This window comes from Bradyrhizobium sp. Unk1 (genome assembly GCF_059512345.1).
Map to the genome: position 1 here is coordinate 1 of NZ_JCAMOP010000054.1, position 49,637 is coordinate 49,637.

Below are 49,637 nucleotides of genomic sequence, written 5' to 3' on the forward strand. Positions count from 1 at the left end.
CGCCCGTGCGTTGGTGCGCCTCCGCGGGCCCGGAAGTTCGGTCTCAGAAAGGGCTGCTCAGAAGGCGCGGCAGGACCGCTATTGGCATCGGCGATATTCGACTGGCGGGCTATGTTTCCGGTGGGTTGCTCATCGCGACCCGTTGCATTTTGGAAGCGTGGCTAACTTGGTCCGGCTTGGTCGTCTTCGCGCTGCGAGTCGCCTACATTGCTACCCGGGTCGTTAGCCCCGTCAGAGCTGATGTTGCCATCCGCTTCCGTGGACTCGGGGCTGTTCGTCCGACTCAGGAGAAGCTGTCTGCGCATCTCAACGAGCCGCGCACGGCAATACTCACGGTACAGAAAATCGAAAATGGTGGGCAAGATCGAGCCCTCCGTCGTTTGAATGGCGTCGCGCTACCACGCCTTCGCCGCGCCGCATGTGAACAGGATCACAAGACACGCGATCTATTCCCTGGCTTGTTGCCATTCCGATTCCGTGCACTCGCCTAATTTTCCACTCTCGACCTCCGCCTTCCTCCATCAATCCCTGATCCGGTCCGGCCTCGTTGCCGTGGCTTCGGGCCGACATTAAGTTGCACGCAACTCGTGCATAAGTAATTGATTTATAATAACTATTACGAAAACGTCATTTTGGAAATTCGCAAGTTCGCTTTATGTTCGGCTGAGTACACGCAACCGACATGCGCTATGCAGCAAGCGACAGACCAACCAAAAGCAAGCCGCCGCCGGTTGTCACGGCAATCCAGGCCACCCCGGGCCATTGACCCGTTGCGCGGCAGAGTCGACGGCAACACTACGATAGGCCGCCGGGTCCGGCACCGGTGGCGGCTCTACCTTGCCGAGCTGACCAGCCCCGACGCCGCGCTGCAGCGGGCCTTCGCGGCCGATTGTGCCGAGCTCGCCGTCGCGATCGAGGATATGCAGGGACGCCAGCTCGCCGGTGAGAATGTCGCCGAGGATCTGGTCCGCCTCCGCAACGAGCTTCGCCGGGCCGAGGGCAAATTGCACCTCAAAAGTAGCAAGGCCGAGCCGGAGACTGACCCCAGCGCGAGCGCGCTGGAGTGGCTCGACAGCTTCAAGAAGCCGGCCGCTGAGGCGTCGACATGAACCTCGCCGCCGCCATGGTCCCGGGTGGCCCGTTCGAGCCGTGGTATCACGGGCCTAGCTGGAACAATTGGCGCACCGTGGCGAAGGCGATTGACGGCCTGCCGCTATTCCCAGGCGAGGACGACTTCTTTGCCACGATCTCCGGCGGTCGACAGCCACCGAAGCGTCGGTGCCGCGAAAACTGGTTCGTGTTCGGCCGAGGTGCCGGCAAGGATTCGTTTGCCTCTGGTGCCGCGGCAATCGATGCCGCGACGTTTGACCCTAGCGTCTTGAGGCCGGGCGAAAGGGCTTTGGTTCTCTGCGTCGCAACCGACAAAGACACCGCCCGCATCATCCGCCGATACATCGGCGCCTTCTTCGATCGGATTCCCGTCTTCAAAAGGATGATGGTGAGGGACACCGAGGACCTGATCGAGTTGTCCAATTCGGTCGACATCGCCATTGTCGCCGGCAACTTCCGCAGTGTCCGTGGTCGACCGATCCTGACCGCGATCTTGGACGAAATCGCGTTTTTCCGCAGCGAAGAATCCAGTACGCCCGACATTGAACTTTACCGCGCGATCACGCCCGGCATGCGGCTTCCGACTTCGCGGCTAATCGGTATTAGCAGTCCTTACCGCAAGACTGGATTGCTCTACTCGCGGCACCGCACCCACTTCGGCAAATACAGTGACGACGTGTTGGTTTTGCAAGCCGCAAGCCACATCCTCAATCCGGTTCTCGACACCGCCGATCGCGACCGAATGATGATCGAGGATCCAAGCGCAGCGCGAGCGGAGTGGTACGCCGAGTTCCGAGATGATCTAGTCGCCTTCATCGATCCTGCGACTGTTGATGCTGCCGTGGTCGCCGGACGGGCGGAGTCGTTACCAGTTCCGAGCATCCGCTACACGGCCGCGGTCGATCCGAGCGGTGGTTCCTCGGACTCGATGACGCTGGCGATATCGCATGCCGAGGGCGAACGCGGCATCCTCGACTTGGCCCGGGAGTGGCGTCCGCCGTTCTCGCCGGAGATGGTGGTGCGGGAAATTTGTGAGATCTGCCGCCGTTATGGCGTCACGACGGTGATCGGTGACCGCTATGGAGGAGAATGGCCGCGCGAGCGCTTCCGCGCCCACCGCATCGAGTATGAGCTCGCCCCGATGCCGCGCAGCGACCTGTACCTGACCATACTGCCGGCTCTCAACTCCGGACGAATCGAGCTTCTCGACAACAGGCGTCTCGTCTCGCAACTCTGCGCGCTGGAGCGGCGCACCGCCAGAGCTGGCAGGGATTCAGTCGACCATCCGCGCGGCGGACATGACGACCTGATCAACGCTGCCGCGTTGGCACTCGTTGGCTCGGCGCTTGCGCCCAAATCCTCGGCCGACAATTGGCTCGAATATTACCGCCGGCTCGTTGAGGAGCCGAACCGCTTCAACACCGACTATGACGACATCCAGGCCCCAAAGTATGGGTGGAGTTTCGACCACCAGGAGGAGATCAGATGATGCAAATGCAAACTATCGCGGAGATCGATGCCGCCCTGATGCGGCTACCCCGCACACCGGTGACGGAAGCCGACTTCGACACTCGTGCTACCCTAGTCCGCCGTCGGGCCGAGCTGGAGCAGCAGGCGCGCCGCGACGCGGCGCGACCGAAAGAATTGACGGGGAACATTCTGGTCGTCGTGCCTGACGACAACATAACGCAGATCCAGACAATCCGCGGCCGGCTCATCAACGTTGATGTCGTCGACGGCAAACGTGTCGTCCGGCTGTATCCGGGCGAATTAAAAGACATCCTGATGGGCGGCCGAAGCAGTCTCGACTGGCAGAAGGCCAACGAGGCCATCCTGGGCCAAATCTAAGGCGCCGCAGATGGACATCACCAAGCAGTTCGGTCCGGGGGTCTACGCCATGACGTTTCGTACGCAGTATGAGGTCGAGACGGATATCGCCCTCGAGCTATCCAGGAAACTCCAGCATCTCGTGGACCGGCGCCAGGAGCAACTGCAGCAGCTGCAACAGCAGCTACAAAAATTCGAGAAGATTGCCGACAAGGTCGACGGCCTGCACAAGGGCACCTCGCTCGCGGACCTGACTGAGCTATCGGCGATGATCAAAAGTTTTAATGCGAATGCGGGACTGACGGGCCTGGTGGGTCTGGAAAAATCGATGGATGAGATTCTGGCCACGCAGGCCGAGATCAAAAAGGCCTTAGACCGCCGAGACGCGGCCTTTCCTGAATTTCAGATGTGGTGGATGGCCCAGCATTGCGGGCCGACACCGGCCCCACCGTCATTCGGCGTCGCGGACAAGTCCACCGACGCCAGGAAAGGTGATCGTGCACTGGCACTGGCACCATTGTCGAAACACACCACCGCGGTCGACCCGTCATCCGCGATCGCTGACTCAGCGTTGCGGCATCGCCCCGATCTTGGAAGGAGATTCTGATGATGACGAAGATGACCAAATTGGTTGAAACTGGTGCGCTAAAGAAGAGCGCGATGCTTGCCGATACCGAATTGCGCCGCGCCGCATTGGCGAAGGCGGCCGATCATGGTCGGCCGGGGTCTGGCAGTTTTGCAGTCGATCATCACAGCGATGCGCAGTTGGTCGAGTTCACAGTCCCGATCGGCAACACGCACGTCCGCGTGAAGCGCAGCGACAATGTGATCACCGTCGCTGGGGTGCAAGTCCCTCTTGGTCAGCTTCCTGCAGAAGTGAGGCGCCAGCTGGATGTCGCAACCTCTAGGTTCGACGGCGCGTCGATCGACGTCAACGCCGACCTTCGCGCCGTCAGCGAAGCGCGCGAACTGATCATCGCCGCGGTCGCGGCGGTCATGAGCAGCCGTCCCTTTCTGGACAGGGTCATTGTCGCGGGCACCCGCCGCGTGAGGTGAACGAAGTAGTGCGAACGCTGCAACAACTGAGGAGAGATAGATGACGATCAGACTCTTGTGCGTTGAAACGACGCCGAGCCCGATTTGCATCCCGCCCGGCGTACTTCCGCCGCAGCGTAACTACTCCGCGACCAAGGGCGGGGTGATCGATGTGCCCGGCGACATCAACGGCGACGTCCAGACTCTGTTGAGCGCACGCGACCCGCTTCCCGGAGGAACTAATTACTTCATACTGCTCGGTCAGTCCGGTCCGACATCTGCACGGCCATCGTATCCGGCCCAGGGGCAGGCATTCATTGATACGACTGTCGGCGCGACGCTGTTTTATGACGGGGCATCATGGCGCGACATCACCGGCACATCGCGCTAATCGGGCTCACGACCGTCACGCTGCCTTCCTCCATCTTGCGGCGGGTCGCGTCGGCGGCGGGCTTATCCCTTTGGGCCCGCCGCCACACAGTTTTCAAGCGCGCTCGGCCCATCCAACCGCGCGCCGCTGGAGGGAGCCTCGCGATGTCGACCGCGGATGAACCGGCGGCTCGTGCGGGCGACCTTTGACTCCGCGTGCGCGCTGCGCGCGTCGAGGGGTCGGTGACGACCAAGACGTTTGACCTGATTGGCTTCGTCGCGGAGCTCTGCGCGATTGACCATAATGTCCGCTATGGCCCTGACAGCGGTGCAAAAGCGGATTTCGCCGATGGTCCGAATTGGGCCCAAGGCGACATCGCCGCCCAACTTAGGGACCTCAATTTTCGATGAAGAGCGGCAATGAGAGCTGCCCTTGTGATACTGTTTCACTGGACGTCGGAGAATGACCAATGGCTTGGTGGATTTTCGTGATCGTTTCGATTGGGTCTATACCCCTCGCGTCTGCCATGGCGGGCGAGCGCAACAGATCACCCCGGCGATGGTGCTGGACAGCCGCGGTGGTGGGACCATTAGTGCCGTTAGCGCTGCTAATCCTTGGTGACGCGCAGCGTCCGGCTCAAGTCAACTGAAACAAGTTTGTTGCGGGGACTAGGGCGCGACGAAGTGAAGGGCAAAGGCAGCCGCGACACCGAGCGCGACGGCAATGGGGGCGGACCACCATTTAGCGGTAGCCACCAAATCTAATCCCAACCAAGGCTGCGCCTAACACCCATCTGATCAAGGCCACGGGGTTGCTCCGCGTCATGTCCTATCAATATGCGCTTGGAGTCGCCCCGTTTCCAGCCCGTCCCGCTGCCATAATCAAACCGACCCACTACCCAAAAGCTGTCCTCAGCCGGTGCACTGCCCATCGTCAGCTTCGGGTCAAGCTCGGAAGTCGGCGGGTCCATGGTAGATGGTCTGCTCTGCCACTGTGAGCGGACATCACCGGATCCGCGGTTCAGGTCCGCGAAAAGGCCAGAGGCAGACTTCAGCAAATAGCAGGCAGAAAAATATCCTAATCGATCACCTCACGGCGCGCGCCAATAGCGCGGCGGGAAGTTCAAGGCGAGCGCCTTCACAGTCTTAATGTTGATGACAAGTTCAGATTTTGTCGGCTGTTCGATCGGCATTTCCGCTAGGCCTGTCGCCCAGGGGCAGCACCGTCGATTGAAGGATCCGGAACGGGCCGCCATCTTCGCGCGCCATCGTATCCTCCATACGCCGGATGTGCTGCTCTAGCCAGCCAGGCCTGGCGGCGCCGAACACAATGAGGCCGAACGCGTTGCCGAACCTCGCCTGAAGCGCAAGTAGGTGCTGCTCGTCGGACAGCGAGAACTTGTACTCGAACTGGTCGTTCAAGAACTTGCCGGATCGAACCAACGCCGGCGCCTCGCCGGCCACGTCCTTCATGACGTCGAACAACTGAAACTTGCCATCGCGCAGCAAGTCGGTGTTCGTGAACCAGCACATCACGAGACAGCCGTCCGCGGGGAAGATCGCGCCCGCGTGCATGTAGTAGATTCCCTTCGCGAGCTTGCCCGCGAACACGTCGACGGCTTCGCGCATCTCGTCGGTCACGTTGGCAAGATGCGTATCCTGATGCGTCTGTCCCGGCCCCGGCCGCAGCCCCAGCTCACGGTTCGCGCGGCGCGCCTGGTTCGCGCACATCATCATATTCCGGAACAGCTCTGGATGCTGACGATGCGCCGCTTTCATGAGACCTTCCGCAGCCCCGTCGAGGTTGCCCTTGTCCTCGAACGGATCCATACGCGCGAGCATCGCGACCACGAGATCATTGTCGCTGCTGCCCTTGTTGCACGCCTGACAGGCGGGAAACTCGAAGCCTTCGGGCCACTGGCGATGCTGGAACAACGCGCGTGGCGGGCAATGCTCGATCGTCGAGGACGGAGCGCCTCCGCCGCAGAAGGCACACGTCTTGTGATTTCGCAGGAAGACTTGCCGGTGTCTTGTCGCTGAGCCCAAGCGATCCCTCTGTCGCTGCACTGAGGCCAATTCGCTTGGCTCCAACAACTCCAATTGTAGCAGGTTCAGGCCGACCGTAACGAACACGAATGTCCGCAACGGGTCAAGCGCGTCGGTTTTGGTTCTCCCGAGACGACGTCCGGTCAGCCCCAGTGAGCGGACATCTTTAGTTACCCCTCGCCAGGTCTCAAACGGGCCATCAGCTGACGTCTCGTCTAACACGTAGACTCGCCATTTTTGACTCGCCATTTTTGGCATGTTGATGCAAAAGTTTTTTGATTTACCGAAATTGCGCTTGTGCCGTCGGGCAAAACAGTGGTTCATAGGGTGCTGGTTCAACGCGGAAGCCAGCCCCATGTCGAATGAAGTTGATACGTCTGAGCTATCGAAGATCGCCCGGCTGAATGGTGATTTTAGAAGAAACTACGGTAAGCTGCTTGGAGCCTACTTATACTTGCGCTCAATCAGCGCCGCCCGCGGCCGCTCCTGGCTTTGGGGCGGCCTCTTTTCTCTGGCTTGTTCTGCGGGTCTGACATGGTTGGCGCGGCATGGTTGGACGACGCCAACCTGGCCTTGATCGTTTTAATCAATTCGCTCATCCCCGAGCAGTGAACTCCGTGATGCCGGGCCAGGGAGCCGGATGAAAGCCAGACGTATCGACCCGCCCGCAATTTGGAGGGCAATAGGACGTAGTCCTCGATAGTCTTGTTCGTTACGTCCAGCCTCATCACTGCGAGCAGGCCGGAGGAGATTTGCCTGCGGTAGGCTTTCCACTGCGGCGCGTGATCTGGTCCTCGCGTGGCGAGTCGTCGTGCTACGAGAAATGAAACCAGGCGCGCGCCGCCAACATCAAGAGCTATGCCGCCCTGAGCAAGCTCCGGCTGAAGACCAAGATCGTCTCTAAGGACTTCGGCAAGTTCATTCGCATGCCTCGCCTGCTCATTGAACCAGTGATCCCAGGTGTCCAACCAGTCGCAATCCCGTGGCGAGACATATCCGATCAGCGAATATGCCTTTCGCAGCGATCCAAAATGCTTAACGTAGGACGAGACGTGATTGAGCCCGAGCGTCGTGTTAATGATACGAGAGTTGAGTTTTCCTCGTCGGCGAAGCACGACGCGGAGGCGCATCAGCATCTCGTCTTCCGAAATCTCGACGCGCCGCTCAGCGAGCAGCTTTTGTGCGCGAGCGAAGATGTCTAAATCAACGATGGGTTCAATTGCGGCGGCACCACGGACCCAGACATGGGCAGGGTTCTTGATAAGTCTCTCGCCCAGGCGCCGCGAGGTTCGATTGTAGATGGTTTTGCCAATGTAATTTTCGTTGCTGAGAATCGTCGGTATCATCCCATCTGTCCACGGCCGACCGTTATGGTTGGGGATGTTGGCGTCGTTGAGCGCGCGCCGTATCTCACTGTACGATTTTCTTGCGTTGACGAATTGATCGAAGATGCACCGGACGACGGCGACTTCCTCAGCCGAACCGTGCCGCAGTCGAACACGATCCGATTGCAGAGCCTTGTACTGCCCCTTGTCGAGCTGTCCTTTCGGATGCTCGCTGTCATCGACCATCACTCTGCGCAGGCCGTAGCCGACGGGAGCGCCGACGCGGTAGCCGAGGCTTGCGACCCGGCAAAGTCCGGTGTGCACCTTGACGCCGAGTTCTCGACTCCATTCCGCGGCCATGCCTCGCTTCATGTACTTGGCCATGCCGGAAAGAAAGCTGCCGTCGTTCTTGAATATCTCGGCGCAATACTCGACACGGACACCATTCATCTTGCACAGGAACTCGTAGTAGGCGCTCTCGTCGGCGTCCTGGAAGCGCCCCCACCGGCTGACGTCATAGACAAGGATCTGATCGAAGTCGGCCTGGCCTGATTGGACATCTTCGATCAGTTCGATGAGGCCCGGCCGGCCTTTGATCCGTAGGCCGCTCCGGCCTTCATCCTCATAGGTCCGGACAATCGTGAGGCCGTTAGCTGCCGCGTAAGCGGCAATTGCTGCGCGCTGGTTCTCGATCGAATAACGCTGAAGTTCTCTCGACATCCGGACGTATTGCGCGGCACGCTGCACCCGCAGGCGCCTCGCCAGATTCGTCCCCTTGCGCACGACCAACGAGTTGGTCATGACCCGCCCCGCATCAGAGCAGTAACCTGGTGGGATTACACCGCTAAGCCTCTAGCGTTACAAGTGAAAGGTAGCGCAGATACCTCGTCTGCGCTCGTCGCGATTTTCCATGACCGCAATCCAGGCTGCGCTACTGCGCCGTCGAGGACTGACGAGAACGCCCAATGTCCGCAATGGGTCACAAGCCGGCGTGACGCCCCGCGCCATTCTCAGTCCGCTCCGCCCTCGAAACCGGACATCGAGCAGCCATGGCGTTTGGAGGGCCGCAGATAAGCCACAACCGGCGAGTTCGCTACAGGTGCCCGAGTGTGAGCAACGGGCCGCCGACCGGACGAGCATCATCTGGAGCAAGGTAATGATTGGTTACGTTGTTACTGAGGCAATTGATCATGCGTTGCACGAGGTGCAGGCCGCGCGGCGCGACCTCACCTTAACCGCCTTCTGCGTACGGCATGCAGAAGCGCTTCGCAGAATGGATCTAGCGAAAACCAGCCTTGCTTATCTGCTGTCCGGAACCACGGGGCACACCGACCTTCTCACGTCGGCAAATCCGGCAAGTTACTCGATTTCGAAACTCTCGACTGAGTGAGGCGCGCGCCCGGTTCTTCACCTTGCCCCAGCAGACCGCCGCGGTAGAGCCGATCACGGAGATCATGCCGAAGCGCGCGGTGCGGACGAAGCAGTGCATAATGCGCTGATCAACTTCGCGTGCTGCACCAATGTGGTGCATTCAAAGTCTGTTACTGCTCGCGAAATCGGCGTGCCGTACGAGCAGAAAGTTGACGTGCACCAGAAACTCGGCGCAGCATCGCGTTGCTGCTCGCCGAGCGGCCCGGCCGACGTGCTGCGAACACGCGACCGAGCCTAACCGAAGCCACTGGAGGTTACACATGGCCCAGGCTGCCGAACGTTCTACCACGTCTAACCACCCCGACGCCGCACTGCTCGCGATGATCGAGCACCATGATATCCTTTCGGCCAAGTGGGATCTCGCGGTCAAACGTGACCCCATGAAAGGCGCCCCTACGAACCTCATCCAAGAGACGTGCGACCTGCAGCGTAAGATCGTTGCGACCCCGGCCTTCACGTCCACCGGCCTGGACGCCAAGATCAGGATCGTGCGTCACGCCGAGTTCGATGACGATGACGGGATCATTGCGACGATCCTCGAGCTCGACGCCGAGCGCGCCGCGCGCTGATCCGCCATCATCATCGCAGCAAGGCCCGCCGTTCACCGCGCGGCGGGCTTGAACTTTTCGTGGGTTATTGCGGAGACCGCTCCAGCGCCACCCCAAGGAAATTTCTGTATCGCGCTACCGATTTCGTGGCGGATACCTCGCACGTATAGGAACGGCTGCCCTTGTTCTGCCGTGCGATGCAAATCAATATTCCGCATTGGCTTTGTCAACATTGTCGACATAGGAGGCCGGTGTGAATCAAGCGCAAGACACTTCAATGCTGACCGTGAAGGTCGCCTCTGACGTGCGTCAGAAACTGCAGGAGTGGGCTGCTCGCAACTTGTCATCAATGACCACCGAGCTGAATAGATCCGTTCGGGAGAGAGCCGAGCGCGAGCAAGCCGAGAAGACAATGCAGTCCTGAGATGTGCCGCGCCGGCCGGAAGCCGGCATTGCCTGAAAGGAATAGAGCAATGATGGATCTAGAAAATATGTTGAGAGAGTGTGGTTTCAGCGCAGCTCACAGCAAACTCATTATCGGACAGTTTTTATCTGGTATCGCCACTGCCATGGAATCAATGGGGGTTTCCGATCAGACTGTCGGAGAGACGTGTACCGAAGAGCAAGTGCGAGAAATCTTGCTCAAGGCGATCGATGATCAGGTTGCCACCATCTCAGAATGCCAGAGAGATGGTCTCAACTTGGCATCATTAGAGGAGGCGGTACGATGACCGACATCATCACGCTGAAACCTCGCAGGGTCACATACTCCGTGCTTATCAACGTTCATCACTGGAGCGGCGGCGACCCGAATAGCATCAAGATCGAGACCGAGTCGCCGCTGGGGCCTTTCGCGGTGGGCGGTCAGATTCGGATTGGTGGTCTCGACGGATTCCCGGAGTCGAGGTTGACGACGGGCAAGGTGCGCGCGGTCAAGCACTTCCTTGGCGGCGACACCCTAGGCTTAGACCATCAGATCACGGTTGAGGTTGATCAGGACCTCGAGCCCTAGCCGTGAGTCGGGCCCGCCCGACCTTCAAGCAATCCGACCTCGTCAGAGCCATCCGGGCCGCGGTGCAGGCCGGTCTGGCGGTCGCGCGGGTCGAGGTCTCGCCTGAGGGGCGCATCATTGTCATTGCCGGTCCGACAGAACCGGAGCAGAATTCCCCCTTGCTTACGCCTCTCGAAAAATGGAGGGCGGAACGTGGTCAGGGCTAACCTCGAAGGCGTTTTCCCGACCTACAAGACGCTGAAAGACGGTACGCGCCGGAAATATTGGTATCACCGCGCCACACTCAAGCGTCTTCACGGCGAGCCCGGATGCGCCGAGTTCATTGCGGACTACGCCGCCGCCGAGAAGCTGATCCGCGATCGGCACGTCGGCACATTCAATAGCCTTGTCCGCTCCTATACCACGAGCGTCGAGTTCGAGCAGAAGCTCGCGCCCAGCACGCAGGGCGAGTACAAGCGGATGCTGACGAAGGCCGAGGGCGAGTTCGGCACCTTGCCGATCGCCGCGCTCGATGATCCCCACGTCCGCAAAGACGTGCTCGACTGGCGCGAGAAGGTTGCCCGTCAGTCGGGTCAGCGCGAGGCCGACAACCGGCTGTCGGCAATCAGCGCAATGATCACATGGGCTGTCGACCGAGGGACGTTAACAGCGAACCACATCCGAGGATTCAATCGCCTCTATCATGTCGACCGCAGCGAGATCATTTGGTTGCCCGAGCACTTCGCCGCGTTCATGGCGGTGGCGCCGCTCGAGATGCAGCGCGCGCTGATCCTCGCCCTGCACACCGGCCAGCGCGAAGGTGATCTACTCCGCCTGCCGTGGTCGGCCTACAAGGGCACTCACATCGAGCTTAGGCAGGGCAAGGCGCGCCGGCATGGGCAGATGGCGCCCCTGATCCAGATCCCCTGCACCGCCGCCCTGCGCCGCATGCTTGACGACGTGAAGCAGATCTCGCCGTTGGTCCTGACCACCAAGACCGGCCAGTCGTTCAAGGCGCGCTACTTCAACACGCTATGGGACCGGACCATGACGAAGGCCGGATTGCAATCGGTCCGCCTGCCCGGTCAGGACGAGCCGGTCGAGCTGCACTTCCACGACCTTCGCGGCACCGCCGTGACGTTGCTATCCGAGGCCAACTGCACGCCGCAGCAGATCGCGACCATTACCGGTCACAGCCTTAAGACGGTTCACAAGATTCTGGAACGGTACCTTGCTCGGACCCGCGGCCTCGCCGAGCAGGCGATCTTCAATTTCGAGAACAGCCCTCGAACAAAGTTTGCAAACCAACTGCAAACCAGCGCTGCCAACGCATTGGACAAGAAAGAAAAACGCGATGCCAATCAATGACATGAATGGCGCGCCCGGAACGATTCGAACGTCCGACCCTCAGATTCGTAGTCTGATGCTCTATCCAGCTGAGCTACGGGCGCGTTTTTCGCGAACAGTGCGGGCTGGGCCCGCAGGCAGCCTCCGGACAGCGCCGGAGGGGTGCGAAAGAGCGCTCTGACTAACCGCTCTTGCCTCGATTGGCAAGGTCCGGGGTGGGGAGATTTTACAGGGAGGTGACGATTTCCCGGGTCGGCCTCTGGCCGACCTACGCCCTCTGCCGCTCGTTGCGGATGGAGAGGAGTTCCACGGGGCGGTCGGGGATGACGATCCGGAAGGTGGCGCCGATGGTGCCCTCGACCAGATGGATCTCGCCGCCATGGGCGCGGACCAGCTCGGCGGCGATCGCCAAACCAAGCCCGCTGCCGCCGGGGCGGCCGGAGGTCTGGAACGCCTCGAACAGATGGTCCCGGGTCTTCTGGGGGACACCGGGGCCGGTGTCGGAGACCTCCAGGATGGCAACGGCACCTTCGCGCTTTCCGGTGATCCGGATCTGCTGCGCCCCGCCGTCGCCCGACGAATGGCTTTCCAGCGCCTGGGCGGCGTTGCGGACGAGGTTGAGCAGCACGCGGAAGAGCTGGTCGGGATCGGCATCGACCGCAAGCCCGCGCTCGATCGCGGCGACCCAGGCGATCGAAGCGTCGCTGGCGAGGCCCGCGGTTTCGCGCACCTCCAGCACGACAGGCTCGATCAGGAGCATGCGGCGGTCGGGCGCCGCTTCCTGGGCGCGGCCGTAGGACAGCGTCGACTGGCAGAAGGCGATGGCGCGCTCGAGCGAGCGCACCAGCTTCGGTGCAAAACGCTGCACCCGCGGATCCGGCACGCTGGCGAGCTGGTCGGACAGAAGCTGGGCCGACGCGAGCAGATTGCGCAGATCGTGGTTGATCTTGGAGACCGCGAGGCCGAGGGCGGCGAGCCGGCTCTTCTGATGCAGCATCGACATCAGGTCGCGCTGCATGTCCGACAATTCGCGCTCGGCGACGCCTATTTCATCGCTGCGCTGGCTCGGCACGATGATCCGCGCCGAGCTTTCGGGGTTTTCGTGGAAACCGACCAGGCTCGCGGTCAGCCGCCGCATCGGGCGCACGAAGAGATAATGCAGCGCGAGATAGACCAGGCCCGCGGTCAGCACCGCGATGATCAGCGCGACCACCACGACGTTGCGGGAGAAGCGATACATCTGCTGCCGCAGCGGCAGCTCATCGGTCACGATCTCGATGAACTGGGCGTTGCCGACGCCGGGTCCGACGATGCGGATGGCCTGGTTGCCGGTCTCGAGCATCATCCGGAACGAGCCGGTGATCGCCTCCCACACCGTCATGTCGCGCAGGTCGATGTCATGCTCGATAGCGGTGGGAAGGTTGTCGCTGGCGAGCAGCCGCCGCTGCTGCCCCATCTTGATGGCGACGGCACGCGCATTGATGCTTTTCAGGATCTCGCGCGACAGCGACTCGGGCACCATGCCGAGCGGGGCGGCGTCGAGCACCAGCGCGGCGGTGTTGGCCGCCGCGACGCGGTCATTGAGCCGGTTGACCCAGAAGTTGGCGATGGCGGGCACGTAGAGCAGGACGGCGGCGATCATCACCAGGGGGACGGTGAGCAGCAACAGCTTGCCGGATAGCCCGAGCCCGCTGGGCCCACGCGGCCGCATCGCCGGCTGGCCCGGCTGATCCGCATCATGGACCGGCTGGAGGTCTGTCGCTGCCACGAAGTTCGCCCCTGTTGGCTTTGTAATAGAGCCTGGCTGATGAAGGATGCGACCCGGCCGGGGGCCGGTCAAATTACGGATCGCTAATCTCTCAAGGTGGGATGTAAGGTCTGATATCGCGAGTCGCCACCTCAAGGGTTAAAAACCCCGCGCAAACAGTGATATTCACCGGAACAGCGCGCTCTTGCGACGTTGACGAAAAGAAGACGCTCGCTTATAAGCCGCGCAAATTGTCCGCGATGACCCGGTGCGCACGCCGGGAGCGGCTCTCTTGGGGCCGAAAAGGGCCCGTTTTGGGCCGCATCTTCCGGACTTTATCATCAATTCTACAGGCAAATTGCCCGGTCAGCGGAGAAAAACCCGTGAAGCGGACTTATCAACCCAGCAAACTGGTGCGCAAGCGCCGTCACGGCTTCCGTGCCCGTCTCGCCACTGCCGGCGGCCGCAAGGTTCTCGCCGCCCGCCGCGCCCGCGGCCGCAAGCGTCTGAGCGCCTGAGCCGGACCCCCATTTTTGGGATTTCATCATGGATCGGCTGAGGCAGCGGGCGGATTTCCTCGCCGTTGCCAATGGCGCGCGGGCGAATAATCCCGCGTTCGTCCTGCAAAGCCGCCGCCGCGACGACAGCGGCCCGATCCGGATCGGCTTCACCGTTACCAAAAAGAACGGCAACGCCCCCGAGCGCAATCGCATCCGGCGCCGGCTTCGCGAATTGGTGAAGCGGCTCGATCCGGTGTCGATGCAGCCCCATCATGATTATGTACTGGTCGGCCGAAGGGACGCGCTCTCGCGCGACTTCGCCACCATGCTCGACGATCTGCGCATAGCGTTCACGAAGCCTGCGCGGCATACGCACAAGGGACGCGGCCCAAGAACTGACGGCTCAAGGCCCGGCCCCGCTCCTGCGACCAGCCGCAAACCGGATTGATGACGAGACAATAGTGATGACCGACAATCGCAATACCATCCTCGCCGTCATTCTCTCCGGCCTGGTGCTGATCGCCTGGCAGTATTTCTACAACGTGCCGGCGATGGAGAAGCAGCGCGCCCAGCAGCAGGCGCAGGCCGAGCTCCAGAAGAACACGCCGCAGCCGACTGCCTCCGCAACGCCGGGCGCCGCGCCGCAGCCCGGCAGCGCGGCCCAGCCGTCAACACCGGCCGCGAACCAGGCCCAGCCGGTCGTTGCCCGCGAGACCGCGATTGCCGCCAGCCCGCGCGTGAAGATCGACACGCCGCGGATTGCCGGCAGCATCTCGCTGAAGGGCGGCCGCATCGACGACATCGCGCTGGTGCAATACCGCGAGACGGTCGACCCGAAGTCGCCGCCGATCGTGCTCTATTCGCCCTCGGGCACCGCAGAACCCTATTACGCCGAGTTCGGCTGGGTGCCGGCAACGGGCGTGACCGCCAAGCTGCCGGACGCCCAGACCCTCTGGCAGCAGGACGGCAGCGGCAGCCTGACGCCGACAACGCCGGTGGTGCTGAAGTGGGACAATGGCGAGGGCCTCACCTTCCGCCGCACCATCGCGGTCGACGACCATTATCTCTTCACGCTCAAGGACGAGGTGAGCAATGTCGGCAACGCGCCTGTCACGCTCTACCCGTTCGCGCTGATCTCGCGCCACGGCACGCCGCAGGTCTCCGGCTACTACATCCTGCATGAAGGCCTGATCGGCTATCTCGATGGCCTGCAGGAATACGCCTACAAGAAGATCGACGAAGCCAAGGCGGTGAACTTCAAGGCCACCAATGGCTGGCTCGGCATCACCGACAAGTACTGGGCTTCGGCGCTGCTGCCGGACACCAGTGCACAGCTCCAGGCGCGTTTCTCGTCGAACCCGGTCGGCAACGTCCACACCTACCAGACCGATTATCTGCTCGACCCCGTCACCGTCGCGATCGGCGGCACTGCGACCGCGAACGCGCGGCTGTTCGCCGGCGCCAAGGAAGCCGGCGTCGTCGGCGTGTTCCCGTTCGCCGGTCTCGGCGGCTACAACAAGGAGCTCGGCCTCAACCATTTCGATCTGTTGATCGACTGGGGCTGGTTCTACTTCATCACCAAGCCGATGTTCCTCGGCCTCGACTTCTTCTACCGCTTCTTCGGCAATTTCGGCATCTCGATCCTGCTCGTCACCGTGATCGTCAAGCTGCTGTTCTTCCCGCTGGCCAACAAGTCCTACGCCTCGATGGCGAAGATGAAGTCGGTGCAGCCGCAGCTTCAGGCGCTGAAGGAGCGCTTTCCCGACGACAAGGTGAAGCAGCAGCAGGAGATGATGGAGATCTACCGCAAGGAGAAGATCAATCCGGTCGCCGGCTGTCTTCCCGTGGTGATCCAGATCCCCGTGTTCTTCTCGCTCTACAAGGTGCTGTTCGTCACCATCGAGATGCGGCATGCGCCGTTCTTCGGCTGGATCAAGGATCTCTCTGCGCCCGATCCGACCAACCTCTTCACCCTGTTCGGGCTGATCCCGTTCGATCCGACTACCCTTCCGCTGTTCGGCCACTACCTCGCGCTCGGCATCTGGCCGATCATCATGGGCATCACGATGTGGTTCCAGATGAAGCTGAACCCGACGCCGCCGGATCCGACCCAGCAGCTGATCTTCAACTGGATGCCGCTGATCTTCACCTTCATGCTGGCGGGCTTCCCGGCGGGTCTCGTGATCTACTGGGCCTGGAACAACACGCTCTCGGTCCTCCAGCAGAGCTTCATCATGCGCCGCAATGGCGTGAAGGTGGAGCTGTTCGACAATCTCAAGGCGACGTTCGCGAAGAAGGCGACGTAGCTCTCCGTCATTGCGAGGAGCGAAGCGACGAAGCAATCCAGAGTCCCTCCGCGGATGCATTTCTGGATTGCTTCGCTTCGCTCGCAATGACGAAGGTAAACAACTGAAGGCCTTCGCATGACCGACGACAAAGATGCGAAGCTGATCGAGACCGGGCGAAAGCTGTTCACCCGCGACTGGCAGTTCATCTGGGCCTCGCCCTCGATTGCGACGCTGCCGCCGATGGACGGGCTGGAGATCGCCTTTGCCGGCCGCTCCAATGTCGGCAAGTCCAGCCTGATCAACGCGCTGACCGGCCGCAACGCGCTTGCGCGTACCTCGCATACGCCGGGCCGCACCCAGGAACTGATCTTCTTCGAGGTCCCCGGCAAGAAGGACCTGCGCCTCGTCGACATGCCCGGCTATGGCTACGCCAAGGCGCCGAAGACGCAAGTCGCGTCCTGGACCGAGCTGATCCACAAATTCCTGCTGGGGCGCGCCTCGCTCGCACGCGTCTACGTGCTGATCGACGCGCGCCATGGCCTCAAGGACGTCGATCTCGAAATCCTGGGGACGCTCGACCGTTCCGCGGTGAGCTACCAGATCGTGCTGACCAAGGCCGACCAGGTGAAGGCGTCCGAGCTTCAGTCCCGCATCGCCGAGACCGAGGCCGCGCTGGCAAAACATCCGGCGGCGTTTCCGAACGTGCTCGCGACCTCGTCGCGGAGCTCGACCGGCATGGCCGAGCTGCGTGCCGCGATGGCGAAGCTGCTGGAAGAGCGAACCTCGTGACGCCTGCATTCCGCCTGCTGATTGGGCTTGCCGGTTTGATGGGCGCCGCCGGCGTCGCGCTGGCCGCCGCCTCCGCTCACGACGCCGACGCCAGCCGGCTCGCCTCCGCCAGCGCCATGCTGCTGTTTCACGCAACTGCCATACTCGCAGGCGTCGCCCTGCTCGCGCGCGGCCTTCTGCACGGCGGAATTGGCCTCATCGCGGCGTTCGGCTTGGTGATCGGCGCCGCGCTGTTCGCGGGCGATCTCACCTTGCGGCAATATGCGGGGCACGCGCTGTTTCCGTATGCCGCGCCGACGGGTGGGACGGTGATGATCTTGAGCTGGCTGGCGGTGACGCTCGCGGCGGTGGTGGCCAAGCGCAGCCCGTAGCGCCCGTAGCCCGGATGGAGCGAAGCGCAATCCGGGGCCGAATTCGCGGCTAGATTCCCGGATTACGCTTCGCTCCATCCGGGCTACGCGCCTGCGTCCGGGGCATGAAGACCACTTTGCGCCGCGCCCGCCAATCGGATAGAACGCGCACCGACAGTCCCGCCAGCGAGATCCGCCTCATGACCGACATCTCCCCGCTCGACCAGGCCCGCATCCTGTCCGAAGCGCTGCCGCACATGCAGCAGTATGACGAGGAAACCATCGTCATCAAATATGGCGGCCATGCCATGGGCGACGAGGAGACCGCGAAGAACTTTGCCCGCGACATCGTGCTGCTCGAGCAGACCGCGATCAACCCGGTGGTGGTGCATGGCGGCGGGCCGCAGATCGCGACCATGCTCAAGCGCCTCGGCATCCAGTCGGAGTTCGCAGCAGGCCTGCGCATCACCGATGCCGCGACCATCGAGATCGTCGAGATGGTGCTGGCCGGCTCCGTCAACAAGCAGATCGTCGGCTACATCAACGAAGCCGGCGGCAAGGCCGTGGGGCTGTCGGGCAAGGACGCCAACATGGTGAAGGCGTCGAAGACGACGCGCACCATCGTCGATCCGGGTTCGAACATCGAGAAGGCGATCGATCTCGGCTTCGTCGGCGACCCCGAGAAGGTCGACCTCACGCTGCTCAACCAGCTGATCGGCTACGAGCTGATCCCGGTGCTGGCGCCGCTCGCGACCTCCAAGGAAGGCCAGACGCTCAACGTCAACGCCGACACCTTTGCCGGTGCGGTCGCCGGCGCACTGAAGGCAAAGCGCCTGCTGCTGCTCACCGACGTACCTGGCGTGCTCGACAAGTCGAAGAAGCTGATCCCGCAGCTTTCGGTGAAGGACGCGCGAAAGCTGATCGCCGACGGCACCATTTCCGGCGGCATGATTCCGAAGGTCGAGACCTGCATCTACGCGCTCGAACAGGGCGTGGAGGGCGTCGTCATCATCGACGGCAAGACGCAGCACGCGGTGCTGCTCGAGCTCTTCACCAACACGGGCACGGGAACGCTGATCCATAAGTGATGATGAGCGGGCCAAAGCAAGCCGTCATGGCCGGGCTTGTCCCGGCCATCCACGACCTTTCGTCTCGCGCCAAGAACGTGGATGCCCGGCACAAGGCCGGGCATGACGAGCCGAGAGTTCAGCGCCCCCGCCGCTCGACCCTGACGCGTTTCCTGATGACGCTGCCCGCCGCGGCCATCTCGTTCTTCTTCTCCTCCGCGCCCGCCCTGGCCGACCTGAAAATCTGCAACCGCATGTCCTATGTCGTCGAGGCCGCGATCGGCATCGACGACAAGGCGGCGACCGCGACGCGCGGCTGGTTCAGGATCGATCCCGCCACCTGCCGCGTCGTGGTGCAGGGCACGCTGACCGCCGACCGCATCCTGCTCAATGCCCGCGCGCTCGGCGTCTACGGCGCCTCGCCGATCCCGCAGAACGGCAGCGACACGCTGTGCGTGGCGCAGGACAATTTCGTCATCGCGGCCGCGCGGCAATGCCGCAGCGGCCAGACGCAAGTCCCTTTCACCCAGATCACGCCGACGCAAGCCGCGGACGGCAATTTCACGGCCTATCTCGCCGAGGATTCCGAATATGACGACGAGCAGGCCCGCCTCGCCGGCATCCAGCGACTGCTGGTGATCGCGGGCTACGACGCCGCGCCGATCGACGGCGTCGACGGGCCGAAGACGCAAGCAGCACTTGCCGCCTTCCTGAAGAGCCGCGGACTGGCGGCGGACATCATGTCGTCGCCGAACTTCTTCAAGACCATGGTCGATGCGGTGCAGACGCCTTCTGCAACCGGCCTGACCTGGTGCAACGACACGCCGCACAAGGTGATGGCGGCGGTCGCCACCGACGACGGCAAGTCCGTGACGAGCCGCGGCTGGTATCGCATCGATCCCAGGACGTGCCTGCACCCCGATGTGACCGGGCAGCCGAAGCAGATCTTCAGCTTCGCTGAAGCCATCGACGCCGACAACCGCGTCATCAAGCTGAAGGACAAGCCGCTGAACTGGGGCGGCGACAAGCAGCTCTGCACGCGCGAGACCAAGTTCGAGACCAACGAGCATGCCGATTGCGGCGCGCGCGGATTCGCGGCGACGGGTTTCGGCGTGGTGGACATGTCGAGCGGCGGCAAGACGCTGCGCTTTGCGATGCCGTGATTGAGAGACCAGTGATGAATCCACGCCGCACCTTTGCCCACGTCGACACCTGGGTGTTCGACCTCGACAACACGCTCTACCCGCACCACGTCAATCTGTGGCAGCAGGTCGATGCGCGGATCGGGGAGTTCGTCTGCAACTGGCTGAACATCGGTCCGGAGGAAGCGCGCAAGATCCAGAAGGATTATTATCAGCGCTTCGGCACCACCATGCGCGGCATGATGACCCTGCATGGCGTGCGCGCCGACGACTACCTCGCCTATGTCCACAAGATCGACCACTCGCCGCTGGAGCCGAACCCGGCCCTCGGCGAAGCCATCGCAAGACTGTCGGGCCGCAAGCTGATCCTGACCAACGGCTCGGTCGACCATGTCGATGCCGTGCTGGCGCGGCTCGGCCTCGCCACGCATTTCGACGGCGTGTTCGACATCATCGCCGCCGGGTTCGAGCCGAAGCCGTCGCCGCTGACCTATCAAAAATTCCTCGAAGACCATGCGGTCGATCCGACCCGGTCTGCGATGTTCGAGGACCTCGCTCGCAACCTCACCGTCCCGCACGCGCTCGGCATGACCACTGTGCTGGTGGTGCCTGACGGCACCAAGGAAGTGGTGCGGGAGGACTGGGAACTGGAGGGCCGGGACGCGCCCCATGTCGACCACGTCACGGATGATCTGGCGGGGTTTTTGGCGGGACTGTTGCGTCCCAACTAGGTCGTCATACCCCGCGAAAGCGGGGTATCCAGTAATCACTGCCATCTCGATTCATCACAACCGCCGCGGCGTACTGGATCACCCGCTTTCGCGGGTGATGACAGCGAACCAAGCTTGACTCCTCCCCGCCAAATCCGGAAAAAGCCTCCCAATCCACCAAAATTCCGTTCCCTAGAGGAAATCCCGATGTCCCTGTCCGCCCTCGAATCCACCATCAACAGCGCCTTCGACGCGCGTGACGGCATCTCGACCTCGACCAAGGGCGAGGTGCGCGAGGCCGTGGACCAGGCGCTGGAGATCCTGGACAAGGGCGAGGCCCGCGTCGCGGAGCGCGGGGCCGACGGCAAGTGGAAGGTCAATCAATGGCTGAAGAAGGCCGTGCTGCTGTCCTTCCGCCTCAACGACATGGGTGTCATTCCCGGCGGCTCCGGCAAGGCGACCTGGTGGGACAAGGTGCCCTCGAAGTTCGAGGGCTGGGGCGAGAACCGTTTTCGCGATGCCGGTTTTCGCGCGGTGCCGGGTTCGGTGGTGCGCCGCTCGGCCTTCATCGCCAAGAACGTCGTGCTGATGCCGTCCTTCGTCAATCTCGGCGCCTATGTCGATGAGAGCACCATGGTCGACACCTGGGCCACCGTCGGCTCCTGCGCGCAGATCGGCAAGCGCGTGCACATCTCCGGCGGCGCCGGCATCGGCGGCGTGCTCGAGCCGCTCCAGGCCGAGCCCGTGATCATCGAGGACGACTGCTTCATCGGCGCGCGCTCCGAGGTCGCCGAAGGCGTGATCGTGCGCAAGGGCGCGGTGCTGGCGATGGGCGTGTTCCTGGGCGCCTCCACCAAGATCGTCGATCGCGAGACCGGCGAGGTCTTCGTGGGCGAGGTGCCGGAATATTCGGTCGTCGTGCCCGGCGCGCTGCCCGGCAAGCCGATGAAGAACGGCCACATCGGCCCGAGCACGGCCTGCGCCGTGATCGTCAAGCGCGTCGACGAGCGCACGCGCTCGAAGACCAGCATCAACGAGCTGCTGCGGGATTGATAAGATTCTCTCTTTCACCTCTCCCGCAAGCGGGGCGAGGTGAAAGAGCCCCTTGCGGCGCCAATCGAACCCTCTATCCCTCCATCGCGACCAATCACCGGACGGCCTCCGCTGCCCGGAACCTTCGCCATGGACTGGACCTGGTACCTCTTTCGCTTCGACGGCCGCATCAACCGCGCTTTGCTGTGGCAGGCGCTGCTCATCGTCGCGCTGCTGGCGGCGCTGCTCGGCGTGATCGGTCAGGTGATCCACCTCATCGAGGCCGAGGGGGCGTTGAAGCTATCCCTGAAACTCGATTTCGACTTCGGCCTCGACGACCTCTTCAAGCTGGTCGATCCCCGGGCCTATCGCTCGCTGGCGCCCGTTGATCGCACCAACCTGATCCTGAAGGCGTTCGGCTTGTCGCTGTTCCTCTGGATCTATCTCGCGACTGCGATCAAGCGGCTGCATGATCGCGACAGGAGTGGCCGGTGGATCATTGCCTTCTTCGTCGTGCCCGGCCTGTTCAGCCAGTTCTCGGATCTGCTGCCCGACTCCAACTGGACGCTTCCATTCAGCCTCGGCGCTTCCAGTCTGTGGCTGTGGGGCTTCGTCGAGATGTTCTGCGTCCCCGGCAGTACCGGCGACAATCGGTTCGGTCCTGATCCATTGGCCGAGACCGAGGACGGCTCGTCCCCTGCAAAAAGCTGGGACCAGCAAAGCGAGCTGGAATTGGTGCCGCCCAGCGCTAGCCCACCCGGCGGCATGCATGTTAAGCGGAGCGCATGACCGATGCTCTCTCGATTGCCCGCGATCTCATCCGCTGCCCCTCGGTAACTCCGGCCGATGCCGGTGCGCTGGGGGTGCTTGAGAAAGCCCTCAACGCTGCCGGCTTCACTTGCCACCGCGTGACCTTCAGCGAAGCAGGCACAGCCGACGTCGACAATCTCTATGCGCGGATCGGCACTGAAGGCCCGCACATCACCTTCGCCGGCCACACCGACGTGGTGCCGCCCGGCGACGAGAGCGCCTGGAGCGTCGGCGCGTTCTCGGGCGAGGTCCGGGGCGGCTTTCTGCACGGCCGCGGCGCGGTCGACATGAAGGGTGGCATCGCCTGCTCGGTGGCAGCCGTGCTCGAGCATCTCGCCGCGAATGGCGGCACGCCGCGCGCCGATGGAAAGGGCTCGATCTCGTTCCTGATCACGGGCGACGAGGAAGACGTCTCCATCAACGGCACCATCAAGCTGCTGAAATGGGCCGCGGAGCGCGGCGAAAAGTTCGACCATTGCGTGCTCGGCGAGCCCTCCAACGTCGAGACGCTCGGCGACACCATCAAGGTCGGCCGCCGCGGCTCGCAGTCCGGCACGCTCTATGTCGACGGCGTGCAGGGCCATGTCGCCTATCCGCACCGTGCCTCCAATCCGGTGCCTGATATCTCGCGGCTGATCGTGGCGATCAGTGACGAGCCGCTCGACCATGGCAGCGCGCAGTTCCAGGCCTCCAATCTCGAATTCACCTCGGTGGACGTCGGCAACAAGGCCAACAACGTCATCCCCGGCGAGGCCCGCGCAAAGTTCAACATCCGCTACAATGACAACCACACCCAGGCGAGCCTGCGCGAGCTGGTCGAGACACGTCTGACGAAAGCCTGCGGCAACCGCATCCGCGCCCGCATCGTCTGGGAGCCCTCGAACTCGAATGTGTTCGTGACCAAGCCCGGCCCGTTCACCGACCTCGCGGTCTCCGCGATCGAGGAGGTGACCGGGCGCAAGCCGGAGCTGTCGACCTCAGGCGGCACCTCGGATGCGCGCTTCATCTCGAGCTACTGTCCGGTGATCGAGTTCGGCCTGGTCGGCCAGACCATGCACCAGGTCGACGAGCGCGTGCCGGTGGTGGATTTGGAGAAGCTGACGCAGGTGTATCGGGGGATTTTGGCGCGGTATTTTGGGTGAGACTCAACTCTCGCCCATCACTCCACTGTCATCGCCCGGCTTGACCGGGCGATCCAGTACTCCGAGACAGCAGCGATAGCATCGAGAGGCCGCGGCGTACTGGATGCCCCGGTCAAGCCGGGGCATGACACTGATGATGAGGCAAGGGCGTCTGGCTCTCGTCTAATAATCCACCTTCATCAGATACAGCCCGTCAGGCGGCGCGACGATACCGCACGCCGCGCGGTTGCGGGCTTCGAGCGCCGCGGAGAGATCGTCCGCGGTCCAGCGGCCCTCGCCGACCCACACCAGGGATCCCACCATCGAGCGCACCTGGCTGTGCAGGAAGGAGCGCGCCGAGGTGAGAATCGTGATCTCGCGGCCGTCGCGCAGCACGTCGAGCTGGTCGAGCGTCTTCTCCGGCGATTTGGCCTGGCACTCGGTGTCGCGAAACGTCGTGAAATCGTGCCTGCCGAGCAGGCGTTGTCCCGCCGCATGCATCGCATCGGCATCGAGCCGGCGCGGCACGCGCCAGGCGTGACCGACATCGAGCGCGAGATTGGCGCGGGTGTTGACGACGCGGTAGCGGTAGTGCCGCTTCACGGCCGAGAAGCGTGCCTCGAAGGTGTCAGGGACGACCTCTGCCTCCAGCACCGCGATTGGATGCGGGCGCAGATGCGCATTCAATCCGTCGCGAAAACGGCCCGGCGGAAACTGCTTGTCGATGTCGACATGCGCGACCTGGCCGCGCGCATGCACGCCGGCGTCGGTGCGGCCCGCACCGTGCACGCGCAAATCCGCGCCGGTCATCGCCTTCACCGCCGCCTCTAACGCGCCCTGCACGGAAGGCAGCGTGTCCTGCACCTGCCAGCCGAAGAACGGCGCGCCGTCATATTCGATGGTGAGCTTGTAGCGGGGCATCAGGCCAGCCGCATCGGCGGCTTCACCGGCACGCCGCGCAGAAAGTCCGTGGCCTGCATCCGCGCCTTGCCTTCGCGTTGCAGCTCGAGGATGCGGACCGCGCCCTCGCCGCAGGCAATCGTGAGCTGGTCGTCGAGCACCGCGCCGGGTGCGCCGGAGCCCTTTGCCAGCTCGCAGCGCAGGATTTTCACGCGTGCGTTCTCAAGCTCGGCCCAGGCGCCGGGAAACGGCGACAATCCGTGGATGTGGCGCAGCACGGCGCGCGCGGGCCTGGTCCAGTCGATCCGGGCTTCGGCCTTGTCGATCTTGGCGGCGTAGGTGACGCCATCCTCGCTCTGCTTCTTGAGCTGGAGCCCGCCGCGGGCGAGTGCGGCCATCGCGCGCACCATCAGATCGGCACCGAGCCGGGAGAGACGGTCATGCAGATCGATTGCGGTCATGTTGTCGGGGATCGCGATGCGCTCGGCCATGGCGACGTCGCCGGTGTCGAGGCCGACATCCATCTTCATCACCATGACGCCGCTCTCGGCATCGCCTTCCATGACGGCGCGGTTGATCGGCGCAGCGCCGCGCCAGCGCGGCAGCAGCGAGGCGTGCAGATTGTAACAGCCGAGCTTCGGCGCATCGAGGATCGCCTGCGGCAGGATCATGCCATAGGCGACGACGACGGCGGCATCGGCGTCGAAGGCGCGAAACTCGTCGAGCGCTTCGGGCGTCTTCAGCGACTTCGGCGTCAGCACGGGCACGCCAAGCTTTCGCGCGGCTTCCTCGACCGGGGTCGGCTGCAATTGCAGGCCGCGCCGTCCGCCGGGCTTGGGCGCGCGCGTATAGACCGCCGCGATCTCGTGGCCGTGCGAGACCAGCTCGAGCAGCGTCGGCACGGAGAAATCGGGCGTGCCCATGAAGATGAGGCGGAGGGGCATGACAAGGACTCGGTATGTTCCCTCCCCCCTTGCGGGGGAGGGCTAGGGAGAGGGGTGCCACACGACGCGCTCTCTCGGTATGAGCGCGGACCAGTTCTTCGCCCCGGTTAGACTTCCGCCTGGGCTACCCCTCTCCCCCGCCCTTCCCCGCAAGGGGGGAGGGAGCGCATGGGAGTTCGCGGCAGCACCGGTGCTTACAAATGACTTACTCCGCGCGCTTGGCGGCTTTCTCGAACTTCTTGATGACGCGGTCGCGCTTGAGTTTTGACAGATAGTCGACGAATAGCACACCGTTGAGATGGTCGATCTCGTGCTGGATGCAGGTGGCGTAGAGGCCTTCGGCGTCCTCCTCGTGCACCTTGCCGTCGAGGTCGGTGAAGCGCACGCGCACCTTCGCAGGCCGCTCGACCTCCTCGTAATATTCGGGGATCGACAGGCAGCCTTCCTCGTAGATCGACAGATCCTCGGAAGACGCGATGATCTCGGGGTTGATGAAGACGCGCGGCTCCGGCTTGGTCTCGCCGTCCGGGTCGGGCTTGGCGAGGTCCATGGTGATCAGCCGCAGAGGCTGCGCGATCTGGATCGCCGCGAGGCCGATACCGGGCGCGTCGTACATGGTCTCGAACATGTCGTCGGCAAGCTTGCGGATCTCCGTCGTGACCTTCTCGATCGGCTTGGAGACCAGACGCAGCTGCTTGTCGGGCAGGATGATGATTTCTCTGAGGGCCATGGCCGCGATTTAAGCCGCATGCCGGATGCGGTCAATGCGGCGAGGAACTCCGTTAACCCTCCGCTAACCATAAAACTTCAGGTTTCGTTAACCATAAAAATTAAGGGGCTGTTAACCATAAGCGTTCGCTATTCGTTCGCGGAGGGTGTCGAATCGGCTACAAGGGCCGCCATGAACGAGATCATTTTCCTGGCTGGCGACTGGCCGGTCCGCACCATTGATGCGCTGATCGGCTTCGGCGCCCTCGTCCTCATCCTGCTGGTGGTGATTGCGGTGGTGATCGCCCGCTCGGGACGGCGCGGTGCGGAACTCGCCATGGCCAATGCCATCCGCGCGGACGAGCTCGAGGAGCGCCTCAGCCAGGTGCTGCACGCCCAGAGCGAAGCTGCCGGCCGCGCCGACGCCATGACCCAGGCGCTGGCCGGCCGCCAGGCCGACATGGCGCGCGCGGTCAACGAGCGGCTGGATTCGGTGACCCATCGGGTCGGCCAGTCCATGGAACACTCGACCCGCAACACCATGGAGAGCCTGCGCGCGCTGCACGAGCGGCTCGGCATCATCGACAACGCGCACAAGAACCTCACCGACCTCACCACGCAGGTGACGACGCTCCGCGACGTGCTCGCCAACAAGCAGTCGCGCGGCGCCTTCGGCCAGGCGCGGATGGAGGCGATCGTCCAGGACGGGCTTCCAAAGGGTTCTTACGAATTCCAGTTCACGCTCTCGACCGGCAAGCGGCCGGACTGCGTGGTGTTCCTGCCCGACCAGCGTCCGCTCTGCATCGACGCCAAATTTCCGCTGGAGGCGATGACCGCGCTGCACGACGCCCGCACCGACGAGGAGCGGCGCATCGCCACGCAGCGGCTGCGCGGCGACGTGATGAAGCATGTCAGCGACATCGCCGACAAATATCTCGTCACCGGCGAGACCCAGGAGATGGCGCTGATGTTCGTGCCGTCGGAATCGGTCTACGCCGAGATCCATGACGGTTTCGACGATGTGATCCAGAAGGCCTATCGCGCCCGTGTCGTGCTGGTGTCGCCTTCGCTACTGATGCTCGCGATCCAGGTGATGCAGCAGATCATGAAGGACGCGCGCATGCGCGACGCCGCCGATCAGATCCGCACCGAGGTGATCAAGCTCGGCGACGATTTGGGACGCCTGCGCGACCGCGTGCTGAAATTGCAGAAGCATTTTGCCGACGCGAACGAGGACGTCCGGCAGGTGCTGATCTCCGCCGACAAGATCGAGAAGCGCGCCGGGAGAATCGAGGAGCTCGATTTCAGCAAGACCGATGCGCCGGAGGGATCGCATCTGGTGGCGGCAGGTGCCGCGGAGCTGTTCCCGCGGAAGCTCCAGGCGGGGGAGTGAGTTTTGAGGCACACTGTCGTCGCCCGGCTTGACCGGGCGACCCAGTATCCCAGAGACGGCAGATGGGCGCACGCTGCTACTACGTGTACATCCTAGCCAGCAAGATTGGTGGCACGCTCTACATTGGCGTGACAAATGACCTCATCCGTCGCGTAGCCGAACACAAATTGCAGTTGGTCGAGAGCTTCACGAAGGATTACGGCGTCGTGAAGCTAGTTTATTTCGAGCAGTTCGATGATCCCGAGAATGCGATCAAACGGAGAAACGACTGAAGAAGTGGAAGCGCGACTGGAAGATCGCGCTGATCGAGAAAGACAATCCGGATTGGAACGATCTCTATTCGGGGATCGCGGGTCCTCCATAACTCCGGCCTCTGGGATACTGGGGTCGCCCGGTCAAGCCGGGCGACGACACCTCACTTGTGGCCCCCAGAATCTGCTAACACCTCCCCATGACCGCACCCGACGCGACCTCCCCTGCCGGCGCCGACACGGCCCCCACCTCCTGGCGCGACGGCCTGGCCGTTTACCTGCAACCGCGGGTGCTGATCGTGCTGTTCCTCGGTTTCTCCTCGGGGCTGCCGCTGGCGCTGTCGGGCTCGACGCTGCTGGTGTGGATGCGCGAGGCCGGGGTCGATCTCAAGACCATCGGGCTGTTTGCGCTGGTCGGCACGCCCTACACGCTGAAATTCCTGTGGGCGCCGCTGGTGGATGCGCTGCATGTGCCCCTATTCACCCGCGCGTTCGGACGGCGGCGCGGCTGGCTGCTGTTCTCGCAGCTATTGCTGATCATCGCGATCCTGCTGCTGGCGCTGACCGATCCCGCGCGCTCGCCGTTCTACGTCGCGCTCGGCGCGCTGCTGGTCGCGACCACCTCCTCGACGCAGGACATCGTGGTCGACGCCTTCCGCGTCGAGAGCCTGCCGGAGAGCGAGCAGGCCGCCGGAATGGCGTCCTATGTCGCGGCCTATCGCATCGGCATGCTGGTCTCGACCGCGGGCGCGCTGTTCATCGTGTCCGGCTTCGAGGGCACCGGCATTCCGCGCGCGTCGGCCTGGATGTGGGGCTACGTGGTGATGGCGGCGATGGTGCTGATCGGCACGATTACCGCGCTGGCCGCGACCGAGCCCGAGCAATCGGTGCGGGCGGAAGCCGCGACACAAACCGAGACGGCGTTCGCGCGCGTGCTGCACGCGGCGATCGGGGCTTTCTCGGAATTCCTGTCGCGCAAGGACGCGCTCGCCGCGCTCGCCTTCGTCGTGCTGTTCAAGTTCACCGATGCCTTCTCTGGCACGATGACCGCGCCGTTCGTGATCGACCTCGGCTTTTCCCGCAACGATTATGCGGCGATCGTGAAGGGCGTCGGCCTCGCGGCAACGCTGATCGGCGGCTTTGCCGGCGGCTTCCTCGCGCGGCGCTATTCGCTTGCGACCAGCCTGTGGATCGGCGGCGTGGTGCAGGCGCTCGCCAATCTCTCCTTCTCCTGGCTGGCCTTCGTCGGCACCAGCCAATGGGCGCTGGCCTTTGCCATCACCTGCGAGAACTTCACCAGCGCCATCGGCACCGTGATCTTCGTCGCCTATCTCTCCGCGCTGTGCCAGAATCCGCTGCACACGGCGACGCAATACGCGCTGCTCACCGCGCTTGCGGCAGTCGGGCGCACGTATCTGTCAGCGAGTGCGGGCTATGTCGCGGAGACGACCGGCTGGCCGCTGTTCTTCGCGATTTGCGTGCTGGTGGCGATCCCGAGCCTGGTTCTGCTGGCCTGGCTGCAGAAGCGCGGGCATTTCGAGGCGCTGGGGCCGGTGAGGGTGTAGTCCCGGTCTTGGTCATCGCCCGCGAAAGCGGGCGATCCAGTATTCCAGAGACATCGAGGTTCATCACAGCTGCCGCGGCGTACTGGGTCGCCCGGTCAAGCCGGGCGACGACACCGGAATCGTGGAGACGACGTCGATATTTTCGCCCCCCTACTGCTTCCTGATCAGGCTCCACTTCGTGATCACGGCTTCGCTCATCTGGCCGGGATCGCTGGCGCAGGCGACTTCGTCGACCTTGACCGAGATCTCCTTGCCGACAAACGATTTCAGCTGCGTGGCCTGCGCGTCGCTCGAGGTGACGAGCTGGAACGTCTCGGGGCCGGTCTCGAGATTGCACAGCCCGTTCGGCGCCGGCAGTCGACGCGGCTCCGAGGTGATCTGGTACATCGCAATCCGCTTGCCGACGTTCTTGACGTCGCGCACCTTCATTGCGTTCAATTCGCCCGAGAGCACCTCGCCGGCACTGATCGGCTTGCCGGGCTTCGGCGGTGGCGGCGCCCCGTCGTCCTGCTGCGCGGAGATGGCCGGGGTCGCCAGCAGCATCATCGTCGCGACCAAAGCCGATCGTGTGGCGAAAAGTTTCGTCATGTCGTCCGTTCCGTAAGTCTGGATGGCTAGAACAGGGTCCGCTGCCGCATGGCGGCCGATAGCGTACCTTCGTCGAGAAAATCAAGCTCGCCACCGACCGGCACACCATGGGCCAGCCGGGTTACTTTTACGTTGGCGTCCTGAAGCAGGTCGGTGATGTAGTGCGCCGTGGTCTGGCCGTCGACCGTCGCGTTCAGCGCCAGGATGATTTCGTGCACCTCGGCAGCATGCGCGCGCGCGACCAGCGCGTCGATGGTGAGATCCTGCGGGCCGACGCCGTCGAGCGGCGACAAGGTCGCGCCCAGCACGTGATAGCGCCCCTGGGTCGCATTGGCCCGTTCCAGCGCCCAGAGGTCGGCGACATCGGCGACGACGACGATGATGGTGGGATCGCGCTTCGGATCGGTGCAGACCGTGCAGGGATTTTGCGTGTCGATGTTGCCGCAGGTCTTGCAGACCTGGACCTTGTCGAGCGCGACCTGCAGGGCCGAGGACAGCGGCATCATCAGCGCTTCGCGCTTCTTGATCAGATGCAGCGCCGCACGCCGCGCGGAGCGCGGGCCCAAGCCCGGCAGCCGTGCGAGGAGCTGGACCAGCCGCTCGATTTCGGGACCTGCAACCGAACCCATCTTATTGGCCGAACATACCCGGCGGCAGGCTGAGCCCGCCCGTAAGCGCCTGCATCTTCTCCTGCACGGCCGTCTCGGCCTTGCGGCGGGCATCGCCGAGGGCGGTGACGAGCAGGTCCTCGAGCACCTCGCGCTCCTCCGGCTTCATCAGCGAGGGATCGATCTTGATGCCCTTCACGTCCATCTTCGCGGTCATGCGCACGGCGACGAGCCCGCCGCCGGAGATGCCTTCGACCTCGACGTTGGAGAGCTGATCCTGCATCTCCTGCATCTTGGATTGCAGCTGCTGCGCCTGCTTCATCATGCCGAAAATATCGACCATCGGTGCTGTCCTCGATAACCGAATCAGAGATCGTCGCCGTCGGAACCATCGGGCGGATCGTCACTGCCATAGTCCGCATTCATATTGGTTTCCGGCGCCTCGGGGGCAAGCCTGCGGACCTCGACGACCTTCGCACCGGGAAAACGCGACAGCACCTCCTGCACGCGCGGATCGGCTTCGGCGGAGCGCGCATGTTCCTGCTTCGCCGCCTGGCTCACCGAACGCAGCGTCGGCTGGCCCTGCTCGTTGGAGACGATCACGGTCCAGCGCCGGCCGGTCCAGAGCTCGAATTTTCGCGCGAGCTCCGAAATCATGGTCTTGGAGGCGTTGGGCTCGAGCGCGACTTCCAGCCGGCCCTCCTCGAAACGAACGAGGCGCATGTCGCCTTCGAGCGCGCCCTTGGTCATGAGATCGCGCTTCTGCCCGGCGACCGCGACGAGCTGGGTGAAGCTCGTGATGCGCAGTTGGGGTGCGGCCGCTTGCGGATCCGGCGCGGGCGCGGCCATCTGCGGCCGGGCAGCGCCGCCGCCGAACCCGGCCGGTGACGAGGTCGGTGCGCGCATGGGTGCAGCCGAGGCAACCGGCGCCGCGGAGGCCACCGGTGCACCCGGCGCGCCGCTGCGTGCGGCACTTCCGCCCCCCACGACCGGCGAGCCGCCGCCGTTCTGCTCCAGCATCTTGATCGCTTCGTCGGGCGTCGGCAGGTCGGCGACATAGGCGATGCGCACCAGCACCATTTCGGCGGCCGCTGCGGGGCGCGTCGCGGCCTGCACCTCGGTGATGCCCTTGAGCAGCATCTGCCACATCCGCGACAGCACGCGCATCGAGATCTTCGAGGCGAAATCCCGCGCGCGCACGCGCTCGGTCTCGCCATAGGCGACGTTGTCGGCGGTCGCCGGCACGATCTTCACGCGGGTGACGAAATTGACGAACTCGGCGAGGTCCGACAGCACGACGATCGGATCGGCGCCGACGTCGTACTGGTCGCGGAACTCCCTGAAGGCGCTCGCGATGTCGCCGCGCGCCAGCGAATCGAACAGGTCGATGACGCGGGTGCGGTCGGCGAGCCCAAGCATCTGCCTGACCGCATCCGCCTTCACGGTGCCTGCCGCGTGTGCGATCGCCTGGTCGAGCAGCGACAGAGAGTCGCGCACCGAGCCTTCCGCGGCGCGCGCGATGATGCCGAGCGCCTCGGGCTCGATCTCGACGCTCTCCTTCGCCGCGATATTGGCGAGGTGCTTCATCAGCACGTCGGCCTCGACCCGGCGCAGGTCAAAACGCTGGCAGCGCGACAGCACAGTCACCGGAACCTTGCGGATCTCGGTGGTCGCGAACACGAATTTGGCGTGCTCCGGCGGTTCCTCCAGCGTCTTCAGGAAGGCGTTGAACGCCGCCGTCGACAGCATGTGGACTTCGTCGATGATGTAGACCTTGTAGCGCGCGCTGGCCGGCGCGTAGCGCACGCTGTCATTGATCTGGCGGACGTCGTCGACGCCGGTGTGCGAGGCGGCGTCCATCTCCAGCACGTCCATGTGCCGGCTTTCCATGATCGCCTGGCAGTGCACGCCCAGGGTCGGCATGTGGATGGTCGGGCCCTTCACCGATCCGTCAGGCATCTCGTAGTTGAGCGCACGGGCCAGAATACGCGCGGTGGTGGTCTTGCCGACGCCGCGGACGCCGGTGAGGATCCAGGCCTGCGGAATGCGCCCGGTCTCGAACGCGTTCGAGACGGTGCGGACCACGGCCTCCTGGCCGATCAGATCGTCGAAGCTGGAGGGCCGGTATTTGCGCGCCAGCACCCGGTAGGGCGTGCTAGCCTGGCCGGCGCTGTCGGGGTTGGGAGGGGCGCCAGCGTCGGTCATCGGTCGATCCGCAATGGAATGTCTTTCGCCCTGCTATTGCGGAAAGGAGCGCGCTGGCGGGAAGCCCGCCGGCGCAATTCGCTCGGAAAAACAGGTAGGAGACTGACGAGCGACCCGATCCGGACCTCGTTAGGGCTGCTTCCTTCCGGACCTGACCCGGTTGGCGAGTGGCTCGTCCACCGCCAATCTCCCGGTCCCTATTTGGGGCCAAAAGGTCGGGAAAGCAAGCGGCTATCCGTGGGTCCCGCACACCCCGCTGGACGGCCCCCGCCGGCCCATTTGAACGCGGAAGCCAGCTCAGTGTTGCCGACCTGGAACCTCCGTGATTCGCGCAAACCGCTTGCGATACTCGGCGGGCGTCACGCCGACGTGACGATTGAACGCGCGACGCAGCGTGTCGGCATCGGCGAAGCCACAATGGAGCGCCACCTGCTTCGGGGCTTCATTGCCAAACTCGAGCAGCCGCCTCGCTGCATTGACGCGGGCTTCCTCGACCCAGGTCGCAGGCGTGACGCCCACCTCGGCGCGGAACAGCCGCGCAAAGTGCCTCGGGCTGAGCTCCATGCGTGTCGCCAGGCTGGCAACGCTGTGGTCGAGCGAGGGGTTGGCGGCGACCCAGCGCTGCAGCTCCTGCAACGCGGCGCGGCCGGCAGGAACAGCCGCGCCCTTGCGGGTGAACTGCATCTGTCCACCCGGGCGCTTGAAGAACATCACGAGCTGGCTTGCGACCTTCATGGCCGTGTCGCGACCGAGATCCTCCTCGACCAGTGCCAGCGCGAGGTCGAGCCCCGCGGTCACGCCGGCGGCCGTGCGGAGCTTGCCGTCGGTGACGTAGATGGCATCCTTGTCCACGGTGACCGACGGGAATTTGCCGGCCAGCATGTCCGCGACCGCCCAATGCGTCGTAACCCGCCTGCCATCAAGGAGACCGGCGGCGGCAAGGAAGAAGGCCCCGCTGCACACCGAGCCGAATCTGCGGGTCCGCGAAGCCCGCCGCCGCAGCCAGTCGATCACGCTCCCGTCCGCCGGGACTTCGGCCGCGTTCGGGCATCCCGCCACCAGCAAGGTGTCGATGGGCTCCTGGAAGTCGCGGTCGACGATTCGATCAGGCATCAGCCGGATACCTGAGGAACTGCGGATCGGCCCCGGCTCCGCGCCCGCCACGAACAGCGCATAGGCCGGATAGCCGGCCTGGACGTTTGCCTCGGCGAACACGTCGAGCGGCCCTGCGACATCGAGCAGCTGCACGCCTGGCAGCGCCACGATCACAACCGTCCTTGGTTTCGGCTTTGCGCCCATGTCCGCCTCGATCCGGATTTGTCCGTTTTAGACGTGTTACGTCGATTTAAGACAAAATAGCCCGGATTTACAGTGCGGGCGACCCAAATTTCAGGAGCTGCTCATGTCAGAAATCACCGAGGTCGCCGTCATCCCCGACAGCAAGCTGGCGCGTGCCATCACCGAATACATCCGCGATACCGAAACGGATTTGCTGTTCAACCATTCCAGCCGCGTCTACCAGTTCGGAGCGATGGCCGGCGTCCGCCGCGGACTGACATTCGACCGCGAGCTGCTTTACGCCGGCGCCATGTTTCACGACATCGGCCTGATGCCGGGCCATGGCAGCCAGCACGAGCGGTTCGAGGTCGACGGCGCGCACGCCGCGCGCGACTTCCTGCGCAGCCACGGCATTTCGGAAGCCGACGCCTACACGGTCTGGACCGCGATCGCCCTGCACACCACGCCGGGCGTGCCGGAGCATATGCACTCCGTCGTCGCGCTGGTGACCGCGGGCGTCGAGATGGACGTGCTCGGGCTTACCTACAGCGAATACTCCGACGCGGAGCGCGAGGCGGTGGTGAAGGCGTTTCCGCGCACTGCGCATTTCAAGGAAGATATCATCCAGGCCTTCTATGACGGCATCAAGCATCGGTCGGATACGACCTTCGGCAACGTCAAGGCCGACGTCATCGCCGACAAGGAGCCGCATTTCCATCGCGGCAATTTCTGCAGCGTCATCCGCAATTCGCATTGGCACGGCTGACCGGCATTCGCGCAAGCACCGTGCGATCCGGAAATCGACACGTGCGGCGACGTGCGATTGTGAGAATTCGTACTTGGGCAGCCGCACCCAACAACGACCCCAGACTCAGGAATATCCCATGACCGACCAGTCGAAACGTTTGACCCACGCGACGGGCGCTCCCGTCAGCGACAATCTCAACATCATGACCGCCGGCCGCCGCGGCCCCGCGTTGCTGCAGGATGTCTGGCTGATCGAGAAGCTCGCCCATTTCGATCGCGAGGTGATTCCCGAGCGGCGCATGCACGCCAAGGGATCCGGCGCCTTCGGGACCTTCACGGTCACGCACGACATTTCCCGCTATACCAAGGCGAAGATCTTCTCGGAGATCGGCAAGGTGACGCCGATGTTCGCGCGTTTCTCGACGGTGGCCGGCGAGCGCGGCGCAGCCGACGCCGAACGTGATATCCGCGGCTTTGCGCTCAAGTTCTACACCGAGGAAGGCAATTGGGACATGGTGGGCAACAACACGCCCGTGTTCTTCTTCCGCGATCCCTTGCGCTTTCCCGACCTCAATCATGCGATCAAGCGCGATCCCCGGACCGGAATGCGCAGCGCCGACAACAATTGGGATTTCTGGACGCTGCTGCCGGAGGCCCTGCACCAGATCACCATCGTGATGAGCGAGCGCGGCCTTCCCAGAAGCTTCAGGCACATGCATGGCTTCGGCAGCCATACCTACAGCTTCATCAATTCCGCCAATGAGCGGACCTGGGTGAAGTTTCACTTCCGGACGCAGCAGGGCATCGAAAACCTGACCGACGCCGAGGCCGAAGCCCTCATCGGCAAGGACCGCGAGACGCACCAGCGCGACCTGTTCGAGAGCATCGAACGCGGCGATTTCCCGCGCTGGACGATGTTCGTGCAGATCATGACCGACGACCAGGCCAAGGCGTTCGCCTTCAACCCGTTCGACCTGACCAAGGTCTGGCCGAAGGCGGACTTCCCGCTGATCGAGGTCGGCTATTTCGAGCTGAACCGCAATCCGGAAAACGTCTTCGCCGAGGTCGAACAGGCCTCCTTCTCGCCGGCCCATGTCGTTCCGGGCATCGGCTTCTCGCCCGACAAGATGCTGCAGGCGAGGCTGTTCTCCTACGGGGACGCCGCGCGCTATCGCCTCGGCGTCAACCATCATCTAATTCCGGTCAACGCGCCGAAATGTCCATATCACAGCTACCATCGCGATGGCGCAATGCGGACCGACGGCAATCAGGGGAGGACGCCGACCTATTTCCCGAACAGCCGCGGCGAGTGGACGGATCAGCCCGATCTCAACGAGCCGCCGCTCGAGATCGATGGTGCAGCGGCGCATTGGGATCACCGCATCGACGACGATCACTATCGGCAGCCCGGCGACCTCTTCCGCAAGATGAACGCAGCCCAGCGGCAGGCCTTGTTCGACAACACGGCGCGCGCTGTCGGCGCCGCTGCCATCCCGATCCAGGAACGGCACATCGCCAACTGCACCAAGGCCGATCCCGCCTATGGCGCGGGCGTCCGCGACGCGCTGACGCGGCTGGCGACTGTTCGGGCCGAGGCCGCCGAATAGATCGGCCGATCCGTACTGACCTCAGCGAACGGCGCCGACAGGGCGCCGCTCGCATTTTTAAGGCGAACCGCCGAAGCTTATCAATTTTCTCGCGAAAATAGCTCGAGCCGACGCGCTCGCCGGGCCTTCCCTCGCGCATCGCCGCGGCACGCATGTCGCGAAGTGCAGATGCGGCCGTTCGCCTCGGAAAGCGTCATGGCCGATAGGCTCCCTGCCCATCTTCGAGGCCCCGCACATCCCCGAGGCAATCGAGTCTTGACAGGGCCCGCCCGGCAGCGCCTTTCTATGAAATCCTGCCGGAACCGAAACAAAGGGCGCGCGAAAATCGGATCCAGAGCATTTTTCAGCCGGCTGATGCCGATTGATGGGTGAATTTTTCGCGCGAGATCAACCACACACCTTCATCCAACCAGAAAAGCGATTCCTCAAAATGGTTACACGTCGTGATGTCGCATCGATTGTCGGACTTGGCGCGATGGCTGCGGCCACGCTGGCCTCACCGGCCGTGGCGCAGACCGCAGCGGATCCCAACGAATCGACCTTTGCCCGCATTCGCCGCACCAAGAAGATGCGGATCGGCGCGGTCGGCGGCGGCGCGCCCTACTACATGAAGGACCTCGCCAGCGGCCAGTGGAAGGGCTTCTACGTCGACATCGCCAAGGCGCTCGCCGACGACATGGAGGCCGAGCTCGAGATCACCGAAACCACCTGGGGCAATTCGGTGCTCGATCTGCAGTCCAACAAGATCGACATCTTCTTCGGCCTCAACCCGACCCCGAAGCGCGCGCTGGTGGTCGACTTCTCGGTGCCGGTCTTCAACAACGCCTTCGGCATCCTCTGCAAGAAGGACTTCAAGCCGAAGAGCTGGGCCGAGCTGAACTCGCCCGACGTCAAGATCGCCGTCGACCAGGGCTCGTCGCACGACCAGGTCGTCAGCCGCCTGACGCCGAAGGCGCAGATCTCGCGACTGAAGACCGCCGACGATGCCACCGCCGCGCTGCAAACCGGCCGCGTCGACGCGCAGTGCCTGATCACCATGCTGTCGCTGACCGTGCTGAAGAAGAATCCCTCGCTCGGCCAGTTCGTGCTGCCGACTCCGATCTTCGCCACCACGTCGAATGCCGGCTTCCGCCGCGAGAACGACAAGACCTTCCGCGACTACGTCAACACCTGGATCGACTTCAACAAGGGCCTCGGCTTCATCCGCAACGCGATCATCACCAACATGGAGCTGGTCGGCGTGACCGAAGCGGACATTCCGCCGGGCGTTTCGCTGTAGGCTTCCACTGTCATTCCGGGGCGATGCGAAGCATCGAACCCGGAATCTCGAGATTCCGGGCTCGCCCTTCGGGCGCCCCCGGAATGACGGCACCCCCACGACGAGTAAGAATACGCATGTATCAGTGGGACTTCGGCATCCTCTGGAGCTATCGCTGGCTCTTTCTCAACGGGCTCGGCGTCACCGTCGGCTTCACCGTGGTCATCGTCGTGCTCGGTCTCGTCTTCGGCCTGTTCGGCGCGTTCGGCAGCCTGTCGCGCTTCAAGGCGGTACGCCTGCTCGCCCTCACCTTCATCGAGGCGTTCCGCTGCACGCCGATCCTGGTGCAACTGATCTGGTTCTACTACGCGCTACCGATCCTCGCCGGCGTCGAGATGACGCCGATCACGGCCTCGGCGCTCGCGCTCTCGCTCTATGGCGGCTCGTTCTATTCCGAGATCATCCGCGGCGGCATCATCTCGATCGACAAGGGCCAGTCCGAAGCCGGCGCCGCGCTCGGCATGACGCCGGGGCAGAGCATGCGGCGCATCGTGCTGCCGCAGGCGATCAAGCGCATGATCCCGGCGCTGATGAACCAGTCGATCATCCAGTTCAAGAACACCTCGCTGGTTTCGGTGCTCGCCGTGCCCGACCTCGTCTACCAGAGCCAGGTCGCCGCCCATGACAGCTACCGGCCGCTGGAGACCTACACCGCGGTCGCGGTCGCCTATGCGGCGATCCTGATCCCCCTGACCATCCTCGTCCGCCGCGGCGAGAAGCGACTGGCGGTCAGCGAATGAGCGAGCCGCCCAAGAACACCGCGAAGATCGAGATCCGCAGCCTGCGCAAGAGCTTTGGCAGCAACGAGGTTTTGAAGAACATCAGCCTCGACGTGGCCAAGGGGGGCGTGGTGGCGCTGATCGGCCCATCCGGCTCGGGCAAGTCGACGCTGCTCCGCTGCATCAATCTGCTGGTCGTGCCCGACGGCGGCAGCGTCCGCGTCGGCGACACAAGCTTCCAATTCGGCGAAGGCGCGAAGCTTCCGGACGTGAAGACGCTCGCAAAATTCCGCACCACCACCGGCATGGTGTTCCAGCATTTTAATCTTTTCCCGCACATGACGACGCTTCAGAACGTCATGGAGGGGCCCGTCACGGTGCGCCGCATGGCCAAGGCGGACGCCGAGAAGCTCGCGCGCGCGCAGCTTGCCAAGGTGGGCCTTGCGGAAAAGGCCGACCAATATCCGGCAACACTCTCAGGCGGGCAGAAGCAGCGCGTCGCGATCGCGCGCGCGCTCGCGATGGAGCCGGACGTGATGCTATTCGACGAGGCCACCTCGGCGCTCGATCCCGAACTCGTCGGCGAGGTGCTCGCCGTCATGCAGCGGCTGGCCTCGGAGGGCATGACCATGGTGATCGTCACCCATGAGATCGCCTTCGCCCGCGAGGTCGCCGACCGCCTCATCTTCATGCGCGACGGTGTCGTCGTCGAGGAAGGCCCGGCGCGACAGGTGATCGACAATCCGCAGGAAGCCGCGACGCGCGCCTTCCTCAGCCATTTCCACCGCACCGGCGCGTTGCCGCCGGCCAACGCAGCACCGTGATGCCTGATATCGATCGCGCCTATCTCGTCACCGGTGCCGCCAGCGGCATCGGCCGCGCCACCGCAAAACTGCTCGCGGCCCCCGGCACCGCGCTTCTGCTCCACACCCGCTCGAACACGGAAGGTCTCGATGCCGCTGCGGCCGAAGCCGAAGCGAAAGGCGCGGTCGTCGCAAAGTGCCTCGGCGATCTCGCCGAGGAAGCAGCCGTCACCGACGCCGTCGCCGCCGCGCAACGCGCCTTCGGCCGGCTCGACGGATTGATCCTGATCGGCGGTCATGCCCGCCGCGGCAGCGCGATCGGCACGCCGGCGGATCAGTTCCGGCAGGCAATGGACGAATCGGCGCTGGCGTTCACGCGGCTGGTCGACGCAGCGCTGCCGCTGCTGCGCGCCGGGCGCGATGCGCGGATCGTGGCGGTGTCTTCTTTTGTCGCGCATGCGATCCGGCCCGAATTCGCACCCTTTGCCGCCACCGCCGCGAGCCGCTCCGCGCTCGAAGCGCTGGTGCGTCTCACCGCGATCGAGCTCGCAAAAGACGGCATCACCGTCAATGCAGTGTCACCCGGCCTCATCATCAAGGACAAGCCGAGCGAGAGCCGGCTCTCGCCCGAGCAGATTGCCGCAACCGAAGCGCTGATTCCGATGCGCCGCCGCGGGCGGCCGGAGGAAGTGGCCGAAATCATCGCCTTCCTGGCATCACCGAAGGCGTCCTACGTCACCGGCCAGGTCTGGCACGTCAACGGAGGCCTGACATGACCGAAGCAACCGTCGAACGCATCAGGCTGTTCCTGATCGAGAGCCCGATCAAGATGGCGCGCCTCCAGGGCGTCGGCAACGTCAAGGGCACGGTGAAGCGCGTGCTGATCGAGCTCACCGCGAGCGACGGCGTGATCGGCTGGGGCGAGGCGGCACCGTGGGAAGTGTTCACGGGAACGCCGGAAGCGGCCTTCTCCGCGCTCGACATCTATCTGCGGCCGATCATGCTCGGCAAACCCGTGCGCCGCATTCGCGCGCTGATGGCCGAACTCGACCGTGCGCTGGTCGGTCATGCCGAGGCCAAGGTCGCGATCGAGATGGCGCTGCTCGACATCGTCGGCAAGTCGTCAGGATTGTCGGTCGCCGACCTGCTCGGCGGCCGCGTGCGGGACACGATTCCCCTCTCCTTCTCCATCGCCGATCCCGATTTCGCCGCCGATCTCGAACGCATGCGAAAAATGGTTCCGGACGGCAATTTCATCTACAAGGTCAAGACCGGCGTAAAACCGCATCGCGAGGACCTCGATCACCTCGAAGCGATCCGCAAGGAATTCGGCGACAAGGTCGATCTGCGCGTCGATTACAACCAGGCGCTGGCGCCGTTCGGCGCCATCAAGATCCTGCGCGACGTCGAAGAGTTCGCCCCGACCTTCATCGAGCAGCCGGTGCCGCGCAAATTTCTCGACGTGATGGCGCAGCTCACCGCGGCGCTTGAAACACCCGTTCTCGCCGACGAAAGCTGCTTCGACCGCCGCGACATGATGGAGGTGGTGCGCCGCGAGGCAGCCGATGCGGTCTCGATCAAGCTGATGAAGGCCGGCGGCCTGTTCGAGGCGCAGGCGATCATGGCAATCGCCGACGTCGCCGGCCTGCCCGGTTATGGCGGCACGCTGTGGGAGGGCGGCATCGGGCTTGCCGCCGGGACGCAGCTGATCGCGGCAACGCCGGGCATCTCGCTCGGCTGCGAATTCTACATGCCGCATCACGTGCTGACCGAGGACGTGCTGGAAGAGCGCGTTGCCAACCGCGCCGGCCATGTGGTGGTGCCCGACGGCCCGGGTCTCGGCATCCGCGTCAGCGAGGCCTCCGTCCGCGCCAATGCGCGGGTGCTTGCGGAGGTGTAATTCCGTCATTCCGGGCTCGCGCTTTGCGCGCCCCGGGACGACAGCGGAGCATGCCGCCCCCGCGGCCCCTAACCTTTCCCTTAGGGACTCCCTATCGTATGGTCCGGTCAAACACGCCCGCCCCCATCGGGCCATCCGGAAACTCTCCATGTCTGATCCCGCCTGGTCGCTGCACTCCCGCCTGAAAGAGGACACCATCGACATCGGCGACCTGCCGCTGTCGAAGGTCCTGGTTATCAAGGACGCGCATTATCCCTGGCTGCTGCTGGTGCCGCGGCGGCCCGATGCGGTCGAGATCATCGATCTCGACGAGGTGGAGCAGGCGCAACTGATGACGGAGATCTCCCGCGTCTCGCGCGCGCTGAAAGAGATCACCAAATGCGACAAGCTCAATGTCGCCGCGCTCGGCAACCTCGTGCCGCAGCTTCACGTCCATATCATCGCACGCCGCACCAGCGACGCCGCATGGCCGCGGCCGGTCTGGGGCGTGATGAAGCCCTTGGCGCATGACGCCACCGAGGTGCAGACTTTCATCAGCGCGCTTCGCCGCAAGATCTGGTTGGGTTGAGAACAAGAAATGTCAGCATTCGACTCGTTTCCGCTGGGACAGCCGGCCTTCGTCACTCACGTCCTCGATCGCGCCGCGCATCTGCGCCGCGACGACGAAAAACTGTTCGCCATGGAGCAGAAGCCATCGTCGCGCGCCTATGTCGTCTACCGCGACTCGCTGCTGGTGAAGCGCGAGGGCGACAAGGCGCGCGCGCTGCTGGGAGTAGACGAGGCGCTGAAATGCGGCGCGAACCCCGGCACGATCTTCCTAGGGTTGCGCGACGGCGCCGCGGTGTTCGGCATGGGAATGTCGCAGGCGGCGGCGGAGAAGCTGATCGGCCGCGAGGACTACACCGTCACCGAGCTGCGCGGCATGGCGATGCAGGGCGCGATTCCGCCCGACGAGCTCTCGGCGATCGCGATGGCGAAGTCGATGGTGAGCTGGCACCAGCGCCACGGCTATTGCGCCAATTGCGGCACGCGGAGCGCGATGAAGGAAGGCGGCTGGAAGCGCGAGTGCCCTGCTTGCAAGGCCGAGCACTTTCCGCGCACCGATCCCGTCGTGATCATGCTGGTCGCCTCGGGCGAGAAGTGCCTGCTCGGCCGCCAGAAGCAGTTTCCGCCGGGAATGTATTCCTGCCTCGCCGGCTTCGTCGAGGTCGCCGAGACCATCGAGGATGCGGTACGCCGGGAAATCCTCGAAGAATCCGGAATCCGCTGCACCGACGTGCAGTATTACATGACGCAGCCCTGGCCCTATCCGTCGTCGCTGATGATCGGCTGCAGCGCCCGGGCGCTGAACGAGGACGTCGTCGTCGATCATTCCGAGCTGGAGGACGCGCGCTGGTTCACCCGCGAGGAGGCCGCGCTGATGCTGACGCGGACGCATCCGGACGGGCTCGCCGGCCCGCATCCGTTCGCGATCGCCCACCATTTGCTCGGCCGCTGGGTGCACGACAAGACCGGCGCGTAAGCTGGGGCCGCCGGTGGCCACATCAGGAACCGCGCCGCCCATCCTCTGCATCGGCATTCCCGTGCGCGACCTCACCTTTCGCGTCGAGGCCGTGCCCGCGCGCGGCAGCAAGGCCAACGCCACGCATCTGGCCGAGATCTGCGGCGGCAACGCGCTCAATGCTGCGATCGCCATTTCGCGGCTCGGTGGCCGGGTCTCCTTCGCAGGACCGATGGGCGATGCACGGGAAGTGTCGAGCGGCTTCATTCTCGAACAGATGGCCCGTGAGGGCATCGACACGACGCACGTGGTGCGCATGCCCGGCCTGACCACGCCGGTCTCGGCGATCCTGATCGAGCCCTCGGGCGAGCGGACGCTGACGATCTATCGCGATCCCGGCCTGTGGAGCGTGAAGCTGCCGGACGGTGACGCGCTGCTCGCCGATTGCCGGGCGGTCCTCGTCGAGAGCCGCTGCGGCGCCCTTTCTATCGATCTCTGCGCCGAGGCGCGACGGCGCGGCATTCCCGTCATCGTCGGCGTCGATCGCGCGATGTCGTTGCAGGACGGCCTGCTCACGGCCGCCTCGCACCTGCTGTTCGCCAGCGACCAGGTGCAGGAGACGGCCGGCGTCGCCGACGACGGTGGCGCGTTGAAGCGCCTGGCCAGGCTGACGCCGGCCTTCCTCGCCGCCACGCGCGGCCCGCGTGGCACGATCTGGCTGGACGAGGCGGGCGAGCTGGAGGAGACACCGGCCTTCCCGGTTCAGGCGGTCGATACGCTCGGGGCCGGCGACGTCTTCCATGGCGCCTTCGCGCTTCGCCTCGCCGAGGGCGAGGAGGTGCGGGAGGCGCTGCGATTCGCCGCGGCCGCCGCGGCGCTGAAATGCGCCCGCCATGGCGGCGGCATGGCCGCCCCACAACGCGTTGAAGTTGAAGAGCTTTTGCGAGGCAGGCTCTAGAGCGGTTCCACTGTTACGTCGAGATTATAGGCTTGCCGTGGAAAGATTTTCTCTATATCAGGGAAATCAGCCCCTTAAATGGAACAAAGTTCTTCAAATGACTGACCTCGCCGTGCAACTCCCCGAGACCAGCCGCCGCCTCGATGCCATCGACCGCAAGATTCTGATGGTGCTCCAGGAGGATGCCTCCCTCTCCGTCGCCGAGATCGGCGACCGCGTCGGGCTGTCCTCGACCCCCTGCTGGAAGCGCATCCAGCGGCTCGAGGCCGACGGCGTGATCCTGAAGCGGGTCGCCCTGGTCGACCAGAACAAGATCGGGCTCGGCATCTCCGTGTTCGTGTCGGTCGAGAGCGCCGACCATTCGGACGCCTGGCTGAAGAAGTTCGCCGAGGCCGTGAGCGCCATGCCCGAGGTGATGGAGTTCTACCGCATGGCCGGCGACGTCGACTACATGCTGCGCGTCGTGGTCGCCGACATGCAGGCCTATGACGTGTTCTACAAGAAGCTGATCAGCGCCGTGCCGCTGAAGAACGTCACCTCGCGCTTCGCGATGGAGAAGATCAAGTCGGTCACCGCGCTGCCGATCCCGACGGTGGTGGCGGCTTAGAGGCTTAGTTCGCAGGCCTCACCACAAGGAAGCTGTCATCGCCCGGCCTTGACCGGGCGATCCAGTATTCCAGAGGCGGCGATTGGATACGGAGAAGCTGCGGCGTACTGGATGCCCCGGTCCCGGCTCCGCCAACGCTACGCCGAGGCCACCAGGGTACTCCAGTGAAGGCGGCAAGCCGGGGCATGACAGCGGAGATTTGCGGCGCGGGTTGTGCTCCCCTGATGCCGCCGCTCAAATCGTCTGATTGTACGCGCCGACTTCGGGATGCGTGCGGAGCACGCTGTTCACCATCTCGAACATGTCGTGCATGCGCTGCTCGGAGACCGGGCTCTCGACCACGACGACGAGCTCGGGCTTGTTGGAGGACGCGCGTACCAGGCCCCAGCTGCCGTCCTCGACCGTGACGCGTACGCCGTTGACGGTGACGAGATCGCGGATCGCCTGTCCCTCGATCTTGGCACCCTTGGCCTGCAAGCCTTCGAAATGCTTCACCACCTGGTCGATGACGCCATACTTGGTCTCGTCGGCGCAATGCGGCGACATGGTCGGCGACGACCAGGTTTTTGGCAGCGCGTTCTTCAAATCGGCCATCGACTTGCCCGGCGCGCGGTCGAGCATGTCGCAGATCGCGAGCGCCGACACCAGGCCGTCGTCATAGCCGCGTCCATACGGCTTGTTGAAGAAGAAGTGGCCGGACTTCTCGAAGCCCGCGAGCGCACCCGTCTCGTGGGTGCGGCGCTTCATGTAGGAATGGCCGGTCTTCCAATAAGCGACCTTGGCGCCCTGCTTCTGCAGCACGGGATCGGTGACGAACAGGCCGGTCGACTTCACGTCGACGATGAACTGCGCGTCCTTGTGGATCGCCGACATGTCGCGGGCGAGCATCACGCCGACCTTGTCGGCGAAGATTTCCTCGCCGGTGTTGTCGACGACGCCGCAGCGATCGCCGTCACCGTCGAAGCCGAGACCGACATCGGCCTTGTGATGCAGCACCGCGTCGCGGATCGCGTGCAGCATTTCCATGTCTTCCGGGTTCGGATTGTATTTCGGGAAGGTGTGGTCGAGCTCGGTGTCGAGCGGGATCACCTCGCAGCCGATCGCCTCCAGCACCTGCGGCGCGAACGCGCCGGCCGTGCCATTGCCGCAGGCGGCGACGACCTTGAGCTTGCGGGTCAGCTTCGGACGGCCGGTGAGATCGGCGATGTAGCGCGCCGGATAATTCTCGTGGAACTGGTAGGAGCCGCCGGCCTTGTTCTTGAATTCGGCGTTGAGCACGATCTCCTTCAGCCGCGTCATCTCGTCGGGGCCGAAGGTCAGCGGGCGGTTGGCGCCCATCTTCACGCCGGTCCAGCCATTGTCGTTGTGCGAGGCCGTGACCATGGCGCAGCAGGGCACGTCGAGGTCGAACTGCGCGAAATAGGCCATCGGCGTCACCGCGAGCCCGATGTCGTGCACCTTGCAGCCCGCCGCCATCAGGCCGGAAATCAGCGCATATTTGATCGAGGCCGAATAGCCGCGGAAATCATGGCCGGTGACGATCTCCTGCTTGACACCGAGCTCCGCAATCAGGGCGCCCAGCCCCATGCCGAGCGCCTGGATCCCCATCAGGTTGATTTCCTTCTGGAACAACCAGCGCGCGTCGTATTCGCGAAAACCCGTAGCCTTCACCATCGGCTCGGATTCGAAGGCATAGGTGTTGGGCAACAAGACGGATTTCGGCTTGGGGAACATTGAGACGGTCTCGTGAAAATGGCGGGAATTGATGCAGCCTTAGCGAATGCCGGGCCGCAGCGGAAGGCGGGAATGGCAGCTTATGGCTTATAATTGCGGCAGTTTGGTAACGGGGAAACGCGGCCCCGGCGCGAGACTTCCGCCAATGCCGTCCTGAAAAAATCGGTGCGAACGACCGTTCGTCAGCGCGGTGAGAGCCCTTGAAGCCGCTTACTGCTCCAGCACCATCTGGCCGTTGGCGTATTCGAAGCGCTTGAGGCGGGACAGGAAGGAGAGGCCGAGCAGGTTCTCGGACAGTGCCTCGTCCGGCAGCACCATGGCGTCGACGTCGCGCACGACGAGGCCGCCAACCTCGAGCATGGCGATGCGCGTGCGCGCGGCCTTGATGGTGCCGTTGGCGGTCGAGACGGTGGCGTTGTACTCGCCGCGCGAGGGACGCAGGCCAAAGCGGGCGGCCGAGCTCTCGTTCAGCGCGACCACGGAGGCGCCGGTGTCGATCATGAAGCCGATCCGTTGGCCGTCGATGCGGCCTTCGGCCTGAAAATGGCCACGGCCATCGCGGGAGATGGCGAGGCTGCGCCCACCGGCCGGCGCCGTCGCAGCAACCGCAATCGTCGTGCGCGGCGCTGACGTCGCGGAGGCGGAACTCATCCTGTCCGCCATCTGCGCCATGAACGTGCCGAGGCCGATCATGATGGCCGCGAGGATCATTATGTTACGCATCACACCACTTCCGAGCCGGAAAGCTCGATTTCACCACGCGACACGTCTGGCCGCGAGCGACGCTGCGGTCAGAGCGCCGCTATTTTGACGAAAAGGATGAGCGGAGGGTTAATGCGTCTTCGTGGCTTCTCAGGTCCCGCGCGGCTTGACCCGCCGGGTTGGCAGCGCGCTCGCCGGATCCTCCGGCCAGGGATGGCGCGGGTAGCGGCCGCGCAGGTCGGAGCGCACGGCGGCGTAACTGCCGCGCCAGAAACCGGGGAGGTCGCGCGTCACCTGCACCGGGCGTTGCGCCGGCGACAGCAATTCCAGCACCAGCGGCACCTTGCCGGCGGCGATCGACGGATGGGTGTTGAGCCCGAACAACTCCTGGAGCCGCACCGCGATGGTCGGCCCCTGCTCGGCCTCATAGTCGATCGCGAGCACGCTGCCGGTCGGCGCCTCGAAATGCGTCGGCGCCTCGCGATCGAGCCTTGCGCGCATCTCCCAGGGCAACAGCGCCATCAGCGCGTCGGAGAGATCGCCGGCCGAGATGTCCTTCAGCGCGATCTTGTCGTAGAGCGCCGGCACCAGCCAGTCGTCGCGCCGCGCGATCAGTCCGTCGTCGGACAAATCGGGCCAGCTGTCGCCCTCGGCCTTGCGCAGAAACATCACGCGGTCGCGCCACTGTTTTGCGGCCTTCGACCAGGGCAGCCGGTCGAGACCTGCGGCAATCAGCCCATCTGCGAAGATACGCGCAGTCTCCTCCGAAGGCGACACCGCGAGTGTTGCCTCAGACAGCGTGATCGCATGCAGCGCGCGCTTGCGCCGCGCGCGCAGCGCCATCGCGCCACGATCGAAGGAGATCTCGTCGACGGTCTCGATATGCTCGGCGAAATGCCGCTCGATGTCGTCTTCGCTGATCGGCGCTGCCAGCAGAACGCGGCCGCTCGCCGCCGTGCCCGTCATCTCGCCGATTGCGATGTAGGGCGCGCGCGCGAGCGACGAAGTCTGCTCCACCGCGGCGCCGCGACCATTGGCGAGCACGAAGGTGCCATTGCCGCGATTGCGCGCGACACGGTCCGGGAAGGCATAGGCGAGCATCAGGCCGGTCGAGAGATCATCCTGTCCGGTTGCGGCCTTCTCCGACGCCGCCACCTGCGAAGCCCAGCGCCGCGCGAGATCGCGCGCGCTCGCGGCGCGCGGCGAGCGATCGCGCCGGAACTGATCGCGCCGGTACTCGAGATCGACGCTGTCGCCGCCGAGCCCGCGCTCGGTGATGATGGCCGCGATCTCGGCGGCGGCTTCGCCGCTGCCGACGCGATGCGAATCCACGATCATGCGCGCCAGCCGCGGCGGCAGCGCCAGCGCGCGCAGGCTTTTGCCTTCGGCGGTGATGCGCCCGTCGCCATCGAGCGCGTTGAGCTCGGAGAGAAGGCTCTTCGCCTCTTTCCAGGCGGGCTGCGGCGGCGGATCGAGGAATGACAGCGCCGAAGGATCGGCGACGCCCCATTGCGCGAGATCGAGCACCAGCGAGGAGAGGTCGGCACTGAGGATTTCCGGCTGGGTGTAGGGCGCAAGCGAGGCCGTCTGCGGCTCGTCCCAGAGCCGGTAGCAGACACCGGGCTCGATGCGGCCGGCGCGGCCGCGGCGCTGGTCCACCGCCGCACGCGCAGCGCGCACGGTCTCGAGCCGCGTCAGGCCGATGTCGGGCTCGTAGCGCGGCACGCGGGCGAGGCCTGAATCGACCACGATGCGCACGCCCTCGATGGTGAGCGAGGTCTCCGCGATCGAGGTCGCCAGCACCACCTTGCGCGTGCCCTTCGGCGCGGGTGCGATCGCGCGGTCCTGCACGGCAGCATCGAGCGCGCCGAACAGCGGTACGATTTCGATGCTGGCATCCTGAACGCGCTCGCTGAGGAAATTCTGGGTGCGGCGGATTTCGGCCGCGCCCGGCAGGAACGCCAGCACCGAACCGCTGTCGGCGCGCAGCGCGGACGCGATCGCATCCGCCATCTGCCGCTCCACCGGCGCATCCGCCTTGCGGCCGAGATAGCGCGTCTCGACCGGGAAGGCGCGGCCCTCGCTCTCGACAACGGGCGCGTCCCCGAGCAGCTTTGCCACGCGGGCGCCGTCGAGCGTTGCCGACATCACGAGGATGCGCAGATCCTCGCGCAGGCCGGTTTGCGCGTCACGCGCCAGCGCGAGGCCCATGTCGGCATCGAGCGAGCGCTCGTGGAATTCGTCGAACAGGACCGCCGCGATGCCGGAGAGCTCGGGATCGTCGAGTATCTGGCGGGTGAAGATGCCCTCGGTCACCACCTCGATGCGCGTCGTACGCGAGATCTTCGAGCCGAAGCGGACGCGGTAGCCGACGGTTTCGCCGGCGCGCTCTCGAAGCGACTTGGCCATACGCTCGGCACTGGCCCGGGCAGCGATACGCCGCGGCTCCAGCACGATGATCTTCTTGCCCACGGCCCAGGGCGCATCCAGCAGCGCCAGCGGCACCCGCGTGGTCTTGCCGGCGCCGGGCGGCGCCACCAGCACGGCGGCGTTATGCGCCTCCAGCGTGCGCGAGAGATCGTCGAGCACGGCATCGATTGGGAGGGGCGTGTCGAAGCTGCGGGGCAAAAGTCTCGGTCCGTCATCGTCCGCGCAGGGCGGACGATCCAGTCAACTCAGATCCCGGCCATTCCGAGGATCTCTGCATACTGGATACCCCGCCTTCGCGGGGTATGACAACAATGCGTGGCTATCAGCCCTGCACCGGCGGACGGCCGATGCTCTCGTAGGTGAAGCCGGCGGCTTCCATGTCTTCGGGCCGGTAGACGTTGCGGAGATCGACGACGACGGGCTGGGTCATGGCCGCCTTCAGCCGGTGGAGATCGAGCGCGCGGAACTGCACCCATTCGGTGACGATGACGAGCGCATCGGCGCCTTGTGCGCAGGAATAGGCGTCCTCGCAATAGGTGATGTTCGGCAGCTCGCCCTTGGCCTGCTCCATGCCGACGGGATCGAA

At 64.2% G+C, this 49,637-nt stretch carries 52 protein-coding genes, 1 tRNA gene, 1 other RNA gene and 1 pseudogene; 38 read left to right on the forward strand and 17 right to left on the reverse strand.

What is annotated here, in order from left to right; genetic code table 11:
- The 8 genes from AC5ZFO_RS41335 to AC5ZFO_RS41370 all read left to right on the forward strand — a co-directional run.
- Positions 1–491: hypothetical protein (locus tag AC5ZFO_RS41335; RefSeq protein ID WP_496123643.1), on the forward strand; the 491-nt coding region annotated here is incomplete at its 5' end.
- Between the two features lie 108 nt (positions 492–599).
- On the forward strand, positions 600–1,109 hold the full coding sequence (locus AC5ZFO_RS41340; protein WP_496123644.1) for a hypothetical protein: 510 nt from the start codon (positions 600–602) through the stop codon (positions 1,107–1,109).
- Positions 1,106–2,599, forward strand: a complete 1,494-nt coding sequence (locus tag AC5ZFO_RS41345) for a hypothetical protein (RefSeq protein WP_496123645.1) — start codon at positions 1,106–1,108, stop codon at positions 2,597–2,599. Before AC5ZFO_RS41340 ends, AC5ZFO_RS41345 begins: the two co-directional genes overlap by 4 nt.
- Positions 2,596–2,958 (forward strand): hypothetical protein, encoded by a 363-nt coding sequence (locus AC5ZFO_RS41350; protein ID WP_496123646.1) that lies wholly within the window; start codon positions 2,596–2,598, stop codon positions 2,956–2,958. Before AC5ZFO_RS41345 ends, AC5ZFO_RS41350 begins: the two co-directional genes overlap by 4 nt.
- A gap of 10 nt (positions 2,959–2,968) precedes the next feature.
- Positions 2,969–3,544: a hypothetical protein gene (locus AC5ZFO_RS41355; RefSeq protein WP_496123647.1), complete on the forward strand. Its 576-nt coding sequence runs from the start codon at positions 2,969–2,971 to the stop codon at positions 3,542–3,544.
- Entirely contained in the window at positions 3,544–3,993 is a 450-nt protein-coding gene (locus tag AC5ZFO_RS41360; protein ID WP_496123648.1) for a hypothetical protein, read from the forward strand. Before AC5ZFO_RS41355 ends, AC5ZFO_RS41360 begins: the two co-directional genes overlap by 1 nt.
- Positions 3,994–4,033: 40 nt before the next feature.
- Entirely contained in the window at positions 4,034–4,363 is a 330-nt protein-coding gene (locus AC5ZFO_RS41365; RefSeq protein ID WP_496123649.1) for a hypothetical protein, read from the forward strand.
- Between the two features lie 221 nt (positions 4,364–4,584).
- Positions 4,585–4,752, forward strand: a complete 168-nt coding sequence (locus AC5ZFO_RS41370; protein ID WP_496123650.1) for a hypothetical protein — start codon at positions 4,585–4,587, stop codon at positions 4,750–4,752.
- A 753-nt stretch (positions 4,753–5,505) separates the two neighbouring features.
- Here the strand turns inward: AC5ZFO_RS41370 and AC5ZFO_RS41375 are convergent.
- A complete protein-coding gene (locus tag AC5ZFO_RS41375; protein WP_496123651.1) occupies positions 5,506–6,711 on the reverse strand; it encodes a hypothetical protein in 1,206 nt (401 codons plus the stop codon).
- A 140-nt stretch (positions 6,712–6,851) separates the two neighbouring features.
- Complete coding sequence (locus AC5ZFO_RS41380; RefSeq protein WP_496123652.1) at positions 6,852–8,513, reverse strand: recombinase family protein; 1,662 nt, start codon at positions 8,511–8,513, stop codon at positions 6,852–6,854.
- A gap of 355 nt (positions 8,514–8,868) precedes the next feature.
- On the opposite strand from AC5ZFO_RS41380, the gene AC5ZFO_RS41385 reads away from it, so the two are divergent.
- The 5 genes from AC5ZFO_RS41385 to AC5ZFO_RS41405 all read left to right on the forward strand — a co-directional run bounded on the left by AC5ZFO_RS41385 (position 8,869) and on the right by AC5ZFO_RS41405 (position 12,050).
- Positions 8,869–9,102, forward strand: coding sequence for a hypothetical protein (locus AC5ZFO_RS41385; RefSeq protein WP_496123653.1), 234 nt, complete (start codon positions 8,869–8,871; stop codon positions 9,100–9,102).
- A 301-nt stretch (positions 9,103–9,403) separates the two neighbouring features.
- The gene (locus AC5ZFO_RS41390; RefSeq protein WP_496123654.1) at positions 9,404–9,712 is read left to right on the forward strand and encodes a hypothetical protein; all 309 of its coding nucleotides are present in this window, start codon (positions 9,404–9,406) and stop codon (positions 9,710–9,712) included.
- A 452-nt stretch (positions 9,713–10,164) separates the two neighbouring features.
- Entirely contained in the window at positions 10,165–10,422 is a 258-nt protein-coding gene (locus AC5ZFO_RS41395) for a hypothetical protein (RefSeq protein WP_496123655.1), read from the forward strand.
- Positions 10,419–10,703 carry a hypothetical protein gene (locus AC5ZFO_RS41400; protein WP_496123656.1) on the forward strand — a complete coding sequence of 95 codons (285 nt, stop codon included), beginning with the start codon at positions 10,419–10,421 and terminating at the stop codon, positions 10,701–10,703. The genes AC5ZFO_RS41395 and AC5ZFO_RS41400 overlap by 4 nt, the downstream gene beginning before the upstream one ends.
- Before the next feature lie 192 nt (positions 10,704–10,895).
- Positions 10,896–12,050 carry a tyrosine-type recombinase/integrase gene (locus AC5ZFO_RS41405; RefSeq protein ID WP_496123657.1) on the forward strand — a complete coding sequence of 385 codons (1,155 nt, stop codon included), beginning with the start codon at positions 10,896–10,898 and terminating at the stop codon, positions 12,048–12,050.
- A gap of 6 nt (positions 12,051–12,056) precedes the next feature.
- Here AC5ZFO_RS41405 and AC5ZFO_RS41410 read toward each other — a convergent pair.
- Positions 12,057–12,133: transfer RNA gene (locus tag AC5ZFO_RS41410), tRNA-Arg, on the reverse strand.
- 164 nt (positions 12,134–12,297) lie between these two features.
- Positions 12,298–13,797, reverse strand: a complete 1,500-nt coding sequence (locus tag AC5ZFO_RS41415; protein ID WP_282519631.1) for an ATP-binding protein — start codon at positions 13,795–13,797, stop codon at positions 12,298–12,300.
- Positions 13,798–14,159: 362 nt separating this feature from the next.
- On the opposite strand from AC5ZFO_RS41415, the gene rpmH reads away from it, so the two are divergent.
- From rpmH to dapE, 11 genes are all read left to right on the forward strand, one after another.
- A complete protein-coding gene (gene rpmH / locus AC5ZFO_RS41420; protein ID WP_008542748.1) occupies positions 14,160–14,294 on the forward strand; it encodes a 50S ribosomal protein L34 in 135 nt (44 codons plus the stop codon).
- Between the two features lie 28 nt (positions 14,295–14,322).
- Entirely contained in the window at positions 14,323–14,724 is a 402-nt protein-coding gene (rnpA, locus tag AC5ZFO_RS41425; RefSeq protein WP_282519630.1) for a ribonuclease P protein component, read from the forward strand.
- 16 nt (positions 14,725–14,740) lie between these two features.
- Positions 14,741–16,582 carry a membrane protein insertase YidC gene (gene yidC / locus AC5ZFO_RS41430; RefSeq protein ID WP_282519629.1) on the forward strand — a complete coding sequence of 614 codons (1,842 nt, stop codon included), beginning with the start codon at positions 14,741–14,743 and terminating at the stop codon, positions 16,580–16,582.
- A gap of 117 nt (positions 16,583–16,699) precedes the next feature.
- Positions 16,700–17,353, forward strand: a complete 654-nt coding sequence (gene yihA, locus AC5ZFO_RS41435; RefSeq protein ID WP_282519628.1) for a ribosome biogenesis GTP-binding protein YihA/YsxC — start codon at positions 16,700–16,702, stop codon at positions 17,351–17,353.
- Complete coding sequence (locus tag AC5ZFO_RS41440) at positions 17,350–17,724, forward strand: DUF423 domain-containing protein (protein ID WP_496123658.1); 375 nt, start codon at positions 17,350–17,352, stop codon at positions 17,722–17,724. The genes yihA and AC5ZFO_RS41440 overlap by 4 nt, the downstream gene beginning before the upstream one ends.
- Positions 17,725–17,903: 179 nt before the next feature.
- Positions 17,904–18,791, forward strand: coding sequence for an acetylglutamate kinase (gene argB, locus AC5ZFO_RS41445; protein ID WP_282519627.1), 888 nt, complete (start codon positions 17,904–17,906; stop codon positions 18,789–18,791).
- Between the two features lie 155 nt (positions 18,792–18,946).
- Positions 18,947–19,933, forward strand: coding sequence for a DUF1036 domain-containing protein (locus AC5ZFO_RS41450; protein WP_282520071.1), 987 nt, complete (start codon positions 18,947–18,949; stop codon positions 19,931–19,933).
- 14 nt (positions 19,934–19,947) lie between these two features.
- A complete protein-coding gene (locus AC5ZFO_RS41455; RefSeq protein ID WP_282519626.1) occupies positions 19,948–20,643 on the forward strand; it encodes a pyrimidine 5'-nucleotidase in 696 nt (231 codons plus the stop codon).
- A gap of 186 nt (positions 20,644–20,829) precedes the next feature.
- On the forward strand, positions 20,830–21,675 hold the full coding sequence (dapD, locus tag AC5ZFO_RS41460; protein WP_282519625.1) for a 2,3,4,5-tetrahydropyridine-2,6-dicarboxylate N-succinyltransferase: 846 nt from the start codon (positions 20,830–20,832) through the stop codon (positions 21,673–21,675).
- Positions 21,676–21,804: 129 nt separating this feature from the next.
- The gene (locus AC5ZFO_RS41465) at positions 21,805–22,443 is read left to right on the forward strand and encodes a DUF805 domain-containing protein (protein ID WP_282519624.1); all 639 of its coding nucleotides are present in this window, start codon (positions 21,805–21,807) and stop codon (positions 22,441–22,443) included.
- A complete protein-coding gene (gene dapE, locus AC5ZFO_RS41470) occupies positions 22,440–23,606 on the forward strand; it encodes a succinyl-diaminopimelate desuccinylase (protein WP_282519623.1) in 1,167 nt (388 codons plus the stop codon). Before AC5ZFO_RS41465 ends, dapE begins: the two co-directional genes overlap by 4 nt.
- Before the next feature lie 162 nt (positions 23,607–23,768).
- Here the strand turns inward: dapE and truA are convergent, their stop codons facing one another.
- The 3 genes from truA to def form a co-directional block, all read right to left on the reverse strand.
- Positions 23,769–24,506 (reverse strand): tRNA pseudouridine(38-40) synthase TruA, encoded by a 738-nt coding sequence (gene truA / locus AC5ZFO_RS41475; RefSeq protein WP_496123659.1) that lies wholly within the window; start codon positions 24,504–24,506, stop codon positions 23,769–23,771.
- Positions 24,506–25,429, reverse strand: coding sequence for a methionyl-tRNA formyltransferase (fmt, locus tag AC5ZFO_RS41480; protein WP_282519621.1), 924 nt, complete (start codon positions 25,427–25,429; stop codon positions 24,506–24,508). Before fmt ends, truA begins: the two co-directional genes overlap by 1 nt.
- Positions 25,430–25,634: 205 nt before the next feature.
- On the reverse strand, positions 25,635–26,159 hold the full coding sequence (gene def / locus AC5ZFO_RS41485; RefSeq protein ID WP_282519620.1) for a peptide deformylase: 525 nt from the start codon (positions 26,157–26,159) through the stop codon (positions 25,635–25,637).
- Positions 26,160–26,330: 171 nt separating this feature from the next.
- On the opposite strand from def, the gene AC5ZFO_RS41490 reads away from it, so the two are divergent.
- The 3 genes and pseudogenes from AC5ZFO_RS41490 (at position 26,331) to AC5ZFO_RS41500 (ending at position 29,346) form a co-directional block, all read left to right on the forward strand.
- Positions 26,331–27,530 (forward strand): DNA recombination protein RmuC, encoded by a 1,200-nt coding sequence (locus AC5ZFO_RS41490; RefSeq protein ID WP_282519619.1) that lies wholly within the window; start codon positions 26,331–26,333, stop codon positions 27,528–27,530.
- 62 nt (positions 27,531–27,592) lie between these two features.
- Positions 27,593–27,894 (forward strand): annotated as a pseudogene (locus tag AC5ZFO_RS41495) (GIY-YIG nuclease family protein).
- An 87-nt stretch (positions 27,895–27,981) separates the two neighbouring features.
- Positions 27,982–29,346, forward strand: a complete 1,365-nt coding sequence (locus AC5ZFO_RS41500) for an AmpG family muropeptide MFS transporter (protein ID WP_282519618.1) — start codon at positions 27,982–27,984, stop codon at positions 29,344–29,346.
- A gap of 150 nt (positions 29,347–29,496) precedes the next feature.
- On the opposite strand, the gene AC5ZFO_RS41505 is transcribed toward AC5ZFO_RS41500, so the two are convergent.
- The 6 genes from AC5ZFO_RS41505 to AC5ZFO_RS41530 all read right to left on the reverse strand — a co-directional run bounded on the left by AC5ZFO_RS41505 (position 29,497) and on the right by AC5ZFO_RS41530 (position 34,046).
- The gene (locus AC5ZFO_RS41505) at positions 29,497–29,934 is read right to left on the reverse strand and encodes a hypothetical protein (protein ID WP_282519617.1); all 438 of its coding nucleotides are present in this window, start codon (positions 29,932–29,934) and stop codon (positions 29,497–29,499) included.
- A 26-nt stretch (positions 29,935–29,960) separates the two neighbouring features.
- On the reverse strand, positions 29,961–30,563 hold the full coding sequence (gene recR / locus AC5ZFO_RS41510) for a recombination mediator RecR (protein WP_282519616.1): 603 nt from the start codon (positions 30,561–30,563) through the stop codon (positions 29,961–29,963).
- Between the two features lies 1 nt (position 30,564).
- Positions 30,565–30,885: a YbaB/EbfC family nucleoid-associated protein gene (locus AC5ZFO_RS41515; RefSeq protein WP_028148995.1), complete on the reverse strand. Its 321-nt coding sequence runs from the start codon at positions 30,883–30,885 to the stop codon at positions 30,565–30,567.
- A 23-nt stretch (positions 30,886–30,908) separates the two neighbouring features.
- Positions 30,909–32,747 carry a DNA polymerase III subunit gamma/tau gene (locus AC5ZFO_RS41520; RefSeq protein ID WP_282519615.1) on the reverse strand — a complete coding sequence of 613 codons (1,839 nt, stop codon included), beginning with the start codon at positions 32,745–32,747 and terminating at the stop codon, positions 30,909–30,911.
- A 94-nt stretch (positions 32,748–32,841) separates the two neighbouring features.
- An RNA gene (gene ffs / locus AC5ZFO_RS41525) (signal recognition particle sRNA small type) lies at positions 32,842–32,938 on the reverse strand.
- Between the two features lie 106 nt (positions 32,939–33,044).
- Positions 33,045–34,046: a GlxA family transcriptional regulator gene (locus AC5ZFO_RS41530; protein WP_282519614.1), complete on the reverse strand. Its 1,002-nt coding sequence runs from the start codon at positions 34,044–34,046 to the stop codon at positions 33,045–33,047.
- Positions 34,047–34,149: 103 nt separating this feature from the next.
- On the opposite strand from AC5ZFO_RS41530, the gene AC5ZFO_RS41535 reads away from it, so the two are divergent.
- From AC5ZFO_RS41535 to AC5ZFO_RS41585, 11 genes are all read left to right on the forward strand, one after another.
- Positions 34,150–34,791, forward strand: a complete 642-nt coding sequence (locus tag AC5ZFO_RS41535; RefSeq protein ID WP_282519613.1) for an HD domain-containing protein — start codon at positions 34,150–34,152, stop codon at positions 34,789–34,791.
- A 118-nt stretch (positions 34,792–34,909) separates the two neighbouring features.
- Entirely contained in the window at positions 34,910–36,379 is a 1,470-nt protein-coding gene (locus AC5ZFO_RS41540) for a catalase (protein WP_496123660.1), read from the forward strand.
- Between the two features lie 430 nt (positions 36,380–36,809).
- Positions 36,810–37,658, forward strand: a complete 849-nt coding sequence (locus AC5ZFO_RS41545) for a transporter substrate-binding domain-containing protein (protein WP_212489396.1) — start codon at positions 36,810–36,812, stop codon at positions 37,656–37,658.
- Between the two features lie 116 nt (positions 37,659–37,774).
- The gene (locus AC5ZFO_RS41550) at positions 37,775–38,437 is read left to right on the forward strand and encodes an amino acid ABC transporter permease (protein ID WP_143846141.1); all 663 of its coding nucleotides are present in this window, start codon (positions 37,775–37,777) and stop codon (positions 38,435–38,437) included.
- Complete coding sequence (locus AC5ZFO_RS41555) at positions 38,434–39,240, forward strand: amino acid ABC transporter ATP-binding protein (RefSeq protein ID WP_282519611.1); 807 nt, start codon at positions 38,434–38,436, stop codon at positions 39,238–39,240. Before AC5ZFO_RS41550 ends, AC5ZFO_RS41555 begins: the two co-directional genes overlap by 4 nt.
- The gene (locus AC5ZFO_RS41560) at positions 39,240–39,995 is read left to right on the forward strand and encodes an SDR family NAD(P)-dependent oxidoreductase (protein WP_282519610.1); all 756 of its coding nucleotides are present in this window, start codon (positions 39,240–39,242) and stop codon (positions 39,993–39,995) included. The genes AC5ZFO_RS41555 and AC5ZFO_RS41560 overlap by 1 nt, the downstream gene beginning before the upstream one ends.
- The gene (locus tag AC5ZFO_RS41565; protein ID WP_282519609.1) at positions 39,992–41,119 is read left to right on the forward strand and encodes a muconate cycloisomerase family protein; all 1,128 of its coding nucleotides are present in this window, start codon (positions 39,992–39,994) and stop codon (positions 41,117–41,119) included. Before AC5ZFO_RS41560 ends, AC5ZFO_RS41565 begins: the two co-directional genes overlap by 4 nt.
- Positions 41,120–41,267: 148 nt before the next feature.
- Positions 41,268–41,687, forward strand: a complete 420-nt coding sequence (locus tag AC5ZFO_RS41570; protein ID WP_063979832.1) for an HIT domain-containing protein — start codon at positions 41,268–41,270, stop codon at positions 41,685–41,687.
- A gap of 9 nt (positions 41,688–41,696) precedes the next feature.
- Positions 41,697–42,641 carry an NAD(+) diphosphatase gene (gene nudC / locus AC5ZFO_RS41575; protein WP_208084085.1) on the forward strand — a complete coding sequence of 315 codons (945 nt, stop codon included), beginning with the start codon at positions 41,697–41,699 and terminating at the stop codon, positions 42,639–42,641.
- 13 nt (positions 42,642–42,654) lie between these two features.
- Positions 42,655–43,578 (forward strand): sugar kinase, encoded by a 924-nt coding sequence (locus AC5ZFO_RS41580; protein WP_282519608.1) that lies wholly within the window; start codon positions 42,655–42,657, stop codon positions 43,576–43,578.
- 97 nt (positions 43,579–43,675) lie between these two features.
- On the forward strand, positions 43,676–44,185 hold the full coding sequence (locus AC5ZFO_RS41585) for an Lrp/AsnC family transcriptional regulator (protein WP_282519607.1): 510 nt from the start codon (positions 43,676–43,678) through the stop codon (positions 44,183–44,185).
- Positions 44,186–44,419: 234 nt separating this feature from the next.
- Here the strand turns inward: AC5ZFO_RS41585 and AC5ZFO_RS41590 are convergent, their stop codons facing one another.
- The 4 genes from AC5ZFO_RS41590 to AC5ZFO_RS41605 all read right to left on the reverse strand — a co-directional run.
- Positions 44,420–45,919: a phosphomannomutase/phosphoglucomutase gene (locus tag AC5ZFO_RS41590; RefSeq protein ID WP_282519606.1), complete on the reverse strand. Its 1,500-nt coding sequence runs from the start codon at positions 45,917–45,919 to the stop codon at positions 44,420–44,422.
- A gap of 210 nt (positions 45,920–46,129) precedes the next feature.
- Positions 46,130–46,642 (reverse strand): TIGR02281 family clan AA aspartic protease, encoded by a 513-nt coding sequence (locus AC5ZFO_RS41595; protein ID WP_071909170.1) that lies wholly within the window; start codon positions 46,640–46,642, stop codon positions 46,130–46,132.
- 129 nt (positions 46,643–46,771) lie between these two features.
- Positions 46,772–49,249 carry an ATP-dependent helicase HrpB gene (gene hrpB, locus AC5ZFO_RS41600; protein WP_282519605.1) on the reverse strand — a complete coding sequence of 826 codons (2,478 nt, stop codon included), beginning with the start codon at positions 49,247–49,249 and terminating at the stop codon, positions 46,772–46,774.
- A gap of 124 nt (positions 49,250–49,373) precedes the next feature.
- A partial coding sequence (locus tag AC5ZFO_RS41605) for a UDP binding domain-containing protein (protein WP_496123661.1) occupies positions 49,374–49,637 on the reverse strand: 264 nt, incomplete at its 5' end.

Bases quoted from the DNA above. Each gene is read 5' to 3' on its own strand.
- AC5ZFO_RS41345 (WP_496123645.1), top strand. From the start codon at position 1,106: ATGAACCTCGCCGCCGCCATGGTCCCGGGTGGCCCGTTCGAGCCGTGG.
- AC5ZFO_RS41350 (WP_496123646.1), top strand. From the start codon at position 2,596: ATGATGCAAATGCAAACTATCGCGGAGATCGATGCCGCCCTGATGCGG.
- AC5ZFO_RS41355 (WP_496123647.1), top strand. From the start codon at position 2,969: ATGGACATCACCAAGCAGTTCGGTCCGGGGGTCTACGCCATGACGTTT.
- AC5ZFO_RS41360 (WP_496123648.1), top strand. From the start codon at position 3,544: ATGATGACGAAGATGACCAAATTGGTTGAAACTGGTGCGCTAAAGAAG.
- AC5ZFO_RS41365 (WP_496123649.1), top strand. From the start codon at position 4,034: ATGACGATCAGACTCTTGTGCGTTGAAACGACGCCGAGCCCGATTTGC.
- AC5ZFO_RS41375 (WP_496123651.1), bottom strand. From the start codon at position 6,711: ATGAACCACTGTTTTGCCCGACGGCACAAGCGCAATTTCGGTAAATCA.
- AC5ZFO_RS41380 (WP_496123652.1), bottom strand. From the start codon at position 8,513: ATGACCAACTCGTTGGTCGTGCGCAAGGGGACGAATCTGGCGAGGCGC.
- AC5ZFO_RS41385 (WP_496123653.1), top strand. From the start codon at position 8,869: ATGATTGGTTACGTTGTTACTGAGGCAATTGATCATGCGTTGCACGAG.
- AC5ZFO_RS41390 (WP_496123654.1), top strand. From the start codon at position 9,404: ATGGCCCAGGCTGCCGAACGTTCTACCACGTCTAACCACCCCGACGCC.
- AC5ZFO_RS41395 (WP_496123655.1), top strand. From the start codon at position 10,165: ATGATGGATCTAGAAAATATGTTGAGAGAGTGTGGTTTCAGCGCAGCT.
- AC5ZFO_RS41400 (WP_496123656.1), top strand. From the start codon at position 10,419: ATGACCGACATCATCACGCTGAAACCTCGCAGGGTCACATACTCCGTG.
- rnpA (WP_282519630.1), top strand. From the start codon at position 14,323: ATGGATCGGCTGAGGCAGCGGGCGGATTTCCTCGCCGTTGCCAATGGC.
- yidC (WP_282519629.1), top strand. From the start codon at position 14,741: ATGACCGACAATCGCAATACCATCCTCGCCGTCATTCTCTCCGGCCTG.
- yihA (WP_282519628.1), top strand. From the start codon at position 16,700: ATGACCGACGACAAAGATGCGAAGCTGATCGAGACCGGGCGAAAGCTG.
- argB (WP_282519627.1), top strand. From the start codon at position 17,904: ATGACCGACATCTCCCCGCTCGACCAGGCCCGCATCCTGTCCGAAGCG.
- AC5ZFO_RS41450 (WP_282520071.1), top strand. From the start codon at position 18,947: ATGACGCTGCCCGCCGCGGCCATCTCGTTCTTCTTCTCCTCCGCGCCC.
- AC5ZFO_RS41455 (WP_282519626.1), top strand. From the start codon at position 19,948: ATGAATCCACGCCGCACCTTTGCCCACGTCGACACCTGGGTGTTCGAC.
- dapD (WP_282519625.1), top strand. From the start codon at position 20,830: ATGTCCCTGTCCGCCCTCGAATCCACCATCAACAGCGCCTTCGACGCG.
- AC5ZFO_RS41465 (WP_282519624.1), top strand. From the start codon at position 21,805: ATGGACTGGACCTGGTACCTCTTTCGCTTCGACGGCCGCATCAACCGC.
- dapE (WP_282519623.1), top strand. From the start codon at position 22,440: ATGACCGATGCTCTCTCGATTGCCCGCGATCTCATCCGCTGCCCCTCG.
- truA (WP_496123659.1), bottom strand. From the start codon at position 24,506: ATGCCCCGCTACAAGCTCACCATCGAATATGACGGCGCGCCGTTCTTC.
- fmt (WP_282519621.1), bottom strand. From the start codon at position 25,429: ATGCCCCTCCGCCTCATCTTCATGGGCACGCCCGATTTCTCCGTGCCG.
- def (WP_282519620.1), bottom strand. From the start codon at position 26,159: ATGGCCCTCAGAGAAATCATCATCCTGCCCGACAAGCAGCTGCGTCTG.
- AC5ZFO_RS41490 (WP_282519619.1), top strand. From the start codon at position 26,331: ATGAACGAGATCATTTTCCTGGCTGGCGACTGGCCGGTCCGCACCATT.
- AC5ZFO_RS41500 (WP_282519618.1), top strand. From the start codon at position 27,982: ATGACCGCACCCGACGCGACCTCCCCTGCCGGCGCCGACACGGCCCCC.
- AC5ZFO_RS41505 (WP_282519617.1), bottom strand. From the start codon at position 29,934: ATGACGAAACTTTTCGCCACACGATCGGCTTTGGTCGCGACGATGATG.
- recR (WP_282519616.1), bottom strand. From the start codon at position 30,563: ATGGGTTCGGTTGCAGGTCCCGAAATCGAGCGGCTGGTCCAGCTCCTC.
- AC5ZFO_RS41515 (WP_028148995.1), bottom strand. From the start codon at position 30,885: ATGGTCGATATTTTCGGCATGATGAAGCAGGCGCAGCAGCTGCAATCC.
- AC5ZFO_RS41520 (WP_282519615.1), bottom strand. From the start codon at position 32,747: ATGACCGACGCTGGCGCCCCTCCCAACCCCGACAGCGCCGGCCAGGCT.
- AC5ZFO_RS41530 (WP_282519614.1), bottom strand. From the start codon at position 34,046: ATGGGCGCAAAGCCGAAACCAAGGACGGTTGTGATCGTGGCGCTGCCA.
- AC5ZFO_RS41535 (WP_282519613.1), top strand. From the start codon at position 34,150: ATGTCAGAAATCACCGAGGTCGCCGTCATCCCCGACAGCAAGCTGGCG.
- AC5ZFO_RS41540 (WP_496123660.1), top strand. From the start codon at position 34,910: ATGACCGACCAGTCGAAACGTTTGACCCACGCGACGGGCGCTCCCGTC.
- AC5ZFO_RS41545 (WP_212489396.1), top strand. From the start codon at position 36,810: ATGGTTACACGTCGTGATGTCGCATCGATTGTCGGACTTGGCGCGATG.
- AC5ZFO_RS41550 (WP_143846141.1), top strand. From the start codon at position 37,775: ATGTATCAGTGGGACTTCGGCATCCTCTGGAGCTATCGCTGGCTCTTT.
- AC5ZFO_RS41555 (WP_282519611.1), top strand. From the start codon at position 38,434: ATGAGCGAGCCGCCCAAGAACACCGCGAAGATCGAGATCCGCAGCCTG.
- AC5ZFO_RS41560 (WP_282519610.1), top strand. From the start codon at position 39,240: ATGCCTGATATCGATCGCGCCTATCTCGTCACCGGTGCCGCCAGCGGC.
- AC5ZFO_RS41565 (WP_282519609.1), top strand. From the start codon at position 39,992: ATGACCGAAGCAACCGTCGAACGCATCAGGCTGTTCCTGATCGAGAGC.
- AC5ZFO_RS41570 (WP_063979832.1), top strand. From the start codon at position 41,268: ATGTCTGATCCCGCCTGGTCGCTGCACTCCCGCCTGAAAGAGGACACC.
- nudC (WP_208084085.1), top strand. From the start codon at position 41,697: ATGTCAGCATTCGACTCGTTTCCGCTGGGACAGCCGGCCTTCGTCACT.
- AC5ZFO_RS41585 (WP_282519607.1), top strand. From the start codon at position 43,676: ATGACTGACCTCGCCGTGCAACTCCCCGAGACCAGCCGCCGCCTCGAT.
- AC5ZFO_RS41590 (WP_282519606.1), bottom strand. From the start codon at position 45,919: ATGTTCCCCAAGCCGAAATCCGTCTTGTTGCCCAACACCTATGCCTTC.
- AC5ZFO_RS41595 (WP_071909170.1), bottom strand. From the start codon at position 46,642: ATGCGTAACATAATGATCCTCGCGGCCATCATGATCGGCCTCGGCACG.